The 56,637-nt window shown below is 71.7% G+C and carries 53 protein-coding genes, 1 other RNA gene and 2 pseudogenes (1 of these 56 only partly in view); 24 read left to right on the top strand and 32 right to left on the bottom strand.

The window, feature by feature from the left end:
• Positions 1-475: the 5' portion of a type 1 glutamine amidotransferase gene (locus BLW47_RS15210; protein ID WP_091556974.1), read on the bottom strand. It extends 290 nt beyond the left edge of the window; 475 of the gene's 765 nt are visible here — the first part of the coding sequence; its start codon is at positions 473-475; the stop codon falls past the left edge of the window.
• An 81-nt stretch (positions 476-556) separates the two neighbouring features.
• Between BLW47_RS15210 and BLW47_RS15205 the strand changes: the two genes are divergently transcribed.
• Entirely contained in the window at positions 557-1,486 is a 930-nt protein-coding gene (locus tag BLW47_RS15205) for a S66 peptidase family protein (protein ID WP_091556971.1), read from the top strand.
• A gap of 151 nt (positions 1,487-1,637) precedes the next feature.
• A complete protein-coding gene (locus tag BLW47_RS15200) occupies positions 1,638-2,126 on the top strand; it encodes a hypothetical protein (RefSeq protein ID WP_091556967.1) in 489 nt (162 codons plus the stop codon).
• A 52-nt stretch (positions 2,127-2,178) separates the two neighbouring features.
• Here BLW47_RS15200 and glnA read toward each other — a convergent pair whose 3' ends face one another.
• Positions 2,179-3,531 (bottom strand): type I glutamate--ammonia ligase, encoded by a 1,353-nt coding sequence (gene glnA / locus BLW47_RS15195; protein ID WP_091556963.1) that lies wholly within the window; start codon positions 3,529-3,531, stop codon positions 2,179-2,181.
• Between the two features lie 217 nt (positions 3,532-3,748).
• On the opposite strand from glnA, the gene BLW47_RS15190 reads away from it, so the two are divergent.
• From BLW47_RS15190 to panB, 3 genes are all read left to right on the top strand, one after another.
• Complete coding sequence (locus BLW47_RS15190; protein ID WP_091556959.1) at positions 3,749-4,591, top strand: hypothetical protein; 843 nt, start codon at positions 3,749-3,751, stop codon at positions 4,589-4,591.
• Between the two features lie 58 nt (positions 4,592-4,649).
• Positions 4,650-6,509, top strand: coding sequence for an NAD+ synthase (locus tag BLW47_RS15185; RefSeq protein ID WP_091556956.1), 1,860 nt, complete (start codon positions 4,650-4,652; stop codon positions 6,507-6,509).
• A gap of 101 nt (positions 6,510-6,610) precedes the next feature.
• On the top strand, positions 6,611-7,453 hold the full coding sequence (gene panB / locus BLW47_RS15180; protein WP_091556953.1) for a 3-methyl-2-oxobutanoate hydroxymethyltransferase: 843 nt from the start codon (positions 6,611-6,613) through the stop codon (positions 7,451-7,453).
• Between the two features lie 86 nt (positions 7,454-7,539).
• On the opposite strand, the gene npdG is transcribed toward panB, so the two are convergent.
• The 4 genes from npdG to BLW47_RS15155 all read right to left on the bottom strand — a co-directional run bounded on the left by npdG (position 7,540) and on the right by BLW47_RS15155 (position 12,162).
• A complete protein-coding gene (npdG, locus tag BLW47_RS15175) occupies positions 7,540-8,238 on the bottom strand; it encodes an NADPH-dependent F420 reductase (RefSeq protein ID WP_091556950.1) in 699 nt (232 codons plus the stop codon).
• A 53-nt stretch (positions 8,239-8,291) separates the two neighbouring features.
• Positions 8,292-9,719, bottom strand: coding sequence for an RNB domain-containing ribonuclease (locus BLW47_RS15170; protein ID WP_091556945.1), 1,428 nt, complete (start codon positions 9,717-9,719; stop codon positions 8,292-8,294).
• 55 nt (positions 9,720-9,774) lie between these two features.
• Positions 9,775-10,809, bottom strand: a complete 1,035-nt coding sequence (locus BLW47_RS25135; RefSeq protein ID WP_175543648.1) for a histone — start codon at positions 10,807-10,809, stop codon at positions 9,775-9,777.
• 720 nt (positions 10,810-11,529) lie between these two features.
• The gene (locus tag BLW47_RS15155; protein ID WP_091556937.1) at positions 11,530-12,162 is read right to left on the bottom strand and encodes a YceI family protein; all 633 of its coding nucleotides are present in this window, start codon (positions 12,160-12,162) and stop codon (positions 11,530-11,532) included.
• 328 nt (positions 12,163-12,490) lie between these two features.
• On the opposite strand from BLW47_RS15155, the gene BLW47_RS15150 reads away from it, so the two are divergent.
• From BLW47_RS15150 to BLW47_RS15140, 3 genes are all read left to right on the top strand, one after another.
• The gene (locus tag BLW47_RS15150; RefSeq protein WP_245736671.1) at positions 12,491-13,300 is read left to right on the top strand and encodes a GNAT family N-acetyltransferase; all 810 of its coding nucleotides are present in this window, start codon (positions 12,491-12,493) and stop codon (positions 13,298-13,300) included.
• A gap of 464 nt (positions 13,301-13,764) precedes the next feature.
• Positions 13,765-14,277 (top strand): SigE family RNA polymerase sigma factor, encoded by a 513-nt coding sequence (locus tag BLW47_RS15145; protein WP_091556934.1) that lies wholly within the window; start codon positions 13,765-13,767, stop codon positions 14,275-14,277.
• Positions 14,258-14,812, top strand: a complete 555-nt coding sequence (locus BLW47_RS15140) for a hypothetical protein (protein ID WP_245736670.1) — start codon at positions 14,258-14,260, stop codon at positions 14,810-14,812. Before BLW47_RS15145 ends, BLW47_RS15140 begins: the two co-directional genes overlap by 20 nt.
• A gap of 340 nt (positions 14,813-15,152) precedes the next feature.
• On the opposite strand, the gene rnpB is transcribed toward BLW47_RS15140, so the two are convergent.
• Positions 15,153-15,561: RNase P RNA component class A (gene rnpB / locus BLW47_RS15135), an RNA gene on the bottom strand.
• Positions 15,562-15,782: 221 nt separating this feature from the next.
• On the opposite strand from rnpB, the gene BLW47_RS15130 reads away from it, so the two are divergent.
• Positions 15,783-16,541, top strand: a complete 759-nt coding sequence (locus BLW47_RS15130; protein WP_091556930.1) for a sulfite exporter TauE/SafE family protein — start codon at positions 15,783-15,785, stop codon at positions 16,539-16,541.
• A gap of 104 nt (positions 16,542-16,645) precedes the next feature.
• Here the strand turns inward: BLW47_RS15130 and BLW47_RS15125 are convergent, their stop codons facing one another.
• Positions 16,646-17,878, bottom strand: a complete 1,233-nt coding sequence (locus BLW47_RS15125; protein WP_091556926.1) for an MFS transporter — start codon at positions 17,876-17,878, stop codon at positions 16,646-16,648.
• 53 nt (positions 17,879-17,931) lie between these two features.
• On the opposite strand from BLW47_RS15125, the gene BLW47_RS15120 reads away from it, so the two are divergent.
• A complete protein-coding gene (locus BLW47_RS15120; protein ID WP_091556922.1) occupies positions 17,932-18,387 on the top strand; it encodes a MarR family winged helix-turn-helix transcriptional regulator in 456 nt (151 codons plus the stop codon).
• Positions 18,388-18,432: 45 nt separating this feature from the next.
• Here the strand turns inward: BLW47_RS15120 and mctP are convergent, their stop codons facing one another.
• From mctP to BLW47_RS15085, 7 genes and pseudogenes are all read right to left on the bottom strand, one after another.
• Positions 18,433-20,094 carry a monocarboxylate uptake permease MctP gene (gene mctP / locus BLW47_RS15115; protein WP_091556918.1) on the bottom strand — a complete coding sequence of 554 codons (1,662 nt, stop codon included), beginning with the start codon at positions 20,092-20,094 and terminating at the stop codon, positions 18,433-18,435.
• Between the two features lie 7 nt (positions 20,095-20,101).
• Positions 20,102-20,341: a DUF3311 domain-containing protein gene (locus BLW47_RS15110; RefSeq protein ID WP_091558083.1), complete on the bottom strand. Its 240-nt coding sequence runs from the start codon at positions 20,339-20,341 to the stop codon at positions 20,102-20,104.
• 154 nt (positions 20,342-20,495) lie between these two features.
• Positions 20,496-21,746, bottom strand: coding sequence for a bifunctional RNase H/acid phosphatase (locus BLW47_RS15105; RefSeq protein ID WP_091558079.1), 1,251 nt, complete (start codon positions 21,744-21,746; stop codon positions 20,496-20,498).
• Positions 21,747-21,748: 2 nt separating this feature from the next.
• Positions 21,749-22,489 (bottom strand): zinc ribbon domain-containing protein, encoded by a 741-nt coding sequence (locus BLW47_RS15100; protein WP_091556913.1) that lies wholly within the window; start codon positions 22,487-22,489, stop codon positions 21,749-21,751.
• Between the two features lie 9 nt (positions 22,490-22,498).
• A pseudogene (locus BLW47_RS15095) lies at positions 22,499-23,334 on the bottom strand (Nif3-like dinuclear metal center hexameric protein); the annotation flags it as partial.
• A 122-nt stretch (positions 23,335-23,456) separates the two neighbouring features.
• Complete coding sequence (locus BLW47_RS15090) at positions 23,457-24,029, bottom strand: flavoprotein (RefSeq protein WP_091556904.1); 573 nt, start codon at positions 24,027-24,029, stop codon at positions 23,457-23,459.
• A 16-nt stretch (positions 24,030-24,045) separates the two neighbouring features.
• The gene (locus BLW47_RS15085) at positions 24,046-25,275 is read right to left on the bottom strand and encodes a helix-turn-helix domain-containing protein (RefSeq protein WP_091556903.1); all 1,230 of its coding nucleotides are present in this window, start codon (positions 25,273-25,275) and stop codon (positions 24,046-24,048) included.
• Positions 25,276-25,526: 251 nt separating this feature from the next.
• Between BLW47_RS15085 and BLW47_RS15080 the strand changes: the two genes are divergently transcribed.
• Entirely contained in the window at positions 25,527-26,192 is a 666-nt protein-coding gene (locus tag BLW47_RS15080) for a bifunctional DNA primase/polymerase (RefSeq protein ID WP_091556902.1), read from the top strand.
• A gap of 104 nt (positions 26,193-26,296) precedes the next feature.
• A complete protein-coding gene (locus BLW47_RS25130; RefSeq protein ID WP_175543647.1) occupies positions 26,297-26,461 on the top strand; it encodes a hypothetical protein in 165 nt (54 codons plus the stop codon).
• A gap of 15 nt (positions 26,462-26,476) precedes the next feature.
• On the opposite strand, the gene BLW47_RS15075 is transcribed toward BLW47_RS25130, so the two are convergent.
• From BLW47_RS15075 to BLW47_RS15065, 3 genes are read right to left on the bottom strand one after another with little or no spacing between them, the layout of a single operon-like run.
• Positions 26,477-27,199, bottom strand: coding sequence for an FAD:protein FMN transferase (locus BLW47_RS15075; RefSeq protein ID WP_091558075.1), 723 nt, complete (start codon positions 27,197-27,199; stop codon positions 26,477-26,479).
• A gap of 49 nt (positions 27,200-27,248) precedes the next feature.
• Positions 27,249-27,776, bottom strand: coding sequence for an FMN-binding protein (locus tag BLW47_RS15070; RefSeq protein ID WP_091556901.1), 528 nt, complete (start codon positions 27,774-27,776; stop codon positions 27,249-27,251).
• Positions 27,777-27,789: 13 nt separating this feature from the next.
• Positions 27,790-29,115, bottom strand: coding sequence for a ferredoxin reductase family protein (locus tag BLW47_RS15065; RefSeq protein ID WP_245736669.1), 1,326 nt, complete (start codon positions 29,113-29,115; stop codon positions 27,790-27,792).
• Between the two features lie 1,062 nt (positions 29,116-30,177).
• Between BLW47_RS15065 and BLW47_RS15060 the strand changes: the two genes are divergently transcribed.
• Positions 30,178-30,429 (top strand): DUF3040 domain-containing protein, encoded by a 252-nt coding sequence (locus tag BLW47_RS15060; protein WP_091556900.1) that lies wholly within the window; start codon positions 30,178-30,180, stop codon positions 30,427-30,429.
• A gap of 57 nt (positions 30,430-30,486) precedes the next feature.
• Here the strand turns inward: BLW47_RS15060 and BLW47_RS15055 are convergent, their stop codons facing one another.
• The 3 genes from BLW47_RS15055 to BLW47_RS15045 all read right to left on the bottom strand — a co-directional run bounded on the left by BLW47_RS15055 (position 30,487) and on the right by BLW47_RS15045 (position 35,281).
• Complete coding sequence (locus BLW47_RS15055; protein ID WP_091556899.1) at positions 30,487-31,371, bottom strand: SWIM zinc finger family protein; 885 nt, start codon at positions 31,369-31,371, stop codon at positions 30,487-30,489.
• Positions 31,368-34,427 (bottom strand): DEAD/DEAH box helicase, encoded by a 3,060-nt coding sequence (locus tag BLW47_RS15050; RefSeq protein WP_091556898.1) that lies wholly within the window; start codon positions 34,425-34,427, stop codon positions 31,368-31,370. The genes BLW47_RS15055 and BLW47_RS15050 overlap by 4 nt, the downstream gene beginning before the upstream one ends.
• A gap of 158 nt (positions 34,428-34,585) precedes the next feature.
• Positions 34,586-35,281, bottom strand: a complete 696-nt coding sequence (locus BLW47_RS15045; protein ID WP_091556897.1) for a phosphatase PAP2 family protein — start codon at positions 35,279-35,281, stop codon at positions 34,586-34,588.
• A 205-nt stretch (positions 35,282-35,486) separates the two neighbouring features.
• Here BLW47_RS15045 and BLW47_RS15040 point away from each other — a divergent pair, with 205 nt between their 5' ends.
• Positions 35,487-35,786 (top strand): hypothetical protein, encoded by a 300-nt coding sequence (locus tag BLW47_RS15040; RefSeq protein WP_091556896.1) that lies wholly within the window; start codon positions 35,487-35,489, stop codon positions 35,784-35,786.
• Positions 35,786-37,447, top strand: coding sequence for an amidase (locus tag BLW47_RS15035; RefSeq protein WP_245736668.1), 1,662 nt, complete (start codon positions 35,786-35,788; stop codon positions 37,445-37,447). Before BLW47_RS15040 ends, BLW47_RS15035 begins: the two co-directional genes overlap by 1 nt.
• A gap of 226 nt (positions 37,448-37,673) precedes the next feature.
• Here the strand turns inward: BLW47_RS15035 and BLW47_RS15030 are convergent, their stop codons facing one another.
• Positions 37,674-37,880, bottom strand: a complete 207-nt coding sequence (locus BLW47_RS15030) for a hypothetical protein (RefSeq protein ID WP_091556890.1) — start codon at positions 37,878-37,880, stop codon at positions 37,674-37,676.
• A 301-nt stretch (positions 37,881-38,181) separates the two neighbouring features.
• On the opposite strand from BLW47_RS15030, the gene BLW47_RS15025 reads away from it, so the two are divergent.
• Entirely contained in the window at positions 38,182-38,931 is a 750-nt protein-coding gene (locus BLW47_RS15025) for a GntR family transcriptional regulator (protein WP_091556888.1), read from the top strand.
• Positions 38,932-38,939: 8 nt separating this feature from the next.
• Here the strand turns inward: BLW47_RS15025 and BLW47_RS15020 are convergent, their stop codons facing one another.
• The 4 genes from BLW47_RS15020 to BLW47_RS15005 all read right to left on the bottom strand — a co-directional run bounded on the left by BLW47_RS15020 (position 38,940) and on the right by BLW47_RS15005 (position 43,071).
• Positions 38,940-40,226 carry an MFS transporter gene (locus BLW47_RS15020; RefSeq protein WP_217634861.1) on the bottom strand — a complete coding sequence of 429 codons (1,287 nt, stop codon included), beginning with the start codon at positions 40,224-40,226 and terminating at the stop codon, positions 38,940-38,942.
• Between the two features lie 107 nt (positions 40,227-40,333).
• Positions 40,334-40,855 carry a GNAT family N-acetyltransferase gene (locus BLW47_RS15015; RefSeq protein ID WP_091558068.1) on the bottom strand — a complete coding sequence of 174 codons (522 nt, stop codon included), beginning with the start codon at positions 40,853-40,855 and terminating at the stop codon, positions 40,334-40,336.
• A gap of 71 nt (positions 40,856-40,926) precedes the next feature.
• Positions 40,927-42,216, bottom strand: a complete 1,290-nt coding sequence (locus BLW47_RS15010; protein ID WP_091558065.1) for an MFS transporter — start codon at positions 42,214-42,216, stop codon at positions 40,927-40,929.
• A 78-nt stretch (positions 42,217-42,294) separates the two neighbouring features.
• A complete protein-coding gene (locus tag BLW47_RS15005; protein WP_425435410.1) occupies positions 42,295-43,071 on the bottom strand; it encodes a DedA family protein in 777 nt (258 codons plus the stop codon).
• Positions 43,072-43,433: 362 nt separating this feature from the next.
• Here BLW47_RS15005 and BLW47_RS14995 point away from each other — a divergent pair, with 362 nt between their 5' ends.
• From BLW47_RS14995 to BLW47_RS24730, 4 genes are all read left to right on the top strand, one after another.
• The gene (locus tag BLW47_RS14995) at positions 43,434-44,501 is read left to right on the top strand and encodes a TolB family protein (RefSeq protein WP_139307311.1); all 1,068 of its coding nucleotides are present in this window, start codon (positions 43,434-43,436) and stop codon (positions 44,499-44,501) included.
• 409 nt (positions 44,502-44,910) lie between these two features.
• Positions 44,911-45,600, top strand: coding sequence for a hypothetical protein (locus BLW47_RS14990; RefSeq protein ID WP_245736667.1), 690 nt, complete (start codon positions 44,911-44,913; stop codon positions 45,598-45,600).
• 640 nt (positions 45,601-46,240) lie between these two features.
• Positions 46,241-46,843: a hypothetical protein gene (locus BLW47_RS14985; protein WP_139307310.1), complete on the top strand. Its 603-nt coding sequence runs from the start codon at positions 46,241-46,243 to the stop codon at positions 46,841-46,843.
• A gap of 126 nt (positions 46,844-46,969) precedes the next feature.
• On the top strand, positions 46,970-47,575 hold the full coding sequence (locus BLW47_RS24730) for a hypothetical protein (RefSeq protein ID WP_139307309.1): 606 nt from the start codon (positions 46,970-46,972) through the stop codon (positions 47,573-47,575).
• A gap of 37 nt (positions 47,576-47,612) precedes the next feature.
• Here the strand turns inward: BLW47_RS24730 and BLW47_RS25640 are convergent, their stop codons facing one another.
• From BLW47_RS25640 to BLW47_RS14965, 4 genes and pseudogenes are all read right to left on the bottom strand, one after another.
• Entirely contained in the window at positions 47,613-48,266 is a 654-nt protein-coding gene (locus BLW47_RS25640) for a transposase (protein WP_245736666.1), read from the bottom strand.
• A gap of 124 nt (positions 48,267-48,390) precedes the next feature.
• Positions 48,391-48,669, bottom strand: a pseudogene (locus tag BLW47_RS25635) (IS110 family transposase); the annotation flags it as partial.
• Between the two features lie 742 nt (positions 48,670-49,411).
• The gene (locus BLW47_RS14970) at positions 49,412-49,879 is read right to left on the bottom strand and encodes an NUDIX domain-containing protein (RefSeq protein WP_245736665.1); all 468 of its coding nucleotides are present in this window, start codon (positions 49,877-49,879) and stop codon (positions 49,412-49,414) included.
• Between the two features lie 24 nt (positions 49,880-49,903).
• A complete protein-coding gene (locus BLW47_RS14965; protein WP_091556869.1) occupies positions 49,904-51,118 on the bottom strand; it encodes a helix-turn-helix domain-containing protein in 1,215 nt (404 codons plus the stop codon).
• Positions 51,119-51,581: 463 nt separating this feature from the next.
• Between BLW47_RS14965 and BLW47_RS14960 the strand changes: the two genes are divergently transcribed.
• The 4 genes from BLW47_RS14960 to BLW47_RS14945 all read left to right on the top strand — a co-directional run bounded on the left by BLW47_RS14960 (position 51,582) and on the right by BLW47_RS14945 (position 53,726).
• Positions 51,582-51,767 carry a hypothetical protein gene (locus BLW47_RS14960; protein WP_245736664.1) on the top strand — a complete coding sequence of 62 codons (186 nt, stop codon included), beginning with the start codon at positions 51,582-51,584 and terminating at the stop codon, positions 51,765-51,767.
• Positions 51,760-52,002 (top strand): hypothetical protein, encoded by a 243-nt coding sequence (locus BLW47_RS14955; RefSeq protein WP_091556866.1) that lies wholly within the window; start codon positions 51,760-51,762, stop codon positions 52,000-52,002. The genes BLW47_RS14960 and BLW47_RS14955 overlap by 8 nt, the downstream gene beginning before the upstream one ends.
• A gap of 356 nt (positions 52,003-52,358) precedes the next feature.
• Complete coding sequence (locus BLW47_RS14950; RefSeq protein WP_217634860.1) at positions 52,359-52,907, top strand: DUF4262 domain-containing protein; 549 nt, start codon at positions 52,359-52,361, stop codon at positions 52,905-52,907.
• Positions 52,908-53,309: 402 nt separating this feature from the next.
• A complete protein-coding gene (locus BLW47_RS14945; protein ID WP_139307308.1) occupies positions 53,310-53,726 on the top strand; it encodes a hypothetical protein in 417 nt (138 codons plus the stop codon).
• A 290-nt stretch (positions 53,727-54,016) separates the two neighbouring features.
• Here the strand turns inward: BLW47_RS14945 and BLW47_RS24725 are convergent, their stop codons facing one another.
• Positions 54,017-54,205 carry a hypothetical protein gene (locus BLW47_RS24725; protein ID WP_139307307.1) on the bottom strand — a complete coding sequence of 63 codons (189 nt, stop codon included), beginning with the start codon at positions 54,203-54,205 and terminating at the stop codon, positions 54,017-54,019.
• A 261-nt stretch (positions 54,206-54,466) separates the two neighbouring features.
• Positions 54,467-56,317, bottom strand: a complete 1,851-nt coding sequence (locus tag BLW47_RS14940) for a type 2 periplasmic-binding domain-containing protein (protein ID WP_139307306.1) — start codon at positions 56,315-56,317, stop codon at positions 54,467-54,469.
• Positions 56,318-56,637: the final 320 nt, after the last annotated feature.

The raw sequence follows: 56,637 nt of genomic DNA, 5'->3' as shown, positions 1-56,637 counted from the left end.
GCACCGCGTTGCGCGGCAGCTCGGTGATCTCGTCGAGGTGCCACTGCAGCACGTCCGGCATCAGCGGGACGTACTTGAACAGCGGGTCGGTGTCCGCGGCGTCGCGCTTGCCGACCAGGCCCGGCCCGATCTCGGGGCCGGACGGGCTCCGCTCGACCGTGCCGGCGTGCGCGGTGGCCAGCAGCTGTGCGCCGAGGCAGACGGCGAGCGTGGCCACGCGGTGCCGCACCGCCTTGCGCAGCAGGCCCTCCAGCGCCGGGAACCAGGGCGCGCCCGGCGTCCCGTCCGGCGCCGGGTACGCGGACTGCTCCCCGCCGAGCACGACGAGCGCCACGTAACCGTCGAGCGTCTCCGGCAGCGCGTCGCCGGCGTGCGGGCGCCGCACCTCCAGCCGCAGCCCCGCCTCGGTCAGCCACTCGCCCAGTCGCCGGACGTCATCGGTCGGGTCGTTCTCGATCACCAGCGCGGTACCCACGCGTCGAGGCTAGCGGGCCGCGGCCCCGCCGCCCCGCACCGGGACGCCCGCACGTCCCTCGCGTCACTACCCTCGACAGCTGTGACCGATGATCAGGCCGTACGTCCCCCCGCGCTGCGCCCCGGCGACGCCGTCGCGCTGGTCTCCCCCTCCGGGCCGACCCGACCGGAACGGGTCGCCCGCGGCATCGAGCTGCTCACCGGGTGGGGGCTGCGGCCGGTGCCCGCCACCAACGCGTACGCCCGGCACGGGTATCTCGCCGGCACCGACGAGCTGCGCGCCGCCGACCTGAACGCCGCCCTCGCCGACCCGGAGATCCGCGGCGTGATCTGCACCCGCGGCGGGTACGGCGCGCAGCGGGTGGTCGACGCGATCGACATGGCGGCGGTGCGGCGCGACCCGAAGGTGGTGGCCGGGTTCTCCGACATCACCGCGCTGCAGTTCGCGCTCTGGCGGGGCGCCCGGCTCGCCACCGTGCACGGCCCGGGCGCGGCGTGGCTCGACGACCGCACGCCGGCCGCGTCCGCGGAGTCGCTGCGGGCCGCGCTGATGAGCCCCGCGGCGGTGACGATCCCGCGGCTGCCGACCGGGGAGACCGCGTCGGTGGTGGTGCCGGGCACCGCGACCGGGCCGCTGATCGGCGGGAACCTCTGCCTGATCGTCTCCTCGATCGGCACCCCGGACATGCCCGATCTCACCGGCGCGATCCTGTTGATCGAGGAGGTCGAGGAGCCGCCGTACAAGGTGGACCGGATGCTGGTGCACCTGCGGCGCTCGGGAGCGCTGCGTGGGGTCGCCGGGGTGGCGGTCGGGCAGTTCACGCGCTGCGCCGACGACTGGCCGGTCGACGTGGCGGACGTGCTCACCGAGGGGCTCGGCGGGCTCGGGGTGCCCGTGCTCGGCGGCCTGCCGATCGGACACGGCGTCGGACAGCTGACCGTGCCGCTCGGCGTGCCGGCAACCCTCGACGCCACCGCCGGCACCCTCACCGTCACGCCCGCCGTCCGCTGACCGCCGCGTCCGCCGCGCCCTCGGCCGGCAGCCCCGCCAGCGGTGCCCGGCGCGGATTCCCAGCGTCGTTCCAGCCGGCACCGGGTTTCGGCACAGGTTGAGCGGCCACACTGACGGCCGTCATCCGCACCACGACGACAAGGGAGGATCGATGCACCGAGCGATCACCAAGAAGACCATGTTGGGTGGCCTGGCGGCCGCCGGCGTGTTGGCGGTGGGAATCGCCGCGCCGGCGGTGGCGATGGCCGACCCGACGCCGAGCTCCAGCGCGTCGACCAGCGGAAAGAGCGATCTCCGGGAGCACCGGGCCGAGAAGCGGGACAAGCTGGCCGAGGCGCTGGCCACCGAGCTCGGGGTGCCGAAGGAGAAGGTGCAGGCCGCGCTCGACAAGATTCAGGACGAGCGGCAGGCGGCCGGGAAGTCGGCGCGCGAGGACGGCGAGAAGTTCCGGACCGAGCGCAAGGCCGACCGGCAGGCGCAGCTGAAGGAGCGCCTCGACGACGCGGTGGCGCAGGGCAAGCTCAGCCGGGAGCAGGCCGACGCGATCACCAAGGCCTTCGAGGCCGGCGTGCTGCCGGGGATCGGCAAGGGGCACCACGGCGTGCGGCCGGACGCCGGGAGCACCGACCAGGGCAAGTAGTGCGATAACAACGGGGCGCCGTCCGAACAGCTCGGGCGGCGCCCCGTTTCCGCTAGAGCGCCCCGAGGTAGCGCTTGCGCTCGTACGGGGTGACCTCGCGGCGGTACTCCTCCCACTCCGCGCGCTTGTTGCGGAGGAAGAAGTCGAAGACGTGCTCGCCGAGCACCTCGGCGACCAGCTCAGAGTTGGACATCACGTCGATCGCCTCGGCGAGGTTCTCCGGCAGCGCCTCGTACCCCATCGCCTTGCGCTCGGCGTTGGTCAGCGACCAGACGTCGTCCTCGGCGCCCGGCGGCAGCTCGTACCCCTCCTCGATGCCCTTGAGGCCGGCACCGAGCATGACCGCGAACGCGAGGTAGGGGTTGGTGGCGGCGTCGAGCGACCGCACCTCCACCCGCGCGGAGTTGGGCTTGCCGTAGGCGGGCACCCGCACCAGCGCGGAGCGGTTGAGGTGGCCCCAGCAGACGTACGCCGGGGACTCGGTGATCCGGTCGGGCAGCGCCTGCGGGAACAGCCGCTTGTACGAGTTGACCCACTGGTTGGTCACCGCGGTGTATTCGCGCGCGTGCACCAGCAGCCCGGCGATGAACGCCTTCGCGACCTTGGAGAGCTTCATCGGGTCGCCGGCGTCGTGGAAGGCGTTGCGCTCCCCCTCGAACAGCGACAGGTGGGTGTGCATGCCGCTGCCCGGCTGGTCGGTGAAGGGCTTGGGCATGAACGTGGCCCGTACGCCGTGCGAGAGCGCGACCTCCTTGACCACGTGCCGGAAGGTCATGATGTTGTCGGCGGTGGCGAGCGCGTCGGCGTAGCGCAGGTCGATCTCCTGCTGGCCGGGGGCGACCTCGTGGTGGCTGAACTCCACCGAGATGCCGATCCGCTCCAGGGCGAGCACGGCCTGCCGGCGGAAGTCGCGGGCGACGGCGTGGGTGGTGTGGTCGAAGTAGCCGCCGTTGTCGACCGGGATCGGCACCGAGCCGTCGTTCGCGCCGTTCTCCACCAGGTAGAACTCGATCTCCGGGTGGGTGTAGAAGGTGAAGCCCTTCTCGGCCGCCTTCGACAGCGCCCGGCGCAGCACGTGCCGGGGGTCGGCCCAGGAGGGCGAGCCGTCGGGGAGCAGGATGTCGCAGAACATCCGGGCGCTCTCGCCGCTGACCCCGCCCTCGAACGGGAAGACCTGGAAGGTGGTCGGGTCGGGCATGGCGACCATGTCGGACTCGAAGACCCGGGCGAAGCCCTCGATCGCCGAGCCGTCGAACCCGATCCCCTCCTCGAAGGCGGATTCCAGCTCGGCCGGCGCGACCGAGACGCTCTTGAGCGTGCCGAGCACGTCGGTGAACCACAACCGGACGAACCGGATGTCACGCTCTTCCAGCGTGCGGAGCACGAACTCCTGCTGACGGTCCACGTCTACCCCTCGTCAGTGTGCTGCCCGGACCCGTCCATTGTCCGCGCGGTCGTCCCACGGCGCAGTCCCGCCGGCACCGGCTCGCGCCGAGCAGCCCAGTCTCCCCCGCGCTCGTTTCACGGACGTTACGCGGCAAAAGATCCACCTCACGGGCGTCCTGCCACAACCGGTCCGCGTCCCGAGCGTTGATCCTCAGACAGTACGGGAGGGATCAACCATGGGGCAGCAAGGCAGCCGGCACGTCGTGTCCGCGGTGCGCGGGCGGGGCAGGGTCCGGCCGCCGCGCGCCCGTACCCTGGTCGGCGGCGTGCTGCTCGGCGGCGCGCTCGTGGTCGGGCTGCTGTTGGCCGGCGTGGTCGGCGTGCCCGGCGTCGTCGTCGCGGAGCCGCCGCTGGGTCGCTGGTCCACGGTCGGCCCCGACCCGCTCATCGCGCGGCAGCCGGAGCTGACCGGCGCGTTGCTCGGCGCCGCCGACATGCCCGCCGGCTACGTCACCGCTCCGGCGAGCGGCCCCTCCCCCACCCCGACGCCGAACCCGACGCGTCCGTCGCCCCGTGCCGTGGAGCGCGGCGAGGTGGAGCTCGACCCCGACTGCCGGCAGCTGCTCGAACGCCCGTGGGACGTGGCGGCCGACGCGGCGCGGCCGGTCGACCGCGCGGTGGTGGAGCTGTCCCAGCGCCGTCGCGGCGACGTACTGCGGCAGACGCTGACGGTCTTCGGCCACCAGGACGCGCGCCGGGCGTTCGCGCGGCTCGACCGGCTCGCCGAGGGGTGCCGGCAGTTCGACGCCGCGCTCGACGACGGCACGGCGGTACGGGTCCGGGCGCGGGAGCTGCGGGTCGGGCGGATCGGCGACGAGACGTCGGCGGTGCTGTTCACGGCGCGCGCCGGGCAGCAGCGGTACGCCGGTTATCTCGCGATGGCCCGGCTCGGGCCGCTGCTGATCGTGCTGCGTCACGTCGGGCCGGCCGGCTCGGTCGGCGAGCCGGAGGAGGTGGCCGAGACGCTGCGCCGGTCGATTGCGAAGGCCGGCCCGTTCGCGAGGGAGCGGGACGACTGACCGCCGGGGATTGCCCCGCGGTCGCTGCGCGACGATGACGCTGCGGAAAGATGACGGGATGCCGACCCTGCGTCTCGCCCTGGCCCAGGTCAATCCCACCGTCGGTGATCTCGACGGCAATGCCCGGATGGTGCGGGAGTCCAGCCGGGCCGCCGCCGACGCCGGTGCGCAGCTCGTCGCGTTCCCGGAGATGATGCTGACCGGTTACCCGGTCGAGGATCTGGTCTTCCGGGACTCGTTCGTCGCCGCCTCGCGCGCCGCGCTGCACCGGCTCGCCGCCGATCTCGCCGCCGACGGCCTCGGTGAGCTGCCGGTGCTCGTCGGCTACCTGGACGCCGACGGCCCGCCGGCGATGAGCGCCGACGCCCGGCCGCGGCGCGGCCCGCGCAACGCGCTGGCCGTGCTGCACGGTGGCGCGGTCGTGGCGACGTACTTCAAGCACCATCTGCCCAACTACGGCGTCTTCGACGAGGACCGCTACTTCGTGGCCGGGGACGTGCTCACCGTGGTCCGGGTCGGCGGGGTGGACGTGGCGCTGACGATCTGCGAGGACCTGTGGCAGGCCGGGGGCCCGTTCGCGGCCGCCCGCCGCGCCGGCGTCGGGCTGGTCGTCACCGTCAACGGCTCGCCGTACGAGCTGGACAAGGACGACGTGCGGCTGCCGCTGGTGCGGCGCCGGGCGGCGGAGGCGGGCGCCACGGTGGCGTACGTCAACATGGTCGGCGGGCAGGACGAGCTGGTCTTCGACGGCGACTCGATGATCGTCACGGCCGACGGCGCCCTGCTGGCCCGCGCCCCGCAGTTCGTCGAGCACCTGCTCGTGCACGACCTGGAGCTGCCGGCGGCGCCCGCCGCGCCGACCCACCCGGACGGCCCGGGGGCCGACCGGGCGGCGCGCGCCGAGGGAGCCGGCGGCGCCGACGACCTGACGGTCGCCCGGGTGCGGGTCGGCGACGAGCTCCCGTCACCGCCGGCGCCGCGCGCCGAGGGTGGCGTGGCCGAGGCGGTCACCGGCGAGGCGGAGGTCTGGCGGGCGCTGGTGCTGGGCGTCCGCGACTACGTACGCAAGAACGGCTTTCCCTCGGCCGTGCTGGGGCTCTCCGGCGGGATCGACTCGGCGCTGGTGGCGGCCATCGCGGTCGACGCGCTCGGGCCGCAGCGGGTGGTCGGGGTGTCGATGCCGAGCCGGCACTCGTCGGCACACTCGCGCGACGACGCCGCGGAACTGGCCAAGCGGACCGGCCTGGACTACCGGATCGAGCCGATCCAGCCGATGGTCGACGCGTTCCTGGCCAACATGTCGCTGGCCGGCGTCGCCGTGGAGAACCTGCAGGCGCGGGTGCGCGGGGTGATCCTGATGGGGCTCTCCAACCAGGAGGGACACCTCGTGCTCACCACCGGCAACAAGAGCGAACTCGCGGTCGGCTACTCCACGCTCTACGGCGACTCGGTCGGCGGTTTCAACCCGGTCAGGGACGTCTGGAAGTCGATGGTCTGGAGGCTGGCCCGCTGGCGCAACGCCGAGGCGCGGCGCCGCGGCGAACAACCCCCGATCCCGGAGAACTCGATCGCCAAGCCGCCGAGCGCCGAGCTGCGCCCCGGCCAGCTCGACACCGACTCGCTTCCGGACTACCCGGTGCTCGACGCGATCCTCGCCGGGTACGTCGACGGGGACGCCGGCCGCGACGACCTGGTGGCGGCCGGCCACGACGCGGCGCTGGTGGACCGGGTGCTGCGGATGGTGGATCTCGCCGAGTACAAGCGGCGGCAGTCGGCGCCGGGTCCGAAGATCTCGATCAAGGCGTTCGGGCGGGACCGGCGGCTGCCGATCACGAACCGCTGGCGCGAGCGGGGCAGCGCGCCGGCGCCCGCGGCCGACCAGCCGACCGACGCGCGGGGCGGCTACGCCGGCCTGTGAATAACCGCACTGAACGCTGACGCGCCGACGCCCGGCGATGGCACGATCGGGCCGTATCCCGGGGACCGCGAGGGCGGCCTCGAGGGTGAGAGGAGACGACGATGTCCCAGTCCACACCAGAGGTGTCGACGCTCTACGGCGGTCCGGCCCACCGGCGGGTACGGGCCCGCGAGCTGGTCGCCGCGAAGGACCGCGGCGAGCGGTGGCCGATGCTCACCGCGTACGACCAGTACACGGCGGCGATCTTCGAGCAGGCCGGGATCCCGGTGCTGCTGGTCGGCGATTCGGCCGCCAACAACGTCTTCGGGCACGAGACCACCCTGCCGGTCACCGTCGACGAGATGCTCTCGCTGGTCCGGGCGGTGGTCCGGGCGACGACGCGCCCGCTGATCGTCGGCGACCTGCCGTTCGGGTCCTACGAGGAGGGTCCGACGCAGGCGCTGCGCACTGCGGTGCGCTTCATGAAGGAGGGCGGCTGCCACGCCGTCAAGCTGGAGGGCGGCCGGAACGTCGCCGACCAGATCCGCGCGATCACCGGCGCGGGCATCCCGGTGATGGCGCACGTCGGCTTCACCCCGCAGCGTGAGCACACCCTCGGCGGCTACCGGGTGCAGGGCCGGGGCGAGGCCGCCGAGGACGTGATCGCCGACGCGGAGGCGGTGGCCGCGGCCGGCGCGTTCGCGGTGGTGCTGGAGATGGTGCCGGGCGAGGTGGCGAAGCGGATCACCGACGCGCTGCCGATCCCGACCGTCGGCATCGGCGCCGGACCGGACACCGACGCCCAGGTGCTGGTCTGGCAGGACATGGCCGGCCTGCGCACCGGCAAGGCCCCCCGCTTCGTCAAGCGCTACGCCGACCTCGCCACCGTCCTATCCGCCGCCGCCACCCACTTCGCCACCGACGTCCGCACCGCCCAGTTCCCCACCCCCGACCACACCTTCTAGCCCCAGATCCGCGTGATCAGGGAGGGACTCGCGCGTGTCGCCGGCGTGGCGCGCGCGACCCTTCCTGATCACGCGGATCTTGCGCGCTAAACGTCCGTGACGCGGAGGCCGGAGTGCGCCCGGTAGCGCTTGTTGATCGCGATCAGGTTGGCGGTGAACGCCTCGACCTGGTGGGCGTTGCGCAGCCGGCCGGCGTAGATGCCGCGCATGCCGGGGATCCGGGCGGCCAGCGCGGCGACGACGCCGACGACCTCCCGATCCTCGGTGCAGATCAGCACGTCGAGGTCGATCCGGTCGATCCCCGGGTCGGCCAGCAGCGGCGCGCTGACGTGGTTGAACGCGGCGGCCAGCCGCGACTCGGGCAGCAGCGCGGCGGCCTGCTGCACGGCGCTGCCCTCCTCGACGCGCAGCGCGTACGGCCCCTGCTTGTCGAAGCCGAGCGGGTTGACGCAGTCGACCACGATCTTGCCGGCGAGCGGCTCCCGCAGCCCGGCGATCGTGTCGGCGTGCCCCTCCCACGGGACCGCCACGATCACCACGTCCGCCCGCGTCGCCACCTCGACGTTCTCCGCGCCGGCGATCACCGTGCCGGCCGGGATGCCGGGCAGCGCCGCGATCTCCTCGGCGGCGGCGACCGCGCGGTCGGGGCGGCGGGAACCGATCAGGATGGTCTGCCCGGCCCGCGCGAGGCGGTATGCCAGGCCGCGCCCCTGGTCGCCGGTGCCGCCGATGATCCCGACCGTCAGCCCGGACACGTCGGGCAACGTGCTCGCGTCGAATGCCATGCGCTCATCCTCGCAAACGGGTCGTACCTCCGGCCCGACGGGCGGTGTGACAATCACGCCTTTTCGAACAGGACCTGCCGCCGCTCCGGGTCCGCGGTGACGAGCCGGACCCGCACCCGCTCGCCGAGCGGCAGTTCACCGGTGCAGCGGGCGATCACCGGCGGCTCGTCCAGCGCGACGATTCCGCGCGGCTTCGCGGGGCGCCCGTCGTCGCGCGGACCGTCGACGTCCAGCACCGCGGCGTCGAACTCGGCGCCGACCCGGTCGCGCAGCAGCACCGCCTCGGCCAGGTCGATCGCGCCCCGGTCCGCCGCCGAGGACACCCGGTCGGTCCTGGCCATCACCTCCGGCAGCCGCGGCAGCGCGTCGCGCGCCCACTGCGGCACCGCTGTCCCGTCGTGCAGCGCGAGGCAGACCTCGGCGGCGTACCGGTCGGCCAGGCGCCTCAGCGGCGCGGTGACGTGCGCGTACGCCGCCGCCACCCCGCTGTGCGTGGGTTGCGGCGGGACCGTGCCGTCGAACGCCGTGTAGGCCGCCCCGCGCAGCAGCTCCGCCGCCTGGTCCAGGAAGGCGGCGCCGCGCGGGTCGGCCGGGTCCACTGTGTCCACCACCGCGCCGACGGTCGCCCCGTCCGGCCAGCGCACGCCGAGCCCCGCGGCGGCCGCCCGCAGCCGCTCGACGGCCCCGGGCGCCGGCTCGGGCATGGTGCGCAGCAGGCCCACGCCGCCGGCCAGCATCAGGTCGGCGGCGGCCATGCCGGTGAGCAGCGAGATCTGCGCGTTGTAATCCTCGATCGGCGCCGGCGGGCGCAGCACCAGCCGCCAGCCGTCCCCGTGCGGCTCCACGTCCTGCTCCGGCAGACGCAGCGTGATGGCGCCCCGGGCCCGGCCGCGGGCGAGCAGCAGCTCGCCGATCTCGGGGAGCAGGGCGATCGGTTCGGGGATGGCGCCGGCCGCGACGTCGGCCTGGACGCCGGCGTAGTCGAGTTGGGCCCGGCTGCGCACCCGGGCCCGTTCCAGGCGTACGGCGACGGTCGCGCCGTCACCGTCGAGGTCGATGGTCCAGACGACCGCGGCGCGATCGACGCCGGGCAGCAGGCTGGCGCCCTGCTCGCTCAGGATCTCGGGGTGCAGCGGGACGTTGCCGTCCGGCAGGTACACGGTCTGGCCGCGCCGCCAGGTCTCGGCCTCCAGATCGCTGCCGACCGGCACGTACCGGGCCACGTCGGCGATGGCGTAGTGCACACGGTAGCCGCCGCCGGAACGCCGGGCCAGGAACATCGCCTGGTCGAGGTCGCGGGAGCCGCGCGGGTCGATCGTGACGAACGGAATGTCCGTACGGTCGGTGGCCGGCGGCGCGGTCGTTGCGATGGCCCGCTCCGCGACGCGCTGCGCCGCGTCCGGGTACCGCTCGGGCAGCCCCAGCTCGCGGCGGAGCACAGTGAAGTCGATGCGGGGCGCCAGGACACGTCGGATCACCACGCGTCATTCATATCAACGCGGCGGATCTCCGGCCGCCCGGCGCCCCGCGCCGCGATCAGCTCGTCGACTTCCGGGCGGTCATCCGGGTCGACTTCTTCGCCGCCACGTCCCGGGCGATCGCCTTCTTCGCGGTGGTCTTCTTGGCCGCGGCCGGCGCCGTGCTGCCCTTCTTCGCCGCGACCGGCGTCCGCTTGGCGGCGTTCGCCATCTTCTTCTCCGCCAGCTTGGCCGTCGTCTTCGCCGCGGTCGCCTTGGTGGCCGGCGCGGTCTTCTTCGCCACGGTCGTCTTCCGGCTGGTGGTCGTCTTCTTCTCGACGGCCTTGCGGGCGGTGGTGCCGCCGCGCGCCGTCGTCGACTTCACCGTCGTCGCCTTCTTCGCCGGGGCGTTCTTGGCGGTGGACTTCTTGGCCGGCGCGGTCTTGCGGGCGGTGCGGACCCGCTGTTCCGTCGTGGCCTTGGCGGCGGCCTTGCTCGCGGTGGCCTTCTTCGCCGCCGTCGCCTTCTTCGTCGCCGCGGCGGCGCTCGCGACCGCGGTGGTGGCCTTGCGCGACGGGCTCGACGTCTTCGTCGCGGCCGCCTTCTTCGCCGCAGTGGCGGCCTTGGCGCCCGTGGTGCTCTTCGTGGCGGTGGTGCCGGTGGTGCCGACGGTCGCCCGGGTGCCGCGCGCGGAGCGGGCGGCGGTGCTGGTCTGTCGGGCGGTGACCCGCGACGCGGTCGCCTTCTTCGCCGGCGCCTTGGTGCCGGCCCGGCTGGCCGGGGCCTTGGTGGTGGCCTTGCTCGGCGTCACCTTCGTCGCGGTGGCCCGCTTCGCCGTCTTCTTCGGCGCGGCGGTGGTCTTGGTGGCGGCGCCGGTCGACGCGCTGGCCTTGGTGGCCCGGGCCGCCGTGGTCTTGGTGGCGGCGGTGGCCGGGGTCCGCTTGGCGGCGGCCTTCTTCGCCGGCGCCGCGCTCGTCACGGTGTTCCGCTTCGAGCTGGCCGTGCTCGGGCTCGCGGCGACGGTCTTCTTCGCAGTGGCGCGCTTCGCGGTGGCCGGGGTGGCAGCCGCGCGTTTCGCGGCCGGGGTGGTGGTGGCCTTTTTCGCTACGGCCATTGTTGTCTCCTCCTTGCGGGGTTGCGGTGGACCTGTCTCCTCGTGGAGCCCGTCAGGTCCTCGACGCGGACGTTCGCCACGTCGCTAGCGACCCTCCCCAGACCAGCGGGCGTCCTCGGCGTCCCACGCCTCGTTCCGTTGCTGCACCCGCTGGAGCGCACGCTCGGCATCGGCTGCCGACGTGTAGGGACCCAGTCGGTCTTTGGCGGCGCACCCGTCCGACTCGGTCTCCACTCGATGGTGTCGCAGGCACCAGTAGTACTGCGCACCACTATCGCTGTCGCTCATGAGATCACTGTGCACCCCAAAACGACCATGCGCTACCGTTTCACGCAAAAACGTACGCGCAGTCCACAATAGAGCGGGCGGCGGCCGCGTACCGCCGGAACCGCTGGTCACACGCGTTTTGACGTACAGGGCTTATGCAATAAGGGATTTACCTCGGTGAGCCCGTCGCCGGCACGGCCGCCGGTCGACACGGTCGTTCGGAAAAGAAATCTTCGCCACATTGCCGCATTTCCCCTCGTCGGACGTCCTCGGCGGGTCCACTCGCGACGCATTCGGCGGGTCGGGCCGCCACCCCGGGCTGCCCCCACATCGGCGTGGGCGCCCCACGACCGTCCCCCGCGAAGGGACGGTCACGCCGTCGCGGACCCGGCGCGACGGGCGTGCGGACGCCGAAGGGGGTTCCCCGCCACGACGGCGACAAACGGGCGGCTTTCAGGACTCCCGGATCGCTTCGCCGGCGATTTCGATCCGCACCGTCTTGCCCACCAGCACGCCACCGGTGTCGAGGACGACGTTCCAGACCAGGCCGTAGTCCTCGCGGTTGATCTCGGCGGTCGCGGTGAAGCCGAAGATGTCCTGCCCGTACGGGTCGCGACGCGCGCCACCGAAATCCACCTGCAGGTCGACCGGCCGGGTGATCCCCTTGACCGTCAGCTCCCCGGTCAGCGTGAACCGCGTGGCCGCGCGGGCGGCCTGCTGCGGGACGTGGCCCCCGCCCCTGCGCGCCAGCCCGTTGCTGCGCAGCCGGGCCCACATGAAGATGGGGTCCTCGTGCTGTTCCCACGTGATCCCCGTGCTGCGGTACTCCAGCGTGGGGAAGCGCTCCACGTCGAGGAAGTCCGCGCTCATCAGGTGCGCGTCGCGGTCCGGTGTGCCGGTGCCGATGCTCGCCGCCCGGATGGTCGCGCTCACCGAGGAGTCGAACGGGTCCTCGGTGACGACGATCTGCGCGGTCCCCTCAGCAAACTCACCGCGTACGGGGCTCACCATCATGTGCCGGGCGAGGAAACCGATGCGCTTGTGCGCCTGGTCGAGAACGTAGGTGCCGGGAGCGGGGATGGTCATGCCTCGCCAGGACCGTGTGGGGGAACCGGTCACGTTTACGCCTTCCACGTCGTACCCGATGGCGGGGACGTTCACCCAGGAGTGGGGCCCTGCCGGTCGGGCGAGCATAGGAGGCCGCCCAGCGGTCTCCTCGCTCCGTCGGGCGAAGGGTGACGCAGGTCAAGGTGGGTGTGTCCGGGGTCGCGGCAAACAAAAATCAGGCCACGCGTGCGAGCGCACGCGTGGCCTGACGGGCGGCGGACGAGTCGACCTGTACGCCGAAGATCCGCTGACCTGTCGGCCGAATTTTCGATACAGCTTGACCGGCCGGGCCAGTACCCTCGCGCGAGTGCCGGTACGCCCACATCCAGAAGACTGCGCCGACTCCCTGCTTCTCGCCGACGACGGCACGACGCTGGCCCGGATGCGCATACGTGACGACTCGGGGATGCGGGTCGCGGCTGAGGTTCGACCGCTGCCCGGGGCGGCTCAGAGCCAGATTGCCGAGCAGGCGCGCCGTGATCTCGCCGGATTCCGGCTGGAGACGTCCGATGACGGCCTGGCGGCGTCGCTGGTGGCCGGCGGTCTTGCACTGCACAGGGCCGCGACGGACATGCGTCACGGTCTGGCCGATGTGTCAGCGCCGGTGACGTTGCCGGCCGGATGGTCGCTAGGCAGCCCGGGTTGGGACGACGATCTCGCGGAAGGGCTGGCAGCGGCGTACGGGCCGGGCCATCCGGACGGGCCGTGGCAGGCCAGTGACACCGAGGCGGTCCGGGCGATGTTCGACGTCGGTGACCCGGTACCACCGCTGCTGCCCGCCTCGGCTCGGTTAGTGGATCCCGACGGTCGCAGCGCCGGCCACATCCTGTGCGCCGGACCGGTGCCGTGGACCGACGATGTCTGCGCCTGGATCCTCAATCTCGCCGTGGCGCCTCGGGCACAGAGCCGCGGGTTTGGCCGGGCACTGCTGACGCACGCGTTGCGCGGCGCGCACGAGGCGGGGTTGCCGGCCGTCGGTCTGTCGGTGGCTGACGGGAACCCCGCGCGCCGGATTTATGAGAGCGCAGGTTTCCGTCCGCACACCCGGGTGCTCTCGGTGCTGCTGCCCGAGCCCTCCGATCCGCCGGTTTGTGTGCCGGCCAAGCGAGCGTCGTAGAGCATTCGGGCAGACAAACTGATGCTTGACAAACCTAGAACGTCTAGGACGTCCAGAGGGTGACCAACGGCATGAGATCGCGAATCCCCACGCTCTTCGCGCGGCGGAGCTGCGGTAGGGGCGCCTCCGGCGGGATCTTTGACAGAGATGGGCTTCAGACGCAACCCGAGGAGCCCGGCCATCCACGTGCCACCGGACGACACGCCCTCTGCGCTGATGAAATGACCTCCGGAACATACGGCGGTTATCTCGAACCGCGCGGGAAGCTCTGCGGCGGCCCAATGCTCAAGGGGATGCTCCCCTCGCCAACCAGTTGACCAACCGGGTGCCGAACACCCTGCCGCCATACCAGGAACACGGATGGTCCATCGCTACCCTGCCACCGGCCGTACCGTCGGCGGCTGTAACCAGGGCGCCCTCAGCGGGGTGTATATCGGTGACAGCCATGAATAGGGACGGTGCGGATGGGTACGACCGACGACTTTGACGCCTTTTACACAGCGACCTCGGCGCGCGTCGTGCACCAGGTGTATGCCGTCTGCGGCAACCTCAGCGAGGCCCAGGACGCCGTGCAGGAGGCGTACGCCCGCGCCTGGATACGGTGGTCGTGGCTGTCGGGCTACGAGGACCCGGAGGCGTGGGTACGGACCGTGGCGTGGCGGGTGGCGGCCAACCGATGGCGCAGTGTCCGGCGCTGGCTGGCCGCGCGGGCCAGGCTCGGCCCGCCCGTGACGGTTGCCGAACCGTCGCCGGACCGGATCGCGGTGATGGCGGCGTTACGCCGGTTGCCGGAGGCGCAACGGCGGGTCGTGGTCCTGCACTACCTCTGCGACCTTCCGATCGCCGAGATTGCCGAGACCACCCGCATGCCCGCCGGCACCGTCAAGGTCTACCTAGCCCGCGCGCGGGCGGCGCTCGCGCCGCTGCTCGGCACCCACGACGAACGGAAGGAATCCGATGTCAGCGCACATCCGTGAGGCCGTCGCGGCCCTCAAGCACGACACCGCCGCCCTGAAGCTGGCGCCACCCGCGCAGGTTCGCGCCCGCGGAGAGGCCTTGCGCCGGAAGCGTGTGGCCGGCAGCGTGGCGGCAGCCAGCGTGCTCACCGCCGTTGGGGTGTTCGCTGCCGTGTCGGCCACGGCCGACCGCGGGACGAACCCATCCCCGCCACCCGTGGGTGCGAGCGCGGCCGTGACGTCGGCGGCCGCGCTGGACTGCGGCAGCCACAAGTTAGGCCCCTCCGAAGGCCTGCCGCCCGCGGCGATCACCTGCTTCCTCGACGCGGTGGAGGCACGCCGGCCCGCCCGCCTCGCCGAGATCTGGCCGACGATCGAAGGTGACCTGATCCGCACCGACTATGTCGCCGATAGCGACGGTGCCGTGCAGGTCACCATGGATACCCGGCAGGACAGATTCGGTAGCCGGCGTATCACGCGGCGGACGTGCACCGGACCCGTCGTCGACGACAAGCGCATCGGCTTCACGCAGTGCTCTTCGCCGGAAGCCGTCTGACCTGCCGGATGAGGCGCGCATATTCGGTTGCCGCCCAAGACGGACACCCGCGTCCGCCAGCGACGCTTGGTCACGGCAGCACCTGCGCCGTGGCCGGGCCGATGATGGCTCGCGACCGGTGCGATGCTGACAGTCCTCGCCGCCGTGGCCCTGTTGCGGCTTGGACCCGCGAACTACGACTTCCAGCCTGAAGCTCCACAGCTCAAGTCAGGGGCGTCTCCAGGGCGTCAGGGCGTCTTCAGGGCGTGGAACGCCGAGCAACGTTGACCATCACCGACCATCCCCGCCCGGAAATAGAACCAGGCCAGAGCCTTGATCGCGGCTCTGACCTGGTGGGCGGCGGACGAGTCGACCTGTACGCCGGATTCTGTGCCCGGCGGCACCGTTGCCGTTGTCGCCGGGGGCGGTCATCCATCTCGGCCTGCCGTTGCCGACAGGCTCCAGCGGCCTACCCGCAGGCATCGGGCGGGCCGCCCTCGATCGCCTGCGCAGGCCATCACCTCGCGGTGAGGACCCTTCTTGGCCTTGCTCCGGGTGGGGTTTACCTAGCCACCCCGGTCACCCGGGATGCTGGTGGGCTCTTACCCCACCGTTTCACCCTTACCGAGCGGGCTCGGCGGTTTGTTTTCTGTGGCACTGTCCCGCGGGTCGCCCCGGGTTGCCGTTAGCAACCACCCTGCCCTGTGGAGTCCGGACGTTCCTCGGCGGCGGGGCGTTGGCCCCGCCGACGCGACCGCCCGGTCGACTCGTCCGTCGCTTGTCCAATGCTACGGGGCCGCGGTTTCTTCCCGAATCGGGGCACGCTCGGCCGCCCACGGGATCTTTGGGAGGGATATGCCCGAGAGGCATATTTATGACTCTGAGGTATGTCCCTCAGCCGGCTGCAGGTGGTCCGGTCGGCGCAAAAGACGACAACCGCCGGTGGTTGCGCGCTATCGCCCGTAATGCCGGGGTACTAGCCTCAGCGACGATGGATCTCAGCGAAGCGGCAGTGCTGCTCGCGGCCGGACTGGGCGCGGGCACCGTCAACGCGGTCGCCGGCGGCGGCTCGCTCATCACGTTCCCGACCTTGATCGCGACCGGCCTGCCGCCGATCGCGGCCAACGTCACCAACTCGGTGGCGGTCTGTCCGGGCTACCTGGCCAGCGTGGTCGGGAGCCGTCGTGACCTGCCGCCCGCCCGCTTGCGCCGGCTGATCCCCACGGCGGTGCTCGGCGCGGTCGCCGGATGCGGTCTGCTGCTGGCCACGCCGCCGCGCGCGTTCGAGCTGGTGGTGCCGTTCCTGGTGCTCGGCGCGACGGCGGTGCTCGCCTTCCAGGACCGGCTGCGGCGGGTGGTCGGGCATCCCGCCGAGCTGTCCGCGCGCCGCCGCGGGGTCACGCTGCACGCGATGGTCGGGCTCGGATCGCTCTACGGCGGTTACTTCGGCGCCGCGCTCGGCGTGATGCTGGTGGCCGGGCTGGCGTTGGTGCTCGACGAGACGCTGGCCCGGGTCAGCGCGCTGAAGAACCTGCTCTCCGCGGTCGTCGGCCTCACCACCGTGGCGGTCTTCGCCACCTTCGGACCGGTCAACTGGGCGGCGGTGGCGGTGCTCGCGCCGGCGACGGTCACCGGTGGCTACGGCGGCGCCCGGCTGGTCCGCCGGCTGCCGCCGGCCGTGCTCAGGACCCTGATCGTGCTCTTCGGTACCGTGATCGGCCTCGTGCTGCTGGTCCGGGCCGTCACCTGAGGGCCAGGGGGGCCGCGTGACGCGGCGAGTAGGTCGTACTCCCCGCGTCACGCGGCCCGGTTACCGCCCGGCGGCGGCGATCTGCGCGGCACCGCCGGACGGAGTCAGTAGGCCTCGCCGACCGCCTCTTCCGGCGTCCGCTCCGCGGCGCGGGCCCGCCGGTTCCAGCGCGACCAGAGCACCCGTTCGCCGTATCCGGCGGCCATCAGGTGCGCGCAGGCCAGGTAGACCAGCGCGCCGGCGGACAGCACCGCGGCCCCGGCCCAGAACGGCAGCGTGTCGGAGTGCTCGGCCAGCTTGCCGGAGATGATCGGCGCGGGGGCGGCGGCGCCCCAGCGGACCAGGTTGAAAGCGCCGGTCGCGACCCGGCGGTCCGGCGACCCGAGTCCGAGCGCCAGGTCGGTGAGATTGGCGTTGGCCAGCCCCATGCAGAGCCCGGCCAGCAGCAGCGCGATGAGCGACTCGGTCAGCCCGGTCGAGGTGGCGAAGAGCGCCAGGCAGCCGAGCAGCCCGGCGACCGCGATCCCGACGGTCTGGACCGCGCCGATGCGGTGCGCGAGCCGGTGACCGATGACCAGGATGCCGGCGGCGAGGCCGAGTCCCCAGCCGGTGAAGGCCAGACCGAGCGGCACGACGTCGAGGCGCAGGAACAGCGGCGTGTAGCCGAGGATCACGAAGAAGACGAAGTTGTACGCGGCGGTCACCGCGCAGAGCGCGACGAACGCCGGCCGGCGATACGTGCCGAAGATGGCGGCCACCGTGACGGGGGGCTGCTTCGTGGCGGGCTCGCGCAGCCGGCGCGCGGCCACGGCCAGGGCGAGCACCATGAACACCCCGCAGACGAAGAACGGCAGCCGCCAGGTCAGCCGGCCGAGCAGCCCGCCGATCAGCGGCCCCACGGCGAAGCCGAGCCCGAGCGCGGTCTCGAAGAGCCCGACCACCCACTCCCGGTCGGTGGCGAGCGCGACGAGCACGACCATCGCGGTGGCGAAGAACATCGCGTTGCCGAGGCCCCAGACGCCGCGCAGCACCGAGAGCTGCACGATGTCGTTGCTGAACGAGGCCAGGATGGCGGCCGCGCCCACCACCGCGACGCCGGTGACCAGCACCGGCTTGAAGCCGAAGCGGCCGCTCGCCAGGGTCGCGGGGATCATCCCCACCGCCATCACCGCGATGTACGCGGTGAAGAGGAGCTCGACCTGCCACGCGGAGACCCCGATCGCGTCGCCGATGACCGGCAGGATCGGGTCGACGACGGCGATGCCGGCGATGGCGAGGAAGGCCACCAGCGTGGTGGCGTAGATGGCACCGCGGTTCGGTTCGTCCTGTCGGCCCACGTCGCCTCCCATATAGCTGTATAGTACAGATACTTCATCTGTATCATACAGCTATGGACGACGACGCGGCCCTCGGGCAGATCGAGACCGAGGTGGCGCTGCTGATGCGGCTGGGCGAGGCGACCCGGCGGGCCACCCCGGTCGCGGCGCACCGCTCGCTGGACCGCGCCGCGTACGTGATCCTGCGGCACCTGCAGGACGCCGGCCCGCAGAACGTCTCGGCGCTGGCCGCGCGTCTCAACCTCGACGGCTCGACGGTCACCCGGCAGGTGTCGGCGATGCAGCGCGACGGCCTGGTCACCCGCGAGCCCGACCCGCACGACGGACGCGGGGCGGTGATCAGGGCAACGCGGGCGGGTCTGAACCGGGTCGACGCCGTGCGGGCCGCGCGCACCGCGCTCTACGGCGAGATCCTCGCCGACTGGTCCCCCGGCGACCGGCGCGCGCTGGCCATGCTGATGCGCCGGCTCAACGAGTCACTCGACGCGCACACCCGCCGGACGCGATGAGCGCGGTGGCCCCGCCCGCGTCGCGGGCGGGGCCACCGCGCCGCCTCAGACCTGGGGGGCCGGCTGCACCGCGGCCCCGCTCTGCTCCCGCGGCTCGGCGCCGACCCGCGGGTCGGTCTCGTCGGCGAAGTAGTCCGCCGGCGTCGTCCCGTCGACCCCCTCCGGCACCTTGGCCGCCCGCAGCGCGAGCGTCAGCACCGCGGCGACCAGCAGGTTCACCAGCACGGCGACCAGGCCGACGTACACCGTCCTCGGGGTGTCGAAGCCGAACTTCTCCAGGGGGAAGGCCGAGCCGCCGAAGTGGGCACGCTTGGCCGCCGGGTTCGGGATCTGGTAGAGCATCCACATCCCGAGCCCCATCCCGGCCGCCCAGCCGGCGATGAGCGCGCCGCGATGGAACCACCGGGTGTAGAGGCCGAGCGCGACCGCCGGCAGGGTCTGCAGGATGATGACGCCGCCGATCAGCTGCAGGTCGATGGAGAACTGCGGGTCGAGGAAGACGATGCAGGCCACCGCGCCGACCTTCACCAGCAGCGAGGTGATCTTCGAAACGTTCGCCTCCTGCGCCGGGGTGGCGTCGCGCCGCAGGTACTCCTTGTAGATGTTCCGGGTGAACAGGTTCGCCGCCGCGATCGACATGATGGCCGCCGGCACCAACGCGCCGATGCCGATCGCCGCGAACGCGATCCCGGTGAACCAGCCGGGGAACTGCTGGTCGAAGAGGAGCGGCACCACGGTGTTGTTGTCGACCGTGCCCGGCTTCGCGCCGGGCAGCGGCGTGACCCCCGCGGCGATCGCCATGAAGCCCAGCAGCGCGATCAGCCCGAGCAGGAAGCTGTACGCCGGCAGCGCCGACATGTTCCGCTTGATCACGTCGCGGTTCTTGCTCGCCAGCACGCTGGTGAGGCTGTGCGGGTAGAGGAAGAGCGCCAGCGCCGAGCCGAGCGCGAGGGTGATGTACTGCAGCTGGTTGTTCTGGTTGAGCAGCACCCCGTCGTTCGGCGCCGGCGACGCGGAGAACTTCGCGTCCGCGGCGTCGAAGATCGCTCCCCAGCCGCCCAGCTTGTACGGGATGTAGATGACCGCGGCCAGGATCACGATGTAGATCAGCGTGTCCTTGACGAAGGCGATCAGCGCCGGCGCCCGCAGGCCGGACTGGTAGGTGTAGGCGGCCAGGATCGCGAAGGCCACGATGATCGGCAGGTGCCGGGCGAGCGCCCCCTCCCCGGTCAGGCCCATGGTCTTGAGCACCGCCTCGATGCCGACCAGCTGCAACGCGATGTACGGCATGGTCGCCACGATGCCGGTGATCGCGATGACCAGGGCGAGGGTCGGCGAGCCGAACCGGTGGCGGACGAAGTCCGCCGGGGTGACGAAGCCGTGGCGGTGCGACACCGACCAGAGCCGCACCAGCACCAGGAAGACCATCGGATAGATGATCACGGTGTACGGCACCGCGAAGAAGCCCGCGGCCCCGGCGCCGAAGAGCAACGCCGGCACCGCGACGAAGGTGTACGCGGTGTAGAGGTCACCGCCGAGCAGGAACCAGGTGATCCAGCCGCCGAAGTTGCGTCCGCCCAGCCCCCACTCGTCGAGGTGCGCCATGTCCTTGGGCGCGCGCCACCGCGCCGCGACGAACCCCATCGCGCTGACGAACAGGAAGAGCGCGGTGAAGATGATGATCTCGGTCAGATGATCGCGCCACATCGCCGCGTCACCCCCGCTTCTTCGTCATCTGGTACACCAGCGTCGTGGTGCCCACGCCGAGCAGGATGAAGGCGAACTGCAACCAGTAGAAGGCGGGGAAGCCGAACAGCCGCGGCGTCTCGCGGTTGAACAGCGGGGTCAGCAGCGGCACCACGATCGGCACGAACAGCAGCCAGTTCCACGGGCTGCGGTCCTTCGCCCTGGAGGCGACGGCCTCCGGCGCCGGACCGACGTCAGATTCATCCATGCCGATACCCTCCCCGACCGTCCCGATCCCACGAATCGGCCGCAGGGTATCCCCGGCCGAGACGGCGGCCACCGTTGACGGACGGGCCGGCGCGCCGAATGGCCGACGCGCTGCGCCGAACGGCGGAGCCCGCCTTGATCGAGTGGCGGGGCCGCTATCCCTCGACCAGGTGGGCGGTGTCGTTGACCGCGCGCACCGCGACCCCGCCGTCCGGCCACGTGTCCACGATGGACAGACCGGCCGGGTCCAGGTAGAGCCGGTGCAGGAAGGCGTCATTGGCGGCGAGCGCGTCGCGCAGCATCAGCTTCAGCGGCGAGACGTGCGAGACCACCACGACGGTCTGCCCGCGGTACGTCTGCAGGAGACCGGACACCGCGCGGCGCACCCGCGCGCCGACCTCGATGAACGCCTCACCGCCGGGCGGAGCGACGCTCGTCGAGGCAAGCCACGCGTCCATCTCGGCCGGCCAGCGCTCGCGTACCTCGGCGAACGTGCAGCCCTCCCACTCCCCGAAGTCGCACTCGACCAGGTCCCGCTCCGGCAGCACCGGCGTCCCGCCGAGCGCCCCGGCGATCGCCTCGGCCGTCGCCGTACACCGGGCCAGCGGCGAGGTGACCACGGCCGCGACCGACGGGGCCAGCGCCGCGATCCGCGCCGCGGTCGCCGCCGCCTGCGCCGCGCCGCGCTCCGACAGCGGCACGTCGCCCCGGCCGGAGTAGCGGCGCTGCGCGGTCCGCTCGGTCTCGCCGTGCCGCACCAGCAGCAGCCGCGTCGCCGCGGTCGCCGGCCGCGGCTCCCACGAGCTGCGCGCCGTCGGCGCGTCGGCCCGGGCTCCGCCCGGCTGCGCCCCCGACTCCCGCGCCTGTGCGGCCGTCTCCCGTGCCTGCGCCGCGACCTGCCGCGCCTGCGCGCGGGCCGGCGAGTCCGGCGCGGCCACCTCGCGCGGCTCCGGCTCGGGCTCGGCCACCTCGACGGTGCGCACGGTCTTCGGGGTCTTCCCCGCCGCCACGTCCATCGCGGCGTTGGCCAGGGCGTCGGCGTGCTTGTTGCGCTCCCGCGGAATCCAGCCGTAGCGCACCGCGTCGAAACCCCGGCTCAGCGCCGCCGCGCGGGCGGCCAGCGGCCGCAGCCCCGGGTTCTTGATCTGCCAGCGGCCGGACATCTGCTCCACGACCAGCTTCGAGTCCATCCGGACCTCGACCTCGGTCGCGCCCAGCTCGGCGGCCGCCTCCAGGCCGGCGATCAGGCCGCTGTACTCCGCGACGTTGTTCGTCGCCACCCCGATCGACTCGGAGCGTTCGGCCAGCACCTCGCCGCCGGCGCCGCGCACCACCGCGCCGTAGCCGGCGGGCCCCGGGTTGCCGCGCGAGCCGCCGTCGGCCTCGATGACGACCCTGCGGTGCACGGTCACAGGCCGGACTCAGCGGTCCGGACCATGATCCGCCGGCACTCCTCGCAGCGCACCACGTCGTCGGGGGACGCCGCCCTGATCCGTGCCCGGTCGGCCCCGGACAGCTCGATCCGGCAGCCGCCGCAGCGACCGGCCGTCAGCAGCGCGGCGCCGAGCCCGCCGGAGGTCTCACGGATCTTGTCGTAGAGCCCCACCAGGTCGGCCGGCAGGTCGCCGGCGAGCGGCGCCCGCGACGTGGTCTTGAACTGCTCCTCGCGGGTGATCTCCGACAGCGCCTCGTCCCGCCGGGTCTCGGTCTCCGCGCGCCGCTCCCGCGCCGCCGCCAGCCGCTGCTCGACGGCGGTGAGTACGCCCTGCGCCGCCTCCCGCTGCTCCATCAGCTCCAGCTCGGCGTCCTCCAGCTCGGTCTGCCGCCGGTTCAGCGAGGCCAACTCGTGCTCCAGCGCGGTCAGCTCCCGCGCCGGCCCGGTCCCCGCGGCCAGCCGCGCCTGGTCCTTGTCCTTGCGGACCCGCACCTGCTCGATGTCCCGCTCGAACCGCACGATGTCGCGGTCGATGTCATCGACGGCGACCTGCGCGCGGACCCGCTCGTCCTCCAGCGCCGACAGCTCGCGCGCCAGCGCGTCCAGCTCCGCGTGCTCCGGCAGGGTCCGCCGCCGGTGGGCGAGCTGGGCGAGCGCGGTGTCGATGGCCTGCAGATCGAGCAGACGGCGCTGGGATTGCGGGTCGGCCTTCACGGGCGGGGCTCCTTCACGGTCGGGGCGCCGGTCACGGCGGGGGTGCCGGATGCGGCGTGCAACGTCCACGGGTCGGTGTCGAGGTCGGAGACCAGCGTCTCCAGCGCCAGCGTGTCGCGCAGCCATTCGGCGAGCTCGTCCAGCCACGGCCGCTCGGTCGCCCAGTGCGCGGCGTCCAGCAGCGCCGGCCCGCCGGCCGCGACGTGCTCGCTGGCCGGATGGTGACGCAGGTCGGCGGTGAGGTAGGCGTCGGCGCCGGCCGCGGTCGCGGCGGCCAGGAAGGAGTCGCCCGCGCCGCCGCTGACCGCGACCGTCTCGATCACCCGCTGCGGGTCGCCGGCGGCGCGTACCCCCCACGCGGTGGCGGGCAGCGCGCGGGCGGCGCGCGCGGTCAGCTCGGCGAGCGTGAGCGGCTCGGGCAGTCGGCCGACCCGACCAATACCCCGCCCCTGCCCCGCGGCCGGGTCGTCCGGCGGGGCCGGCGACAGCGGGCGCAGATCGCACAGGCCGAGCCGGGCCGCGAGCGCGTCGGAGACGCCGGGGTTGGCCACGTCGGCGTTGGTGTGTGCGACGTAGAGCGCGACGTCGCGCTTGATCAGGTCATGGACGATCCGACCCTTGTACGTGGTGGCGGCCACCGAGGAGACGCCGCGCAGCAGCAGCGGGTGGTGCGCCACGATCAGGTCGGCCCCGACGTCGAGCGCCTCCGCGAGCGTCTCCGGCACGCAGTCGACGACGCAGAGCACCCGTCGCACCGGCAGCGCGGGGTCGCCGACCACCAGTCCGACCCGGTCCCATTGCTGCGCCCACGCCGGCGGGTAGCGTCGGTCCAGCGCCGCCACCACGTCGGCCACGCGCACCGCGCCGGATCCAGTTGTGCCCACGGCCGGCAGCTTACCGACCCCCGCTGTACGCTGCGCCGCCGCACGCTGCGCCGCCGCGCGCCGCCGCCGGTGTCCGCACGGCGTCAGCGCCGGTGGTTGCGCGCCGCCAGCCGCGCGCCGAGCGCGTCGAGCGCCTTGCGCCACGGGAACCGGTCCAGGTGCTTGTCGCCGGTGCCCGGCGCGTGCAGCGGCATCACGTCGTCGCCGAAGAGCACGCTGACCCCCCAGCGCCGCAGCCGGGCGAGACTCTCCCGGAACGCCGGGTGCGCGGCCATCGCCGCGTTGGTGAACGGCACCGCGACGATCGGCAGCCCCTTACCCTGCCCCTCGACCAGCAACCCGAGCGCCAACGTATCCGCGATCCCGGCCGCCCACTTGTTGATCGTGTTGACCGTCGCCGGCGCCACGATGATGGCGTCCGGCGGGGGCAGCACGTCCGGGTCGCCGGGGTTCTTGTACGAGGTGCGCACCGGAAAACCGGTCTGCACGACGATGGCCGGCACGTCGACGAACTTGCGCCCGTCCGGCGTGACGACCACGCAGACCTCCCAGCGCTCGCGTTGCGCCATCGCGACCAGCTCGCCGACGTCGCGGGCCGCCGGCGACCCGCAGCAGATCACGTAGAGCACGCCCCGGCCGGGCAGCGGGTCGCTCATGCCCACCGGGCCCGGCTCATACGCCCACTCCCATGTGCTCGGCCAGCTCCGCGATCGGCGCCGGCGGGGTGCCCCGGGTCCGGCGCAGGACGTCGGACATCACCTCGTGGGCGATCGGACGGCAGCGGATCTCGGCGGGCGCCAGCCGGTCCCCCTCCAGCAGCATTTCGCTGGCCTTCTCGACGTCGCCCAGCTGCGTGTAGCCGCGGGCGATGTCCAGCAGGTGGTGCGCCCGACGCTCCGGCAACAGCGACGCGAAGCCCTCGTGGTCGATCGTCTCGTGCGTCTCGACGGCGTACCGCCCCTCGCCGAGCTCGACCGCGGCCGCCGCACGGTGCAGCTGCACGTTCGTCGGGCCGAAACTCGTCCAGTAGTGGTTGTGGTCCCCGCCGAGCGCCCGGGCCGCCTCGTCGGCCCCGTGCAGCAGGTCGCGCACCGTCGCGCTGTCGCCGATCCGGGCCGCCGCCATCGCGCCCTGCAGCAGCAGCATCCCGTAGACCGACAGCCGCTGCGGGGAGGCCTCGTCGCCGTTGCCGGGGGCGAGCCGATTGGCGATGTTGACGTTGACCTCGAGCGCGGGGCGGGCCCGCCCGAGCGCGAGCAACGCGTTGCCGACCCGGTACGTGGCGACCCCGGCGAGCAGCGGGTCGCCGGCCCGCTGGGAGACCGCGATGGACCGGTCGGCCGCGAGCCAGGAGAGCTCGTGCTCGCCGAGCTTGCGCAACGCCGACGAGGCGATCTGGTAGACCTGCCCCAACAGATGGGCCGCCTCCGGCGCCTGGTCGCCCGAGCCGTGCGCCGTGTCGGCGGCCTGCGCATCGCGCAGCAGCTTCGGCAACGCCCGGGCGAGCACGCCGTACTTGGCGTGCTGGTACGTCAACCAGGCGTGGCTGACCGCCTTGCGGATCTCGGGCACCGGCGGCGGCTGGGGCGCCGCGTCGAAGAACGCGCTGATGCAGTCGTAGCGCTCGAGGGCGGCGCGGATCTCCTCGACCTCGATCTGATCGATGCAGCTGATGCTGTCCGGGCGCCGCTCCGGCTCCCGCCCGAGCAGGAGCTGGACGTCGAGCTGCAGCACGTCGGCGATCTCGTAGACGACGGAGAACTTGTCGAGCCGGCGGACCCCCCGCTCGACCTTGTCCACCCAGCTCTTCGACTTTCCCAGCCGGTCGGCGAAGACCTGCTGCGACATCTTGCGGCGCCCGCGCCAGTACGCCACGCGGCGCCCGATGGGCAGCTCATCCACGTTCGTCCCCTCCCCCCTCGCGTCTCGCGTGTCCCCCTGCCGGATCTCGCAAGAAGGCGACGATGCCGTCGCCCAGTCTCACCCCTGGCGACCGATCGCACAGCATGTGCGTTGCCGCGTCGACCGATGCTCGTAATTTTTGGTGCAACTTGCAAATGGCTCCCTGTGAATGGCAACGACAACGTGACGTGTGGGTGACGGTGATCGATGGCCGGCGTGACACCGGCCGGCAAGGTTGGGGGGGTCCAACCATGGGGTGGAGCGAACGATCGCCTCTGGTCCGGGCGCGACTGCGCAACCGCGCGCTGCGCTACGCGGATCACGGATGGGAGGTGACGCCGGGCGCCTGCCTGAGCCGCGGCCGCTTCGTCTGCGGACGGCCGGGCTGCCCGACCATCGGCTGCCACCCCGCGCTGGAGCGCTGGGAGCAGGCGGCAACCCGGGATCCGCGGCAGGTCGCCGCCTGGTGGCAGCGTCACCCGCACGCGGTGCTGCTGGCCACCGGCCGCGCCTTCGACGTCCTCGATGTGCCCACACATCTCGGGCTCTGGGTGCTCGGCGCCGCCCGGTTGCACGCCCGGATAGCCGGGTCCGACCGCGGCCGGGTCCGCGGACCGGTCGCGGTGACGCCGACCGGACGCTGGATGTTCCTGGTACGCCCCGGCGACCCGCTGCGTCCCGAACTCGCCGACTCGCTGGACGTGGTCCGGCACGGCCGCGGGTCGTGGGTGCCGGCGCCACCGACCGTGCTACCCGAGGGGCCGGTGCGGTGGGTGGTGGCCCCGGAGGAGACGCGGTGGCAGCTCCCGGCCTCGTACGCCGTGCAGGACATGGTGGTCGACGCCCGCACCACCTCGCCGCGGCACCTGATGACCGCGCGGGCGCCCCGACCGCTGCCGCGGCTGCACCGGGCGTGACCGCCCCCGGTTCACCCCGGCGGGTCCGCGTCGCAGCGACCACCGGGGCCCCGCGCTCGTTAACGCGGGTAGCGGCCCTGGTCCGGGCGCGGGTGGGGGCAGACATGCCAGGTCTGAACGAGGTGGGGTTGCCCGGCGGGGTCGAGGCCGACGCGGCGGGCTTCCGGCAGCTGCGCTGGGCGGGGACCCGCCCCGGCGGCGCCGGCCCGGGCAGCTCACGCCCGACCGGTTCGCGCCCCGCCGGCACCCACCGCCCGGTCCGCGCCTGACCGACCGCCCGGGGGCTATCCCGCGACCGGCAGTCCCGCCGACTGCACGCAGTGCTCGTCGTCCATCACCACGGCGCAGTCGTACCCCGGCAGCGCGACCGCCCACCCCGCGCCGGCCGCGCCCATCGCCACCGCCGCGGTCGCGTACGCGTCGGCCGTGCCCAGATCCGGTCCGACCACGGTCACCGAGCGCAGCCCCCAGGCCGCCACCCCCCGGCGCGGGTCGATCACGTGGTGGCCCCGCTCGTACACCCCGGAGGTCGCCACCGCGAGATCCGTGCCGGTGAGCACCCAGGACGTCCGGTGCGGGTCCCCCGGATGCCGCACCCCGATCCGCCACGGGTCGCCGTCCGCGTTGTGCCCGCGTACCCGCACGTCGCCGCCCGCGTTGAGGCAGTGGTTGGCCGCCCCCGCGGCGACCAGCCGGTCGGAGGCGACCTGCACCGCCCACCCCTTCACGTAGCCGGAGGGGTCCAGGCGGCCGGTGGCGTAGCTGTCGAAGTAGCCGTCCGTTTCCCGCCACAGCTCGGCGCAGCGCAGCAGCACCGCGCGCAGGTCGTCCGAGATCTCCCGGTGCGGCAGCTCCCGCCGGTCGAGCCGGGACACCTCGCTGTCCGTCCGGTACGTGCTGAACCGCCGGTCCACCTCGTGCAGCCAGTCGAACACCCCGTCGGCGAGCTCGTCGAGCCGGGCCCGGGGCAGGTCGTCGGCGAGATCGAGGCTGACCGCGGTGCCCATGAGGTGCTCGACCCGGCGCAGCCCCGGCCGCTGGACGACCCCCGACCGGTCAGCCACGCCGCCCTCCCGCCGCCGCGTCGATCGCCGCCGCCAGCGAGTTGCGGTAGCTCTCGCTCGTGGCCGTCGCCCCGGAGACGGTGTCCAGCTCGGCGCTCTGCCGGCCCACGACCTGACCCGCCGGTCCGCTGTAGGCGGCGTCGACGCGCTCGCTGCGCCGCGACGATTCCGCCGTCTCCTGCGGCAGCTCCACGGCGGTCACGTCGCTGATCCGCCCGCGCAGCATCGTGACCCGCACCTGGACCCGGCCGTACTGGTTGGTGACGACCGGGCCGGTGGCGGTCACCGGGGCCGTGTCCGCCGGGGCGGGCGTCGGCTTTCCGGCCCGGGGCGGTGGCGCGCTCCGGCCCGGCTGCCGCGGGGTCGGGGGCGCGGCGGCGACGGCTCCCGCGTCGGACCCGCCGTTCCGGCCGGCCGGAACGTTCTGCGCGACGGGGGCCGGCGACGGCCCGCCCTTGAGCACCACCAGCAGCGTCGTGCTGGCGGCCAGACCGGTGACGGCGAAGACGGCGCGGCGCAATGGATCTCCTCGACTACAGCTCGAAGGTGGCCTGATGGATCTGCCGACGCGGTACGCCGGCGCGCCGCAGCGCGACCGTGACCGCCCCCAGCAGCCCGGGCGGCCCGCAGAGGTAGACGTCACGGCGGGCGACGTCGGGCACGAGCCGGGTCAGTCCGCGCGCGCTGAGCGCCTGCCGGGGCGCCGGATCGTCCCGACCGCCCACCACGTACCAGATCTGGGTTCCGCGCGCCTCGGCGAGCCAGTCGAGCTCGCGCTGCAGCAGCACGTCGGCGGGGGTGCGGGCCCGGTAGATCAGCGCGGCGCCCGGCGGCATCTCCTCCAGCAGCGCCCGGATGGGAGCGATGCCGCTGCCGCCGGCGATCAGCAGCGCGCGCGGCCGCCGCCGGTGCGCGGCGGTGAACGTGCCGGCCGGGCCCACCGCCCAGACCCGGGTCCCCGGATTCAGTTCGCGCAGGTCGGCGGTGTGCGACCCGACCACCTTGACGGTCACCCGCAGCCACCGCCCGTTGCCCGCGGCGGAGAGCGAGAACGGGTGGGACTGCCACCAGCAGCGGCGGGCCAGGAAGCGCCACCGGAAGAACTGGCCGCCGAGAACGTCGAGGCGGTCCAGCCGACGCCCGGTCAGGTAGATGGAGAAGACGTCGGGGCTCTCGGCGACGACGTCGGCGACCCGCAGCCGGTGACGGAGGTTGAAGGCCAGCGGCGTGACGACCCGTCCCCAGACGAGCGCGACCAGCACGACGACGTAGAGCGCCAGCCAGCCGGTGCGCACCGGACCGGGGCGGAACAACTGCTGTCCGTGCGTGAACTGGTGCCCGAAGCCCAGCACCAGCACCGCGTAGCTGGACAGGTGCAGGTAGTACCAGAGCTCGTAGGGCAGCGCCGCGCGGACGGCCCGGATGCCGAGCAGCCCGAGCGCGACCATGATGCCCGCGGCGGCGAACGCGCCGACCATGTGCTCGTACCCGAGTAGCACCCGGATCTCGCCGAACAGCGACTGCCGCTCCAGCCCCGCGTAGCCGACCAGGATCAGCGCGGTGTGCGCGAGCACCGCGATGACGAGCGTGGCGCCGATGTCACGGTGCCAACGGGCCAACTGCTCGGTGCCGATCCACCGCTCCAGCAACCGCAGCCGGCTCATCAGCAGCAGCTGCACCAGCAACACGTAACCGGCGACCAGGCCGGTGATCCGCCCGGCGGCGATCAACACGTCGTCGGTGCCGCGCAGCGAGCCGGTCGGCGTCTCCAGCCACCAGGGCAGCACGCTGGCGAGCAGCCCCAGCCAGAGCACCAGCACGACGAGCCGGCGGCCGGCGGGTCCGCGCCGTTCCGGCACGGCCGCGGGTACGGGTTGCGGTGGTGCGGGTCGCGGTGGTGTCGTCAGGGTGGCCGCCGAGCGCCCTGCCGACGCGCTGCGGGCCGGACCGTCCCGCCTCGGCTCGTCCGGCCACGCCCGGTCATCGCGCCATCCGCGGTCATCGCGCCATCCGCGGTCATCGCGCCAGGACGGGTCACGCGGCCCCGACCGGTCATCGCGCCACGCCGCGGCATCCGACCATGCCGGGTCATCGCGCGACGTCGGGGCATCGCCCGGTGTCGGGGCGCCGTCGCGCCACCTCGGGTCGTCCCGCCACGACGGACCGCCGCCCGACGCGGTCTCGTCGGGCCAGCCCCGATCGTCGCGCCCCGACCGGTCATCGCGCCACGAGTCGCCGTCGGGCCACGAGCTGCCGTCGGGCCAGGCCGGGCGACCGGAGCGCCGTGTCCGGCGGGTCACGCGGCGAGCCCCACGGGAGGGTGCTGACTATGCATCCGGTGCGCCTCTCCGCTCCGCTCGGGAAGGGCGTGCCCCGCCCCGGGCGGGATCCCGTGGCGGCCGTCGCGGACCTCTCCCGTGTCCCGCCGGCCGCCGAGGAAGCCGCCCGCGGGACCGACCCGTCGCCGGGCCGACCCACCGCCGCGGCCTCCCCCGGTGCGCGGGGGCCTGCCGGGGCGGCGCGTGCTCGTCAGCCATGTGCGAAATCCTGTTTCTCCCGGTGCGCGGGGAACGGCCGGGGGCGGCCGTGGCGGGGGTGGTGCGACGGTAGCCAGCGGCATGACCCGTCTCAAGACGTCCGACCGGCGCCGCGCGGGCCACTTAAGACAGAGCTCAGGCGGCGACCACGTGGCGGCGGCGGGGCGCACGGGACGGACCGGGTGTTTCCCGGCGCGGCGCGCCCACGGGCCGAGTGATCGGCGTGCGCGCGGCACAGCGAAACTTAAGGGACCGCTAACCCCACCCCAAGATCGTCACGAACGGCGCGGCCGAGGACCCGGATGGGCCGGATCGGCGTGACGGGCTCAGGAGTGGGTACCTCTGGGGCAGCCCGAGTTGACGCATGAGGGGAAGGGCACCGCCATGCTCAGCAGAGAGGATCAGCGTCGGTTCGACCAGATCACACGGCAACTGCGCATGTCCGATCCGGAGTTCGTCGCCCGACTCGGCGACACCGCCGCCACCCGTCGCAACCGCCTCGCGATCGTCGCCAGCCTGCTGCTCTGGGCGTCCGTACCGGCCTTGACCGTGATCGGCGGCTGGGCGGCCGGCGCCACCTCGGCGGCGCTGCTCGGCATCGCCGGCGTGCTCGCGCTGCGCGCCCGCCCCTGGTAGCACCGTCGATCAAGGGGCGCGCGGCGGCGGCACCGGGGCGTACCGCCGGTCCCTCGATCAACGCGACGGGTCGTCGGCCTCGGCGAGCGCGGCGAAGCGGTCATAGGCGCGGCGCAGGCGCTCGGTCAGGCCCGGGCCGCCGATGAGCGTCGGGGGCGGACCGAGCTGGCGAAGCAGCAGGTCCGGTGCGGTGACCAGCGTGGCCGGCCGGGGCGGCACCGGCACCGGCGGGGCCCAGAACCGGTCGGCGGCCTCGGCCGGGGGCAGGTCGGGCAGCCCGGTGAGGGCGGGCGCGGCGCCGACCGGCGCGTCCGGCGGGGCGACGCCGGGCACGAGCGCGGGCTGCGCCCGGGAGCCGCCGCGCAGCTCACGCAGCCGGGCCAGCAGCCGCTCCCGAGCGCGTCCCCGCCAGTGCAGCAACTGGAACGGGTCGGCGTCGAACGCCTCGGCCAGCAGATAGAACGTGGCCGCGATGTGCTTGCACGGCACCGCGAAGTCGGGGCAGTTGCACGACATGTCCAGCTCATCGACGGTAGCCGGGAAGAGCGGCGCGCCCGCCTCGATGAGCACCTCGTCCAGCTCGGGCGGCAGGTCACCGGAGAGCAGCCGGGCGGCGTACAGCGCCTGGACCGCGAGGAGCAGTTCGACGCGCTCCCAGACCGGCTCCGGATAGGCGCGCAGCCCGATGCGCACCGCGTACGGCTGGGGGCGCGAGCCCTGCACGGACGCGGTCACCTCGCCGGGCGCGACGTCGAGCGCGAGCACCTGGCCACGCCGGGCGTACGCCCGGCCGCGGGTCAGCCGGGTGCCGAGCGCGAACGATTCGAGCACCTCCACGAAGCGTCGCGACCACCAGGACTGCCCGATCGCGCCGCGGGTGCTGCGCGCGCGCAGACCACCCTCGACGCGGCGCGGCGGCCCGAAGTCGGAAAAGTCGGTCACTCCACCACCGCCCCCGCCTCCAGCGCGAAGAGCCGGCGCAGCTCCGAGGTCGACAGCTCGGTCAACCACTGCTCGCCGGTGCCGACGATCCTCGCGGCGAGCCCGCGCTTCTCGCCGATCATCGCGGAGATCTTCTCCTCCACGGTGCCCGCGCAGACGAACTTGCGCACCTGCACGGCGCGCCGCTGCCCGATCCGGAACGCCCGGTCGGTCGCCTGGTCCTCGACGGCCGGGTTCCACCACCGGTCGACGTGCACGACGTGGTTGGCGGCGGTGAGCGTGAGCCCGGTGCCGCCGGCCTTCAGCGACAGCACGAACAGCGGCGGCCCGGCATCGGTCTGGAACCGGGCGACCAGCTCGTCGCGGGCCGCCTTGCCGACCGCCCCGTGCAGGAAGAGCACCTCGCGACCGAGCCGCGCGGACAGGTGCGCGCGCAGCATGTTGCCGAACTCCGCGTACTGCGTGAACAGCAGCGCCTTCTCCCCGGCGGCCAGCACCTCGTCGAGCAGCTCCTCCAGCCGCGCCAGCTTGCCGGAGCGCCCCGACATCGCCGAGCCGTCGCGCAGCAGCTGCGCGGGATGGTTGCAGACCTGCTTCAGCTTGGTCATCGTGGCCAGCACCAGGCCGCGCCGCTCGATCCCCTCGCTGGACTCGATCCGGGCCAGCATGTCGTCGACCACCGCCTGGTAGAGCGACGCCTGCTCGGCGGTGAGGTTGCAGAGCACCTCCATCTCCAGCTTCTCCGGCAGGTCGGAGATGATGGACTTGTCGGACTTGACGCGGCGCAGCACGAACGGTCCGGTGATCCGGCGCAACCGCTGCGCCGCCTCGTCGTCGCCGTGCCGCTCGATCGGCTCCGCGTACCGCTTCTTGAACGTCGGCGCGGCGCCGAGCAGGCCGGGGTTGGCGAAGTCCATGATGGACCACAGGTCGGCGAGCCGGTTCTCGACCGGCGTACCGGTGACCGCGATCCGGTGCCGAGCCGGCAGCGCACGCACCGCGACCGCCTGCCGGGTGGCGGCGTTCTTGATCGCCTGGGCCTCGTCCACCACGACCCGGTGCCACTCGATCACGGCCAGGTCGGCGGCGTCGCGGGCCGCGATCGAGTAGGTGGTGACCACCAGGTCCGCGTCGCGTACGGCCGCGGTGAACTCCGGGCCGCGCGGTCGCTCGGCACCGTGATGGACGTGCACGCGCAGCTCCGGCGCGAACTTCGCGGCCTCCCGCTGCCAGTTGCCGACCAGCGACATCGGACAGACCAGCAGCGTCGGCCCCGTCCCCTCGTCACGCGCCAGCAGCGACAGGATCTGCACCGTTTTACCGAGTCCCATGTCGTCGGCCAGGACCCCACCCAGCCCCAGCGACTGCAGGAAGCTCAGCCAGGCCAGCCCCCGCTTCTGGTACGGCCGCAGCGTGCCGCGGAAGCCGGGCGGCTCGTCGACCGGGGCGAGGTGCCGCTCGGCCCGGCCGGCCAGCAGGTCCCCGAGCGCCCCGTCCGCGGTCACCCCCAGCACCGGCAGCGCGTCCGGCTCGTCGCCCAGCTCCAGCCCGAGTCGGAGCAGGTCGCCGACGGTCATCTCGCCCGCGGAGCGGAGCAGCCGGAGCCCGGCGGCGATCCGCTTCGGGTCGACCTCGACCCACTGCCCGCGCAGCCGCACGAGCGGCGTCTTCAGCGCCGCCAACCCCTTCAGCTCGTCCTCGGTCAGCGGCTGGTCGCCCAGCGCCAGCTCCCACCGGTAGTCGACCAGCGACTCCAGCCCGAGCGAGCTGCGCGCGGCGACCGTGCCGGGGGCGGTGCGGGTGCGGGCCGCGACGCGCGCCCCGAGCCGCGCGCCGGGCCGCTGCCACCAGGACGGCAGGAGGACGCCGAAGCCGGCGGCGTGCAGGATCGGCGCCCCGTCGCGCAGGAACCGGTGCGCGCCCTCGCTGTCCAGGTCCAGCGCCTCCGGCATCGCGGTGCGCAGCGCCGTCTCCAGTCCCGGCCAGAGCCGGCTGGCGCGGCCGAGCTCGCCGAGCAGCGTCTCCTCGGGGGCGTCGAGGTGCCGGGCGAGCCCGGGCAGCTCCCCCTGCGCCGCCCAGATCCGGTCCGCGGCCACGACCAGGCTCGGCTCGTCGGCGGCCTGCAACGCGAACTCCAGGCGCCACCGCTCGTCGTCGTCCCCGACCGCCGGCTCGACCATCCGGAAGCACGCCCGGACCGCCCCGCCGGCGGCGTCGCGCTGCCAGCCCCGCAACTCCCGGTCGAGCTCGGCGAGCGCCCCGGGCGGGCCGGCGACGGTGCGCTCGCGGCCGGTGAGCGCCCGCAGCCAGCCGCGAACCGCGGCGTCGGTCCCGGTGCCGCGCCGCGCTTCGGTCAGGCGTACGCCCTCCAGCGCGACCCGGGCCGCCGCGTCGGTGAGCCGGTCGAGGGCGTCGGCGACCAGCTCCGCGGCGCCGAGGCGCGGCTCGACACCGTCCGGGCCGGACGGATCGGCGGGTCCCGGCGACGCGGCCTTCACCGCCGGGGGCAGCGCCATCGCGAGCGCCCGCGCCCACCCGGCGTCGGCGCCGGTGAGCAGCGGACGCCACACCGCCCGGTCGCCGTCCAGGCCGGGCAGCGTGCGACCCCGCGCCACCAGGTCGAGGGCGAACTCGGCCAGCTGCGCCAGGTGACGCGGCCCGGCGCCGGGCACCGCGCCGGGCAGGCCGGTGTCGCGGTGGATCGTCCGCAACAGCGGCAGCGCGTCGTCGGCGTCGTACTCCAGGGTCGGCACCCGCCACGGGACGAGCGTGACGGCCGCGCGGCCGGGCGCGGCGGGCTCGGCGCGGACCAGTTCCGGCGACTCGACGGGGGCGCCGGCACGGGTCGGCAGGGTGAGCGGCCGGATGCCGGTTGTCGCCGTCGTTGCGGACTCCCCCAGCGCCTCGGCGAGCGCGGTGTGCGCCGCCGCGAAGGGGTGCGGGCGCTCCCGGGGCGGCCGGCCCGGGCGCCCCGGCGGGCGCTCGGGCAGCGTCGAGTCCTCGGCCCAGAGGGCGAGGCGGCCACCGGCCAGCCACAGGCCATGGACCACCAGCAAGGAACGCCCCTTCTCATGATTCTGCGTCGAGGAAGCGTCCCTTCCCCCGCCGTGCGAGCGACGCGATCACGGTACCCCCGATCCTGACCCAGCTCTGGGTGCCGAACCGGGGCGCCGCCGCGGTCGTGGCGCACGAGGCCGGGATCGTGTCGCCGCCGTCATGACCGCTGCCCGGCGACCACCAGGCGCCGTACGCCGGGGACCGTCCCCAGCGCCGCGGTGAGGCGTGCGGCCAGCGGCCCGAACGCCAGCACGGTCGCCGCGGTGACGGTCGCGCCGAGGACCAGCCCGGCGATCACGTCGTGCGGGTAGTGCGCCCCGGCCGCGACCCGCAGCCCGGCGGCGACCAGCCCGAGCGGCAGCGTCAGCGCGGCCAGCCGCGGCGCGAGCAGCGCCAGCCCGACCGCGAGCGCCCCGGCGATGGTGGCGTGGTTGCTGGGGAAGGACCAGTCGCCGACCGGTGGGCAGTCGACCGGCGGGAGGCCGGTGAGCGCCCGGCACGGCCGCTGCTCGTCCACGACCGGCTTCAGCGCTTCGCTCAGCGCGTACGCGACGGTCGCCCCGACCGCGACCAGGGCGGTGCGCGCCGTGGCCTGCGGACCGCGGCGGCGGCCGACCCACCAGACGGCGGCCGCGAGCAGCACCAGCAGCACCAGCGCCGCCTCGCCGACCAGCTCCGCGGGGCCGTGCCAGCGGGTCGATCCGTCCACCACCCACCGGTACGCCGACGCGGACGCGCCCGCGGTCACGTCCACCGGTTCGGGTCTCCCCCAGCCCCCGGGCGCGAGCCCGGCCACCACCGCGGCGCCCAGCGCGAGGAGCAACAGCGCCACCAACAGCCTCTGCTTTGCCATGAATCGGACGGTACGGACTCCACCGGCCCGAGCCACGACTCTCAAGGCAGACACGGCAGTGGGCGAAGGTCAGGGTTGACGTGCAGCCTCGCCTCGATCATGGGATTGACCTGCATCGGTTCACAGCACGTTGATCATCCGGTCACGGATGTGACACGGGCCGACCGCAGAGTGAGGCCATCGTTCTCCACCTGCGAGGAGCAGCATGGCACCCACTGCCCCCACCGACGCCGAGCTGGACGTCTTCATCCGCGCCCGGCTCGCCTCCCTCGGCATCGATCTCGACCAGCTCCCGGCCGGCACCGTCGCCGACCCGGAGACCGGTTCCCCCGGCCGTGACTCGGTCATGGCCTCGCTCCGCTCGTTCGTCCGCACCACGCTGGTGCCGCTCGCCGGGTACCAGCTACCCGCTCCCGGCGTCACCAACCCGGCCACGGCGGCCGCCCTCTCCCAGCAGCTCGCACCGATGCTCTACCCCTCGATCAGCACGGAATGGCGGAAGTGATGACGACCGAGCCTCTCGACCGTACGGTCGACCGCCGGGCCTTCCTGGCCCGCACCGCCGCCCTGGCCACCGCCTCGGCGATCGGCGCCGTCGCGCTGCCCTCGGCGGCACAGGCGCAGAGCGAGCTGGCGCCCAGCGGCGCGACGCTGCGCTGGAACCCGGACCTGGACCGTCCGAGCGCGTACACCAGGCCGCGGGCCGAGGCGATCGCCGACCCGACCGAGCTGACCCTCGCCGAGGCGGCCTGGCTGATCCGCGCGGGCAAGCTGACGCCGGAGAAGCTGGTCGAGGCGTACCTGGCCCGCATCTCGACGTACGACGCCACCTATCAGGCGTTCAACCTGGTGCTCGCCGAGGCGGCGATCAAGGCGGCCCGCGCCGCCGCACGCCAACCGCACCGCGGCGCCCTGCACGGCATCCCGCTCGCCATCAAGGACAACTACTACACCGGCGGCACGCGCACCACGGCCAACTCGTACCTGTTCAAGGACTTCGTCGCGCCGTACGACGCCACCGCCGTCGCGAAGCTCAAGGCGCAGGGCGCGATCGTGCTGGGCAAGACCCAGATGGGGCCGCTGGCGACGACCCGGGCCACCACCCCGGCCGGCGTGATCACCACGGTGAACGCCTGGACGCCGGCCAACCGCAACACCGACCCGGGCGGCTCGTCCACCGGCACCGCCACCGCGGTCGCCGGCCGACTGGCCGCCTCGGGCACCGGCACCCAGACCGGTGGGTCGATCACCGCGCCCGCCAACGCGCAGAACCTGACCGGTCTCAAGCCGACCATGGGCCGGGTCTCGCTGAACGGCATCATCCCGCTGAGCTATACCCGCGACCACCCCGGCCCGCTGGCCCGCGACGCCAAGGACGCCGCGATCATGCTCACCGCGATGGCCGGACCCGACCCCGCCGACCCGCGCACCCAGGGGCTGCCGCCGCTGCCCAACCTGATCACCGCGGCGACCCCGGTGTACGCCGGCCGCACGGTGAAGCTGCGCTGGAAGACGCGGATCGGTGTGCTCCCCGGCTTCGCCGGCGGCACGTCGCCGACCGCGCTGGCCCGGCAGGCGTACCTGGCGAAGCTCGCCGCGATCCCCGGCGCCACGGTCGTCGAGGTGCCGTTGCCCGACGAGTGGGAACTGCTCACCGGCAACGCCTTCAACAACGTACGGCTGCCGGAGCGCAGCGAGCCGTTCATGCCGTACCTCCGCAACGACCTGCGCGGGTTCGGCGTCTCGGTGACCGGCTGGCTGCAGGGCGCACTGATGGGCGGCAACGAGTTCCTCACCGGGCAGCGCGCCAAGTTGGTGCTGATGGAACGGGTGCTGGACCAGCTCTTCGACAAGTGCGACGTGGTGGTGCAGACCAGTCCGGTGCCCTTCGACATCATCGGCCTGCCGGAGATCGGCTTCCCGATCGGGTTCACCGACGCCGGGGTGCCGATCGGCACCATCCTCGGCGGCCTGCCGTACGCCGAGGACCGGCTGTTGTCGGTGGTCGCCGCCTACCAGGCCGTCACCGACTGGCACTGGCGCCGCCCGGCGAACCCGACGGCGACCGCGGCGACCGCGGCGGGGGCGCGCACCGCCGCCCGTGCGGCCACCGTGGTCGGCCCCGACCGCCTCACCGCCGAGCAGGTCGCGGCCCTCAGCCAGTGATTCGCTGATCCGGGTGTGGGTGCGTTTGTTGTTGCTCTGGCGACAACAAACGCACCCACACCCCTGTTACGACTCCGTGTGCCGCCGAGTCACCTGCCGTGCCGCCCACCGCACGTGGCTGGCGGTGGGCCGCCCGTCGTCCATCACGCCCACCACCTGCTCGTGACGACCACCAGGAAGAGAAGGAGTACGGCACCGGGCCAGCCGGTGCGGAGCAGCAGCTTGATCATGGCCGCTCCCCCACGTCGTACTGCCGCCGCTGCCCGTAGGTGAGCAGCGGCAGCCCCTGCACCTGGGTCATCGCATTCCAGTTCGGTTGGGCGCTCGGCGCGGCGCCGGACGCGTACGCCCCGCGCTGCCCGCCGTAGACCGTGGCCGGACCGATGGTGTCGACGGGTTCGCGCCGCCGCTGAAACCACTTCCACCGCCGCATGTCGTCGCCCTCTCGCCGAAAGAAGGCAGCGACGGCCCGCGATACGGGGGAAATCAACGGGCCGCCGCGCCGACCGATGAGCGCGACGGCGGCACGTACTCCGGTGCTGATGGATCCGCGGTCGCCGCGCTCAGCTGGGGACTTCGCCACCGCCGCCGCTGGTTGCTGACCGGAGCCGCACGGTGACGAAGCCGCCTTCAACCTAGTGGACTAGCTTTACTGAACACAAGTACATGTCGATGCATTGGCATCGCGACGGTCGCTGTGATCGACTAGGCAGGCTGACCGGAGGGGGTGCCCCATGCCCAATACGCCTGCCTACCTGCGGATCGCGGCCGAACTCAGGGCCCGAATCCTGTCGGGAGAGCTCGAGCCCGGAGCGAAGCTGCCCAGTGAGACCACGCTGATGGCCGAGTACGGCGTCGGTCGGACGGTGGCGAAGTGGGCGATCTCGGTGCTCAAAGGCGAAGGACTCGTGGAAGGTCGCGCGGGGTCGGGCGTCTACGTCCGGGAAGTCCACCGCCTGGTCCGGCACGCGTACGGCCGCGACGTGCGGACCGGGAGCGGGCCAACGTCGCCGTTTGCGCGTGACGCGGCAACCGCCGGACAGCACGCCACCTGGGAACACGAGAGCGCGCACGCGGATGCCGACGAGCGGATAGCGACGCGGCTGGGCATCGAGCCGGGCGACCCGGTGATGCGGACCGACTACCGATTCCTCGCCAACGGCGAACCGATCCAGCTCTCCACCTCCTGGGAGCCGTTGGCGATCACCGGCGACACATCCGTGGAGTGGCCCGAAGCGGGCGCGGCCGTCGGAGTGGTCGCGCGGATGGACGCGATCGGCATCCACGTGGACGAGTTCACGGAGCGCGTCACGGCGCGCCCCGCGCACGACGACGAGATCGCGCGGCTGGCGCTGTCGCCGCGCGGCGCACACGTGTTGGTCATCGAGCGGACGTACCACGCGGCCGGACGAGCGGTGGAGACGGCCGACATCGTCTTCCCCGGCGACCGTTACGAGCTCGTGTACCGGGTCCCTGTCGATTGAACGCCGCGCTAGCGCCGCGGATGCGCGTCGTAGCGGGCGAACCTCGGGACGAGAAACGCCAGCAGCACCACCCCGGCGACGCAGGCGAGGCCGCCGGTGACCGCGCTGAGCGCCGGTCCGATGCCGGCCGCGACCACGCCCGCCCGGACGTTGCCGAGGTGCGGCACGCCGGCGCCGACCACGAAGTTCACGCCGTTGATCCGGCCGAGCAGCGCGTCGGGGGTACTGAGCTGCATCATCGTCATCCGGAACACGACGCTCACCATGTCGGCGGCGCCGGCGACGGCGAGCAGCGCGACGGCGAGCCACAGCGTGTGGGTGAGCCCGACCCCGGCGATCGTCGCGCCCCAGACGGCCACGGCGAGCAGCACGGCCGCCCCCTGACGGCGGATGTGCGACAGCGGACCGGAGAACAGCGCGGCGAGCACCCCGCCGATGGCCGGCGCCGCGTAGAGCAGCCCGACGGTCTGCGAGCCGCCACCGAACTGTGTCTCGGCGAGCGCGGGAAACAGCGCGTGCGGCATGGCGAGCACGGTGGCGTTGATGTCGACGAGCAGGATCGCGGCGAGCACCGGCTGGTGGCGCAGGAACCGCAGCCCCTCGCCGATCGACCGCAGACCCGGCTTCGCCCCGCCGCCTTCGGCGCGCATCGGGGGCAGCCGCAGCACCCCGTAGATGGCGAACACGAACGTGGCCGCGTCCACGGTGTACGCCGCCTCGAGTCCCCAGGCGGCGATGAGCACGCCGGCCAGCAGCGGGCCGACGATCGTGCTGATCTGGAAGGAGAGCTGCCCCAGGGCGCTGGCCGCGGGGAAGAGCTCGGGTCGCAGCAGCCGGGGCATGAAGGTCTGCCGGGCGGGCGCGTTGATCGCCACCAGCGAGGACTGCACGGCCGTCAGGGCGTACAGCAGCCAGAGCTGGCGGAGGTCGAGCAGCGCCTGCACCGCGAAGCCCACCGACACCGCGCCCAGCAGGACGCTGGTCACCAGGACCAGCCTGCGGCGGTCGACCGCGTCGGCGAGCGCCCCGCCGACCAACCCCAGGACCAGCAGGGGTACGGCCAGCGCGAGCCCGATCATCCCGACCGCGAGCGAGGAGTGCGTCAGGGAGTAGACCTGCACGGGCACGGCCACCGCGGTGATCTGGCTCCCGATCCCGGACAGCGACTGGCCGATCCAGAGTCGCCGGTAGTGGGGCGATTCGCGCAGGGGCCGGAGGTCGGCGAGGAGTCGTCGGCGGGCCCGCTGCGCGGGGGCGGCTTCGGTCTCCGGGGATGCTTCGGCCGCTTCGGTCACAACGGGGGAAGCTAACAGAGGCATCGATATCCGGCCGCCGGTTTTCCGGCCGCTGCCCGGTCCCGGCTCCGACGGTACGACGCTGTTCGACCGGTCCGTCGAGTGAGCTAGAGCTCGTTGAACGGCTGGGCGTAGGCGAACTCCCCACGGAGCGACGGGTCGTACGCGGTCAGCGGCCGGGCCTGGAAGTGCGCGCCCCAGCGCGGCTCCGGCGGGGTGACGCCCAGCTCGACGGCGGGGCGGAACCCGAAGCGCGGGTAGTAGTCGGTGTGGCCGAGCAGCACGACGAGCGGCTCGTCGAGCGCGTCGGCCGCACCGAGCACGGCGTGCATGAGGGCGCTGCCGACGCCACGCCGGTGCACCGCCGGGTGTACGCCCAACGGGCCGAGCCCGAGCGCCGGCCGCGACCCGACCCGGGCGCGGGTGCAGACCACGTGCCCGACGACGCCGCCGTCGGGGTCGGTGGCGACGAGCGAGAGGGCGGGCAGCCACGCGTCGCTGGCCCGCAGCGCGTCGACGAGGCCCGCCTCCGAAGGGGTCACCCCCGGGCGGCGCGGGTCGGCGAAGGCGGCCGCGTGCACAGCGCGGATGGCCTCGAGGTCAGCGGTCGTCTCGCGTCTGATCAGCACCGGGCCACCGTAGGGGGCGGCGTTCCGCCCGTCCACCGGATTGCGATCATGTCGCGCCGGTGCGCCCGGCGTCACCGGTGTGCCGGCTCGGGCGCGTCGGCCGGGTCGGCGAGCGGCGCGCGACCGTCCTGCGCGAGCGAGAGCAGCGGTCGCAGCGACAGCGCGAGCAGCGACGCCACCAGGCAGCCCGCGATCACCAGGACGGACCAGTACAGTCCGCCGCCCGCCCCGATCAGCGGCCCGGCCGTGACCGGCCCGATCACCCCGCTGATCCCGAAGATCATGGAGCTCATCGCGTTGTAGCGGCCGCGCAGCTCGTCGGTGGCGAGCGCGTTGGTGATGGCGGGCATCACCGGCGAGAGCATCGTCTCGCCGAAGCCGAAGATCGCCGAGCACGCCACCACGCAGAGCGCCGCGACGACCGCGTTGCCGGGGCCGACGAAGCCGGCGGCGCCGAGCACCAGCCACGCGGTCGCGAAGACCACCCCGACGGTGGCGAGCGCACCCGACCGGCTGCGCCCCTCCAGGCGGCGGATCATCAGCAGCTGGGACAGCACGATCATCACGGTGTTCGCCGCGAGCGCCCACGCGACCACCCGCGGGGTCACCTCCGCGACGCGGATGGCGTAAGCGGTGAAGCCGACCTCGATCTGCGCGTAGCCGCACGTGGTGAGCACCAGGCCGAAGATGACCAGTCGCCGGAACGGACGGTCCCGCAGGACGGTGAGGTACCCGCCGCCGCTCGCGCGGCCGGCGCCGGAGGCCCCGGTCGCGCCGAGCTTTCCGCCGACGCCCGGCATGCTCAGCAGGATCGCCGCGGGCGCCAGGTAGCTGAGCGCGTCGATGACGTAGATCGTCTGGAAGGTGACGGGGCGGGACGTGTCGACGATCGCGCCGGAGATCAGCCCACCCACCCCGATGCCGAGGTTGAGCAGCGCGAACTGCAGCCCGAACACACGCTGCCGCTCCTGGTCCCCGGTCAGCGACGCGAGGATCGTGGACTGACCGGACCAGATCGCCGAGCCGCCCACGGCGATCGCCGTGGCCGCGGCGACGGCGGAGGCGGTCGAGTCGACGAGCGCCAGGGATCCCACGCCGCCGGCCTCGATGATCAGGCCGGGCACCACGACGCGCCGCGCGCCGAAGCGGTCGATGAGCGTGCCGCCCAGCGGCGACAGCACGAGCATGACCGCGCCGAGCCAGCCGATCACCAGCCCGGCCCGCGCGTCGGAGAGCCCCCGCACGTCCGTGAGGTAGATGAACAGGAACGGCAGGGTGAGGCCGCGACCGACCGCCGACAGCAGGGTGCCGAGGAGAATCCGCCGGGCTTCCGGGCGGCTGGGCAGGACGCGACGCAGCATGCCGGCGATTCTGTCGGTGCGGTACGACACAACGCGACCGGTTTATTCCGTCAGCCCGTTACGCCCGCCGGGCTGACCTCAACGCCGCGGCTCGTCCGTGTCGCGGTGCCGGCGCGGGGCGCCGTAGACGGTGCCGCGAGCGGCACGGTCACCCGCGGGTTCGCCGTCGGCGTTGGAATCGGAGTCATCGGCCCGGCTCCCGTGGTTGCGGCGCCGTCGGATCAGCCGGCTGATCACGAAATACCCCACTCCGAGCACCGCCGCGGCGATGACGACGTTCTGGAACGTCCCGGCGTACCCCTGGACAGCCTGCCAGTTCTCCCCGAGCAGGTAGCCGGCCATCACGAACAGGGTGTTCCAGATGAGGCTGCCGAGCGTCGTGTAGAGCAGAAAGGTGTGCAGCGGCATCCGCTCGACGCCGGCCGGGATGGAGATCAGGCTGCGGAAGACCGGAACCATCCGGCCGAAGAACACCGTCTTCCGGCCGTGCCGCGCGAACCACGTCTCGGTCCGGTCGATGTCGGCCAGGGTCACGAGCGGCAGTTTGGCGACGATCGCGCGCGTCCGGTCACGACCGAGCACAACCCCGACGTAGTAGAGGATCACCGCGCCGACGACGGAACCCACCGTCGTCCACACGATCGCCGCCGCGAGGCTCATCCTGCCCTGACTCGCCACGAACCCCGCCAGGGGCAGGATCACCTCGCTCGGGATCGGCGGGAACAGGTTCTCCAGCGCGACGGCGAGGCCGGCGCCGGGCGCGCCGAGCCGCTCGACCAGGTCGATCACGAACCCCACGACGCCGCCGTCGGGCGGCGCGGACGAAGCGACCAGCACGCCGGAGCGCATCCACATCCCCCCGTTCACCAGATGGCACCGACGGTATTAACCGCCGGGAGCGGAAACCATGCCATCGCCGCGGCCCGACCTCACCAGCGTAGACACGGGAAGATCGGGCATCGGGCGCACCCGCGCACGACCCGGACGAGTACGCGGGGATAGCGCCGCCCGTCGCCGTGCGGCTCCGGCACCACGCCGCCCGGCACGTGCCCTCCTGGCCAACCCCCGCAGCCTCGGCATCCACCGTTCGGACGAGCGAAAGAAAGCCGAATGGCCTGTCGTCCGGCTGCTACCCCGGCCGCGTCTTGAGGGCGCACAGGACATGCACGACGCCCGGCCGGCGGCCCTTCCCTCCTTTTCCTCAGAACGGGGCTTTCATGAACGCGATTTCCTCGCGGACCATCGCTCGCCGGACCCTCCTAGCCACCGCCGCCTTCACCGCCGGTTCCGTAGTGCTGCTGACGGCCGCCTGCGGCACCGACCAGGCCGTCCCCGGACTCCAGACGCCGTCCCCGGTAGTCGCCGGAAGCCAGACGCCGTCCCCGGTACCGGCGGTCTCATCGCCGCCGCCCCCGGCTGCCACCTCGCCGTCGCGTGCGCTGCCGGTTGCGGGTTCGATCGCGGGGTTGCCGGGTTGGTTGTACTACGCCGATTTTGACCGGCTGGTTCGGTTGACCAGGTCCGGCGTGAAGACGGTATTGACTACGGGCGCGCACGAAGCGAACGTGTCCCCGGATGGCGCCAGCATCGCGTTCGTCAACGACAGCGGCAACGTGGTGATAACCGACCGCGACGGACAACACCCCCGCACCGTGCTGCGCGACAGCATCACCCTCGGATACGAACCCGCCTGGTCACCCGACTCCCAGCGACTACTCGTCGCGAAAAGCCTCGGCCCCGGCGACACCACCGTCGGGATCCTCACCATCGCGTCGTCCAACTTCACCCCGCTGGCACACCAACCCCAGGGAATCCATCTCCTGTGGTCCGCCGATGGACAACACCTCGCATACTCCACAGGCAACTGCCGCATCGTCACGGCCGACGCCGATGGCGGCAACGCCCGCACCGTGCCCGGCTTCGGCGACCCGAACAGCACCGCCAACCCGCAGCAGCGACGTAGCTGCGACCCCTACAGCATCTCCCCCGACGGCAGCCTGATCGCGGTCAACCAGCGCACCGGCAGCCAGCCCAACGGCGACATCGGCCGCGACCTGTTCGCCAACACCATCATCGACACCCGCACCGGCCGCAACATCACCCTGCCCGTCACCGGTTCGATCACCGCCATCCTCTTCCAACCCAACGGCGACACCCTCGTCCGCACCAAAAACGGCACCACCAACCAACTCACCCTGCTCAACCCCGACCGCACCATCAAAGCCCAGGTCACCGAACCCGCCACCGTCAAGAACACCCGCCTCCTCGGCTACACCCCCAACTGAGTGCTCATTGCCGGTCGGAGCGCCAAGGAGTCTTGGGCGCTCAGGCGTACCGGGAAAGAGCCGGTTCGCTGCCTCGCCGCCGAACCTGCACCCGCCCCACGCGGCGGGATCTTGATACATTCGCGCTTCGCTTTGAATCGACAAGGGGACACGCATGTCCGACACGGGGTCCGGATCTGATTCAGGATCGACGGCGGACCGGGTGCGCGGTCCGGAGGCGGCATGGACGCCGGTGCCCGGCGGTGCGGCTCCCGAGCCGGCACCGGTCCACGGCGCGCCACCGCCGCAGGTGCCACCGCCGGCAGGCCAGCCGTTCGGGCCGCCCATGATGGTCACACCGTTCGGACCGCAACTGCCAGCCGACCCGCCGCCACCCGGCCACCGCAACCGCGGCCTGATCATCGCCGTCGTGACGCTGAGCGTACTGCTGTTGGTGGCCTGCTCGGGCCTGCTCGGCGGGGCGTTCCTGCTGCGCTCCACGGAGCGCGACGCGGCCGAGCCGGCGACGGAGACGCGGCGGTCGCCCGCGACCGGTAACTCGGCCCCGAGCCCTGCCCCCAGGGAGAGCGCGGAGCCGGTGCCGCAGGGGCCGCAGCGCAGCGACTACGCCGCAACCGAGATCTCCGATCTGAGCAACGTGTGCGACGGCATCCTCTACTACCCGCAGTCGCCCAAGCGCGCCGGCAAGGCCCCGCACCCGGTGGTGCTGCTCATCGGCGACGGCCCGGGAAACCACCGCCGTCAGGACAACGGCTACTACTACGACGAGGGCCTGTCGAAGCGGGTGGAACAGACCTGGGCGTCGGAGGATCCGAAGAACGTGCAGATGGTCGCCTGCCTGGACCGGGTCAGCACCGGCGCGACGATCCGGCGGTGCAAGTACGACGACCCGAAGCCGGCCACGTTGACGCTGCTGAAGGCCAGTTACCGCCTTCGGGTGTACGAGGTGGCGACCGGCCGGAAGCTGCTCGACAAGGCCATGGGCGGCGACGACCAGGACTGCCCGTACGTCGTCCTCTTCGGTCCCGACAAGAAGATCTACGCCGAGGTCAGCGACCGGTCGCTGCTCGCCGCGCTGCGCAACCTGGTGAAGCGGTAGCCCGGGCCCGGCCCGGACACCCAATCATCCTGCGCCGGGCGCTGGATTGCACATTGCTGTCACCGTTGCCGGCATCGGCCGAATCTCTGATCTTCAACCGTTGTCGGTGCTGATGCTGAAAGGTGGGCGCGGCAGGTTTCGAACCTGCGACCCCTCGCTTGCAAGCTCTGCGCGCTCGGTCCGGACCAGTCCGCGCACGTCTCTGACGTCGGACGCTGATCCGTAACCCGCCCCGTAGCTTTCTCACCGTCCGGCCCTGTTGCTGTCACCGTTGCTGTCCACAGCAACAGAGCCGAGCACTTCGGTGTGAAGCAACGATCACTGCGTTAGCAACTGCCTCAACAGCTCCCCGATCGGCAATCACCCATCCTGGCTGTCCAGAATCGTCTAGTTGGTCTAGGACGGTCGTTACCCAGTCGGCCGCTAAGAGACAGGGAGTGGGAAGTAGCCGCAGCCTCGACCAGATCTCGTAGTCTCGAGCTGCGGGTTCGCTTATGTCCGTTAGCCGACACGCCTTCCCCCAACGATGGCGCTCGACTTGCCGCATCGTCTAGTACATCGAAGTCGATCGGGGGTGCTACCTCCTTCTGGCGAAGGCGTTCAATCAAGGCCTGAGTCGGCGGCGAAAGCGGGAGGCACTGTGGCAGTGGAATGCGAGGTCTACGACTGCGGCATCGACGCGATCGGGCGTTGCTGTAACGGGGCCAACTGCGAAGTGTCCGGCGGCGCGGCGTACTGCACTTCGCACGGCTACGGCGGGCAGTGCCGCCTCTGTCTCGACGCGTGGCCTCGGCATCAGGAGGAGTACCGCGCCGCCGTTGACGCCGCCCGTGAGCGGCTCACGCGCATCGCCGCCGCACTGACCGACGCCGGAGTGACACCGGTCCGCTACCCCTCTGGCCGCACGCGGCAGCGAAAGGTCAGGGTCGGGTTGTTGCGGCTCGAGACCCATTGGGTTAGTGAGCCCGACCCCGACGCGATGCGGTCCGGATGGTTGCTGGGCACCTACCGCTGGAGCAAATGGGTGACCGACAAATATGGCGAGGGGGGTTGGCACTGGGACAGGGACTATCCGACCTACCTGAACACGGACGGCACCCTCGCAGCCGAAGGGCTCGACGGCGGGGATATCCGCAAGGTCTCCCTCACGGGCTGGGACCAGCGAGACGTCGACTTCTGGAACGGACTCGCGGACACGGCCGCAGCCCTCGCGAAGCGCCAAGGCGTGCAGGTCACCGACTAGCTGCCCTGCAGCCACCACAAGATCAGCATTGCCCGGTCTTGACCGCTACAACGGGCACGCCTCGGGCACGACGACGACTAGCGAGCGGGTGGTACAACGATCACCGACGATGGATGAAGGAGCGCGATGGAAGCACTGCAAACAATCACAATCGTCGTTGGCGTTGTAGGAGCGGTCGCCGCAGGTCTCGCGGCAGCCTTCGCCGGTTCACAGGCAATGGCTGCAACTCGGCAGGCGCGTTACGCTCAGGGGCAACTCGCGCTGGCCGAACAGGTCCGAAAGGATCAAGCCCAGCCCTACGTCTTCGTCGATCTTGCGCCCGACGAGCATGATCCACAGAAATTGATGCTAGTTGTCCAGAACACGGGCATGACTGTTGCTCACAACATCCGTGTGACCTTCGACCCGCCACTTCAATCGGTCACCAGGCCAGACTTCGCCGAGACGACTCCGGCACTGCTGGCGCCGATCTCGGCGCTTCCGCCCGGCCGCAGGGTCCGATGGTTCTGGGAGATCGGATTCCGGCTCTTCGAGAACCTGCAGATACCCCGTAGTTACACCGTGACGGTCAACGCTGACGGCCCGTTCGGTACCGTAGGCGAGCTGATCTACGAGATTGACCTCGATAACCTCAGGTACAGCGACGCCACTGCACCCGCCTCGAAGAAGCTCGTCGACGAGCTCCAGAAATCTCGAAAGGCGTTGGAGAAGATCTCGCAAAAGGTCGACTGAACCACCAAACGCCGCCATCCCGATGCTCCTATGGAGGTCAAGTGGTCAGGGCGTTGAAGTCTGCGACTAGGGCGGTGTAGACGTCGCGGACAATGTATCGCTTGAGGCAGCGCAGGAGCTCGGGTTTGGTGAGGCCTTCGGTGGTGCGGCGGTCGATGTAGGCGCGTGTGCGCTGGTCGTAGCGCATGCGACACAGCGCGATGGTGTGTAGGGCGTGGTTGGCGCCGCGGTCGCCTCCTCGGTGGAGGCGGTGGCGACGTACCCGTCCTGAACTGGCAGGGATGGGTGCTGCGCCGCAGAGGTGGGCCAGCGCCGCTTCGGAGTGCAGCCGGTCGGGGTTGTCGCCGGCGGTGGTGAGCAGTTGAGCGGCGACGTCGGGGCCGACGCCGAACAGGGCGGTGGTGCGGGGTGCCACTTTCTCGACGATGGGTGTCATCTGCCGGTCGAGGGTGGTGATCTCCTCGGTGAGGGCGGTGACTCTGCGGGCGAGGCCAACCAGGGCTGCGGTGGTGGCGTGTTCTGGGTTGTAAAGCTTGGTCGGGTCGTAGGTCAGTGCGCCGCACCGGGTGACCAGCACGGCAGCACTGAGCTTGGTCAGCTGGGCTCGCAGGGGTTCCGGGGCGGCGGCGACCAGGCCGCGCATCTGATTCAAAGCCGCAGTGCGGGCCTTGACCGCGCCTCGGCGGGTCACCCTGAGAGCACGGATCGCCTCGACCGGTCCGGTGCGGGTTTTCGACAGTGCCCGTCGCGGTGCCGGCGAGGGTTGCCCGGGCGGCCGCGATGGCGTCCAGTGGGTCGGACTTTCCGTTGGCGCGACGGGCGCGGCGGTCGGGCCGATCGACCTCGGTGACGGCGATCTTCTCGCTGGTCAGATGGCGGGCCAGACCGGCGCCGTAGCTGCCGGTGCCCTCCACTCCCACCGCCGAGACCCGCCCGAAGGACCGCATCCAGGCCAGCAGACTCGCGTAGCCGGCGGTCGTCGCGGGGAACTCGGCGTCGCCCAACAGGCCGCCAGTGCTGCCGATGACTGCGGCGTGGTGCGTATCGCGGTGCGTGTCGACACCACCGATAACAGATCGCTTCTTGGCTGCCATGCTGGTCAGGTCCGCCTTTCTCGTTGCGTCGAGAACCGTGGACACGTCACCGGTCAGGCAGAGCGGACAACACAGTGGTGTGCGCCTCTCGCACAGGCTCCTATCAGGTCACGACGCCTGACCGGTGACATGCAGGTACGGAGGCCACCGAGCCGGCCGACGAATCGGGACAAGGACAGCACGCGTCGGTCTGCCGATGAGTCAGACCAACCCGGCGACCCACCCCACCATCCTCACTGTCTGCCGCCGACCCGCCCTCCTGGGGAGCGGGCCATCGCCCGGCCCGCCACGTCAAGACGGCCTTGACACACGTTCGAACGCTGGCGGGCCGGGCGGTGGTCTGCTCGGCTTGCCCGGGTCGGCGACAGACGGGATGGCCCGCGCAACCATCCGCGGACCGCGACCCGCCGACAGACCCCCGACCATCTCGGAGTCGCTTCGCCCCCGCCGGAGGCGCCCTAACCGCAACCCCGCGACCGCCGCCAGCCCGCCGACCCGGCCGGCGTGCGCTCCCATACGCCGCGCGGGCTCGTGGCCCCGCGGCCCGGCCGGCTGCCGGCCCATTCCTTACCCGTCAACGGTCTGTCGTTCTGCTGCGGCCCGTCCGGGTCCCCCGCTTCCGCGCCAGCCGCCGGGCGTTTGGCGTGGCCCGGCCCTGGCGCAACGTAGAGGGGCCAGGCCGCGCGCCCTGGCGGCGGCGCGTGCGACCCGGGCCGCCTTGATCATGTGCCGAAACTGTGCTCTAGATGGCGCTGCCGTGTTCGGCGTACGCGGAGATGCCACTACTACGCGCTGCGATCGCACTGCGGATCCTGCGGGCGAGCCGGGCCGGGCCGTACTGCTCCAATGACTCTGCATCCACATAGCGCCATTCGGTTAGTTCACCGTCGGCGAAGCGGATGTCACGCTCTTGCTCGGCGCCGAGTGAACCGCCGTCGAAGATGAACAGGAGCTTGTCGCCCTCGTGCTCCGCGGGTGCCCAGTCAACGACGAGCATCGGTCCGAACGCAGGTGTGAGGCCAAGTTCCTCTTGGACCTCGCGTACGCATGCGGCTCGTGGTGACTCGCCGGGTTCGACGTAGCCTCCGGGGATGTCCCAGTGCTTCTTGTAGCTGGGGCGTACGAGGAGCACGCGGCCTTCGTTGTCGAAGAAGAGGGCGCCTGCGGCGACGCGTGGGGTTGCCATGGGTGGCATCTCGTTGGCCGTCACCAGGGCAGCCTAGATGGGCTGGGTTCAGTCGAGCACCTTGAGCCGACGAGCCAGGCCGACCAGTTCAGCCGTCGGCTTGCCGCGTTGCCGGCGTACCCAGGTCAGGGCGAGTTGACGGCTGAGGAAGTGGTGTCGGATCTGTTCGGGTGCCATCTGTTCGGCGTCGAGCAGCATAGCCTGGGCATCGTCGATCCGGTTCCAGGAGCTGTAGGCGCGGGCGACTTCGAGGGCGTGCCGTACGCGGCGTTCCATCGGTAGGCCGGCGGTGTCGACGCGCGGGCCGAGGTCGACGGCGACCTGGACATCGCCCAATTCAGCGGCGGTGGCGACGCGGTGGATGACGACGTTGGTGGGGCCGAACGCGGTCCAGAGGTGGTTGGCGTCTGCTCCGAGCTGTCTCGCGGCGCGATCGGCGGCGTCGAGGAAGGTCCGGGTAGTGGCCGCGTCGTTGCACCGGGCGGCGGCCATCGCGCCGGACAGGAACAGGGTTCCGTAGACGGAAAGCAGTGCTGGCGTGGCGTGCTTGAGGTGGGGCTCAAGGTAGCCGGCGGCGTCCTCGGTGAGGCGTACGGCTTCGGCGTAGCGGCCGGTGGCGTGCAGGGCGTGGCCGACCGAGCGGAACAGGGAGCCGGTGACGAGAGGGTCGCCCGTGGGTCGGACGGCGGCCAGGCCGCGGTCGGCGGCGATCCAGGCGAGGTCGCTCTCTCCGAGCTTGGTGAGCTGGGTCGCGGCGAGCTGGTATGCCAGGCCGAGTAGGCGGCGGGCCTGGTCCTGGTCGTCGCCGTCGTGGTGGTCGGCGGCGGCCTGGGCGCGGTGCAGCAGGTCGGGCAGGCGGCCGGTGACGTACCCGAACCGGGAGTCCTGGTATGCGTCCCAGAGGGCGCCGACCTCCTTCCTGAGCATCGCAACGCTCGGCGGGTCTGCGTCTGTGCGGCCGCCGATCGGGGCAATGGCGCGGTAGTTCATCAGGGCTGCGCGCAGCGCGGGCACGGTCTCCGTGCCGCTGTCGCCGGTCCAGTCGAGCAGCGAGGGTTCGCCGAGGAGGTCGCCGAGGGAAACGTCCAGGACTTCGGCGAGGGACTTGATGACAGAAAGCCGGTCCAACTCGATGCGGTTGTTCTCGATCTTTCCGAGCCAGTCGGCGGTACGGCCGATGAGTCCGGCCAGAACCTCCTGGGGAAGACCGCGCCGCCGGCGGTACCAGCCGACGCGTTCGCCGATGGTCAGGGTGTTCGTCATCCCGCGCACCGGTTCACTGTCTCCCCTCGGTCGACTGCGACCCCGGAAGGATTTTCCGGGCTGCCGGGCGCCTTGCGGCACAACCTGTCTGCATGACGGGGCTGAACGTATCGAGCAACTGCCAATCCTGCTCGGACGCGGGCTGGAAGTACACCCTTGCCCGCACCGCCATCCGGGGAATGGGGCGTGGGACGGAGAGGACTCGTTCGCTTGCCCGGCGGTCCTGTCTGGACTGCGCGGGTCCGGGTCGCTCGGCGACCTGCTGAGGCTGGCCCGGGGTGGGTGCTGGCGTGGGACCGCGACCCGAACGACGGCCCGTGAATGGCCCGCCCACCCCGGTGCCCCGCAAGCCGGCGCCGTCCCGGCCGCGCATGCCGGCGCCGGGTGACCTGATGCTCATCGACGGCCGGGCGTCGGTGCAGTTCGGCGGCGGTCGCGCGCTGTGGCTACGGGTGACGTCGGTATGCGACAAGCCGACCTACTACGGCTGGTGTGGCTCACCGGCTACGGCATCGACCTGGCCACCGGTAAGGCGCTGGCGCGGCGGGAGGTGTTCACGCAGATCGTCGGCCTTCAGATCCAGCGACGCACTACCGACAACGCGCCGCCTCGCAACGTGGCGCCGGTGATGAGGAGGCGCGGTGTTTGACGTTCGGGTACGACTCGGCGCGGTGCTGACGATCGATGCAGCCGATCGTCTTCTGCCGTCGGACGGGTCGGTGACGTTGTGGGTGACCGGGGTTCGGCTGGTAGCCAACCGTCCGCCGCAGGATGAGTGGATCTGGGTCGAGGGATTCAGGCTCGGTCCGTCCGGCCGTCACGGTCGGCAGGCGCAGATTTTGATACGCGCGAGCAAGCTCCCGCCCGAGAGGCCGGCCCAGTGACCACCTACCTGTCCAGTGCGGTGCGCGACCAACTCCGGGCGGCACAGGCGCAGCTTGACCGGCACACGCCGTCGAGCGCGGACGGGCGCTGCGCCACCTGTGGCGAGGAGGGGCCGTGCCCGCAGCGTCAGGCAGCGTTGCGGGTGTTCGGCCGGTACGGGTGCCTGCCGCGTCGGTGGCCGGGTGCGACTCGTCCGGAATCGGTGGGACCGTCATCGTCGTGGTCGGGGTGGCTGGCGCGCAGCGGTCGGGCGTGTGACGCCCAACGGCTGAGCTGACCCCCTGTTCTGTCATGTAGATCGGTATCAGAACGTCCATGACACGTCGGCCGCGACGGCGGCCCGTACGATCACGGCGTGAATCAAGCCGGGTCGCCCTGCCGCTGCATCCTCTGCCACGACTACGGCGACTCCGACGATCGGCACCCGATGGAGCTGACCACGATCAGGCACGTCCAGCTGCACGGCTGGAGCGTCATGACGATTCCTGACGATGACAAGGGACCTGGCTGGTCCTACACGATCGGACTCTGGCACACGCACCGGATGCCGGAACTCGCCATGTTCGGCCTGAACGTTGAGCTATCGCAGACGTGCCTGAACGAGCTGGGAGACAAGGCACGCGACGGCGTCCCGCTGGAAGCTGAGCAGGCCCGCGACGATGTCATCGAGGGCTACCAGGTCCATCTCAAGTCGATCGACTACGGCTGGTACAAGGCGTTCTTCGGTCGTGCCATCGCCTTCTACCGCCGGCCCCCCATCCCCTTCCTGCAAGTCGTCTGGCCCGATCGGCAGGGCAGCTTTCATTGGGACCGCAACCCCGACGAGCAACTCCACCGGCGTCAGCCTCAGCTCTGGAAGCGCCCCGAGGACCATCCGGTCAGCGTCTGGATTCAGGACCTCTAGATCCTCCAGCTGGATGTATCACCCACGTCCCAAGATCGATCTGGCGCGCACGTCCTGAGACCCGACATGCCGGCTGCCGGCCGCCCTGCGCCACGCTCAGGCCGTCGCCGGTCATTCACACGTGGATGTCACCGAAGGTCAGGGCCCGGCAAGTGTCGGGTGCGGGCGGAGTGCCTGGTCAGGCAGTGGTGGGCGCGGCAGGTTTCGAACCTGCGACCCCTCGCTTGTAAGTTCTGGGCGCGCCGTCCGGCGGGGTTCGGCTGGATCCGTCACCTCGAATTGCTGTCCGCCTGCGGAGCGTGCCGGCCGCGCCGATCCTGGCTCGTTGCTGTCACCGTTGCTGTCGAAAGCCCCTTGTGATCAAATCCGTGCGGCCCGCCGTGCCTCGCGAGGGAGATCAAGGTGAGTCAGGAACAGCGCCGTCAGACGCGGCTTCGGGGCCGCCATCTTGTCGCTGCTCTGGTCCTGGCCGTGCTCGCCTCGTGCGGGACAACCTCCGTGGTGGCCCGCGCATATGCCGCTTGCGATGTTGGAGTCAACGCGAGCGCCAACGCCTTCGGGCTCATAGCGTTGCTTCCCGTGTTGACCATCGTCCACGGCTTGGCTCTTGTCGTCGCATACACGGTCAATGCGCGGTGGGTGATGTCGCCGGCCCTGCGGGCTGGTGTCTCAGTGTTGACCACCGTTGTCGTCGTCGTGGTTCTCTCCTGGGCGTACTTCGCGCTTGCCGGCCTGCCTCTGCGGAATGCCCTGTGCCCGGCCGGAGAGCCGCCTTGGTGGCCGGGCTGGGTACCGCCCTCCCACGACGTCTACCCGTAGTCCGGCGGACCATCAGACGTTGAAGCGGAACTTCGGCTGTCTCTCCCGTGACCTGCGGCAACCTGGTCGGCGCACTGGTCACGCCCGCTCCTGGGCTTACGTCGTTGATGGCTCGTTGCCGACGTTTCACAGTGTCTTGTGCCCCGTGTGTGCCCCGGCAGACTCCTTGACCCCCAGGCAACCAGCGCGGGGCTCCGCCATCTGCTGCTTCACGCGCTCCCGGCTGCTGCGGCGGTCCCCCGCTGTGCATGTTCATCCGCCAGCGTCCGTCCTGATCGTCACCCAGATGGTCACTCAGTTCGTCGCTCCCCTTGGCGGCCACGGCGACGCTCGATCAGCCAGAGCGCTAGAAGTGGTGGGACCGTCAAGGTACCCAGCAGCAGGGAACCTGCCCAGAAGCTGTCTCGCCACAGCAGTTCAGCAGCGAAGAGGATCAGGCTCGCCGGTATCGCCAGCATGGCGAGAGCCGACAGCTCCACGACCTGCTCCCACCGCTTGCGGTCGGGTCGCCTGTGCCTCACTCCTGTTACTTCGTCGCCGAGTCTCCTGACCTTCGGTTTTCCTGCGGCCACCGTCAGTTTGGAAGGTGCATTGACCCGCCGACTTCGCCGCGCCGGTGGTCCTGGTAGCAGCGCCGGTAGATCCTCTGCCCGGCCGACGTTCTCGCGGCCTGCCTCTTGCTAGCCCTAGTTGACCGGGGTGTCGGGCACGTGACGGGCACGCCGCGCGGTAGGCAGGGGTTAGCCCTGCCCAGCCCTAAACGGGGGCCTGAATTGTTCAATGACGGTTGAGAACAATCTGCCGAATGCTTTCGATACACGGTCGGGTCGCCTAGTGTCGAGTCTGGCGTCGGCGGCCTGAAAATTCCGGAACGAGTCGGCCCAGAAGTTGGAAGTGGACTTCATCTTGAGAATTGCTGGGAGACTTGGCCCCCCGACTTCGGCCAATCCCTCAATCATGTCAAGCTCCGCAAGGTCCATCAATTCAATTGGGGCGATGTCGTGGTTTTGGAGTATGCCACGCGCCGCTAGCTCATCTCGAACCAATGCGGTTGTGATTGGATTATTCGGAAAGCTCTCCGTCAGCACAACGATAGGATAGAACCTGCGATTGCTGACTGCCGGAAAACCTGTCAGCAAGTGCTCGGCCGATCTTAGGCGTTCAATGGTCTCGGCAATTTGGGTTGCCTCTTCAATCACCATCTCTCTGTCTCGGATCAAGCCGTCAAGAGATGCCGCATTGACGGTATCCCTAGAAACTTGGCGGGTCGTCGCCTCGAGAACGACCCAGGAGTCGCCGTAGTCAACGGCCACATCGGCAATTTTGCTATCCTTATACGCGCGCTTAAGTTGTTCTCCGGAGAATACGCGACCACTTGCCGGCGATCCGGCCAAACTCCTGAACACTTCAAGGACGTACCGTTCGGAGTAGTCATCGAACGCTCGGCGGATCAAATTCATTCTTTTGCGTTGATCCGAAAGTCCGGCTTGGATGTCGAATATCGGCAGGAAACTCAGCACTCTTCTAAGCAGGAGATCGGGATCTACAACGATCGCCCGCGAGTCAAGGCGGATAAGCGGGTATCGCGCGAACGTCGTGAAGTACCAATCTAGCGTGTGCTCGGCAAGTTCTTGGGCTACAGCCACCCGGTATTCATCGAGCGGGAGGCTCATCAAGGACAGGGCCACTTCCGCCCTCGGGGCCTCCCACCCCAGCGAACTGAAGAAGCCCTCGATATCGATTATCGGCTGACCGTTTTGGGTTGCCGATACGAATATCGCCACAGCAGCCGCCACCTGGTCCAGCAGCTCTACACCGGTTGCGTCTCGAAAAGCTTCTAGCAGCGACTCCTTGTAGAAGGGACTGGGTTCCTCCGCCTGCATCTCTATCCACCGTCGTTGAAAGACCGCCATTTGCGAATCCAGGCGGAAGTTCGCGTTAAAGTGATGATTGGCGGCGAGTTCTAGCGATATCTCGCTCATGAGCGGTATCCCATCCTCGCCTTCAATGGGCGTTCCAGGATCGAGGGCGTCGGCCATAATTAGCAGGAGCGCAGGAAGTGAGAGTGCTATGCGGTCCTCTTCCGGCACTTCGTCGGGGCAGAAGTGCAGCATCAACTTCGCAAGTACCATCAATAGCTGTGGAGCATGAATAACTGATCCGCTATCAAGAGCAGCCTTCAACCTTGACCGCGTCGGTTCAGTGAAGAACTTTAGAGAGTCCCTGTCTAGCTCTTCGGTCGCTTTGGGTTTGGCAAAGTTCCGGATAGCGCTCATGGTAACTGCTACAGCAGCCAATGCGTCCAACAGAGGCGTCCGTCGGAGTGCGTTGCAAAGCCACTCGATGCTAATGCGTCTTCCGCCGGTCGCTTCCCTCATCGTTATGTAGGACTTGGCGTAGTCGAGCGGCTGACCGGCTACCTGTGCACGCTCAGGAACCCAAAGACCGCTTGGCAATCGCCTATATCCGCCGATAACTGGAGCGAAAGTTCCGGAAAAGTACCTTCGCTCCTCCTGAGGTACGGCAAGGTACGGCGCGACGCCGGACGGCTCTTCTGAAGCCAGCAGCCGCCGCAGTTGCTCTATGTCCACACGCCATCCGTCCGCCAAGCACGACAACGTCCAACAACTCTCGATCACTACGCTCGGTCATACGTGGACAAAGCTTCTCTCTGCCTCAGCCCTTCCACGCCTCTACCTCGTAGTTACAGCCCACTATGTCGCGCCATCCCGCCTGCCGTCGACCCGCCCTTCTGGGGGAGCGGGCCGCCGCCCGGCCCGCCACGTCAAGCGGGCCTTGACGGCTCGCGCGGGCACTGTCGGCGACGCGTGAAAACTGACCCCCGGGCGACGGGCGAAGCTGGACCCCCCTTCCAGGATCGGGAGGGTGTTGAGCGTGGAGGATTGGGCGG

The organism is Micromonospora pattaloongensis, assembly GCF_900107255.1.
GTDB classification, from domain to species: domain Bacteria; phylum Actinomycetota; class Actinomycetes; order Mycobacteriales; family Micromonosporaceae; genus Micromonospora_I; species Micromonospora_I pattaloongensis.
Note: the sequence above shows the minus strand (reverse complement) of the source record. Positions and strands in the feature narration are given on the sequence as shown.

What these genes read in the sequence shown, in the direction of transcription:
- mctP (WP_091556918.1), bottom strand. Translation starts at nt 20,094, where the DNA reads ATGTGGCGCGATCATCTGACCGAGATCATCATCTTCACCGCGCTCTTC.
- BLW47_RS15010 (WP_091558065.1), bottom strand. Translation starts at nt 42,216, where the DNA reads ATGCTGCGTCGCGTCCTGCCCAGCCGCCCGGAAGCCCGGCGGATTCTC.
- BLW47_RS15130 (WP_091556930.1), top strand. Translation starts at nt 15,783, where the DNA reads ATGGATCTCAGCGAAGCGGCAGTGCTGCTCGCGGCCGGACTGGGCGCG.
- BLW47_RS15025 (WP_091556888.1), top strand. Translation starts at nt 38,182, where the DNA reads ATGCCCAATACGCCTGCCTACCTGCGGATCGCGGCCGAACTCAGGGCC.
- BLW47_RS15190 (WP_091556959.1), top strand. Translation starts at nt 3,749, where the DNA reads ATGGGGCAGCAAGGCAGCCGGCACGTCGTGTCCGCGGTGCGCGGGCGG.
- BLW47_RS14995 (WP_139307311.1), top strand. Translation starts at nt 43,434, where the DNA reads ATGAACGCGATTTCCTCGCGGACCATCGCTCGCCGGACCCTCCTAGCC.
- BLW47_RS15035 (WP_245736668.1), top strand. Translation starts at nt 35,786, where the DNA reads ATGACGACCGAGCCTCTCGACCGTACGGTCGACCGCCGGGCCTTCCTG.
- npdG (WP_091556950.1), bottom strand. Translation starts at nt 8,238, where the DNA reads ATGGCATTCGACGCGAGCACGTTGCCCGACGTGTCCGGGCTGACGGTC.
- BLW47_RS15120 (WP_091556922.1), top strand. Translation starts at nt 17,932, where the DNA reads ATGGACGACGACGCGGCCCTCGGGCAGATCGAGACCGAGGTGGCGCTG.
- BLW47_RS15110 (WP_091558083.1), bottom strand. Translation starts at nt 20,341, where the DNA reads ATGGATGAATCTGACGTCGGTCCGGCGCCGGAGGCCGTCGCCTCCAGG.
- BLW47_RS15140 (WP_245736670.1), top strand. Translation starts at nt 14,258, where the DNA reads ATGTCAGCGCACATCCGTGAGGCCGTCGCGGCCCTCAAGCACGACACC.
- BLW47_RS15075 (WP_091558075.1), bottom strand. Translation starts at nt 27,199, where the DNA reads ATGGGCACCGCGGTCAGCCTCGATCTCGCCGACGACCTGCCCCGGGCC.
- BLW47_RS15045 (WP_091556897.1), bottom strand. Translation starts at nt 35,281, where the DNA reads ATGGCAAAGCAGAGGCTGTTGGTGGCGCTGTTGCTCCTCGCGCTGGGC.
- BLW47_RS25135 (WP_175543648.1), bottom strand. Translation starts at nt 10,809, where the DNA reads ATGGCCGTAGCGAAAAAGGCCACCACCACCCCGGCCGCGAAACGCGCG.
- BLW47_RS14960 (WP_245736664.1), top strand. Translation starts at nt 51,582, where the DNA reads ATGCGACAAGCCGACCTACTACGGCTGGTGTGGCTCACCGGCTACGGC.
- BLW47_RS15090 (WP_091556904.1), bottom strand. Translation starts at nt 24,029, where the DNA reads ATGAGCGACCCGCTGCCCGGCCGGGGCGTGCTCTACGTGATCTGCTGC.
- panB (WP_091556953.1), top strand. Translation starts at nt 6,611, where the DNA reads ATGTCCCAGTCCACACCAGAGGTGTCGACGCTCTACGGCGGTCCGGCC.
- BLW47_RS15005 (WP_425435410.1), bottom strand. Translation starts at nt 43,071, where the DNA reads ATGTGGATGCGCTCCGGCGTGCTGGTCGCTTCGTCCGCGCCGCCCGAC.
- BLW47_RS15030 (WP_091556890.1), bottom strand. Translation starts at nt 37,880, where the DNA reads ATGCGGCGGTGGAAGTGGTTTCAGCGGCGGCGCGAACCCGTCGACACC.
- BLW47_RS15060 (WP_091556900.1), top strand. Translation starts at nt 30,178, where the DNA reads ATGCTCAGCAGAGAGGATCAGCGTCGGTTCGACCAGATCACACGGCAA.
- BLW47_RS15040 (WP_091556896.1), top strand. Translation starts at nt 35,487, where the DNA reads ATGGCACCCACTGCCCCCACCGACGCCGAGCTGGACGTCTTCATCCGC.
- BLW47_RS15200 (WP_091556967.1), top strand. Translation starts at nt 1,638, where the DNA reads ATGCACCGAGCGATCACCAAGAAGACCATGTTGGGTGGCCTGGCGGCC.
- BLW47_RS15155 (WP_091556937.1), bottom strand. Translation starts at nt 12,162, where the DNA reads ATGACCATCCCCGCTCCCGGCACCTACGTTCTCGACCAGGCGCACAAG.
- BLW47_RS24730 (WP_139307309.1), top strand. Translation starts at nt 46,970, where the DNA reads ATGGAAGCACTGCAAACAATCACAATCGTCGTTGGCGTTGTAGGAGCG.
- BLW47_RS15185 (WP_091556956.1), top strand. Translation starts at nt 4,650, where the DNA reads ATGCCGACCCTGCGTCTCGCCCTGGCCCAGGTCAATCCCACCGTCGGT.
- BLW47_RS15145 (WP_091556934.1), top strand. Translation starts at nt 13,765, where the DNA reads ATGGGTACGACCGACGACTTTGACGCCTTTTACACAGCGACCTCGGCG.
- BLW47_RS15080 (WP_091556902.1), top strand. Translation starts at nt 25,527, where the DNA reads ATGGGGTGGAGCGAACGATCGCCTCTGGTCCGGGCGCGACTGCGCAAC.
- BLW47_RS14965 (WP_091556869.1), bottom strand. Translation starts at nt 51,118, where the DNA reads ATGACGAACACCCTGACCATCGGCGAACGCGTCGGCTGGTACCGCCGG.
- BLW47_RS25130 (WP_175543647.1), top strand. Translation starts at nt 26,297, where the DNA reads ATGCCAGGTCTGAACGAGGTGGGGTTGCCCGGCGGGGTCGAGGCCGAC.